Annotated in this window: 51 protein-coding genes, 4 tRNA genes and 1 riboswitch (2 of these 56 running past the window's edge); of the genes, 27 read left to right on the plus strand and 28 right to left on the minus strand. The window is 62.8% G+C overall.

Going from position 1 to position 56,597, the window contains the following annotated elements; translation table 11 throughout:
• From ribB to MTR66_RS06295, 4 genes are all read left to right on the plus strand, one after another.
• Window positions 1-141, plus strand: the 3' end of a protein-coding gene (gene ribB, locus MTR66_RS06280; RefSeq protein WP_243918808.1) for a 3,4-dihydroxy-2-butanone-4-phosphate synthase. Its footprint begins 1,173 nt before the window's first position; only the last 141 of its 1,314 coding nucleotides appear in the window; its start codon lies beyond the left edge, outside the window; the stop codon is at window positions 139-141.
• Window position 142: 1 nt separating this feature from the next.
• The gene (gene ribH / locus MTR66_RS06285) at window positions 143-565 is read left to right on the plus strand and encodes a 6,7-dimethyl-8-ribityllumazine synthase (protein ID WP_243918810.1); all 423 of its coding nucleotides are present in this window, start codon (window positions 143-145) and stop codon (window positions 563-565) included.
• Window positions 558-1,511, plus strand: coding sequence for an aldo/keto reductase (locus MTR66_RS06290; RefSeq protein WP_243918812.1), 954 nt, complete (start codon window positions 558-560; stop codon window positions 1,509-1,511). Before ribH ends, MTR66_RS06290 begins: the two co-directional genes overlap by 8 nt.
• 611 nt (window positions 1,512-2,122) lie before the next feature.
• Window positions 2,123-2,686, plus strand: a complete 564-nt coding sequence (locus tag MTR66_RS06295) for a helix-turn-helix domain-containing protein (RefSeq protein WP_243918814.1) — start codon at window positions 2,123-2,125, stop codon at window positions 2,684-2,686.
• A gap of 127 nt (window positions 2,687-2,813) precedes the next feature.
• Here the strand turns inward: MTR66_RS06295 and MTR66_RS06300 are convergent, their stop codons facing one another.
• From MTR66_RS06300 to cysD, 3 genes are read right to left on the minus strand one after another with little or no spacing between them, the layout of a single operon-like run.
• On the minus strand, window positions 2,814-3,545 hold the full coding sequence (locus MTR66_RS06300) for a 3'(2'),5'-bisphosphate nucleotidase CysQ (protein ID WP_243918997.1): 732 nt from the start codon (window positions 3,543-3,545) through the stop codon (window positions 2,814-2,816).
• A 5-nt stretch (window positions 3,546-3,550) separates the two neighbouring features.
• Window positions 3,551-5,479 carry a sulfate adenylyltransferase subunit CysN gene (cysN, locus tag MTR66_RS06305; protein ID WP_243918815.1) on the minus strand — a complete coding sequence of 643 codons (1,929 nt, stop codon included), beginning with the start codon at window positions 5,477-5,479 and terminating at the stop codon, window positions 3,551-3,553.
• A complete protein-coding gene (cysD, locus tag MTR66_RS06310; RefSeq protein WP_243918817.1) occupies window positions 5,479-6,381 on the minus strand; it encodes a sulfate adenylyltransferase subunit CysD in 903 nt (300 codons plus the stop codon). The genes cysN and cysD overlap by 1 nt, the downstream gene beginning before the upstream one ends.
• Window positions 6,382-6,471: 90 nt before the next feature.
• On the opposite strand from cysD, the gene MTR66_RS06315 reads away from it, so the two are divergent.
• Complete coding sequence (locus MTR66_RS06315; protein ID WP_243918819.1) at window positions 6,472-7,560, plus strand: helix-turn-helix transcriptional regulator; 1,089 nt, start codon at window positions 6,472-6,474, stop codon at window positions 7,558-7,560.
• A gap of 302 nt (window positions 7,561-7,862) precedes the next feature.
• Here the strand turns inward: MTR66_RS06315 and MTR66_RS06320 are convergent, their stop codons facing one another.
• From MTR66_RS06320 to MTR66_RS06330, 3 genes are read right to left on the minus strand one after another with little or no spacing between them, the layout of a single operon-like run.
• Window positions 7,863-9,116, minus strand: a complete 1,254-nt coding sequence (locus MTR66_RS06320; RefSeq protein ID WP_243918821.1) for an MBL fold metallo-hydrolase — start codon at window positions 9,114-9,116, stop codon at window positions 7,863-7,865.
• Between the two features lie 2 nt (window positions 9,117-9,118).
• Window positions 9,119-10,123, minus strand: coding sequence for a zinc-dependent alcohol dehydrogenase (locus tag MTR66_RS06325; RefSeq protein ID WP_243918823.1), 1,005 nt, complete (start codon window positions 10,121-10,123; stop codon window positions 9,119-9,121).
• Window positions 10,124-10,161: 38 nt separating this feature from the next.
• Window positions 10,162-10,953 carry an SDR family NAD(P)-dependent oxidoreductase gene (locus MTR66_RS06330; protein WP_243918826.1) on the minus strand — a complete coding sequence of 264 codons (792 nt, stop codon included), beginning with the start codon at window positions 10,951-10,953 and terminating at the stop codon, window positions 10,162-10,164.
• Between the two features lie 185 nt (window positions 10,954-11,138).
• Here MTR66_RS06330 and MTR66_RS06335 point away from each other — a divergent pair, with 185 nt between their 5' ends.
• The 3 genes from MTR66_RS06335 (at window position 11,139) to MTR66_RS06345 (ending at window position 13,971) form a co-directional block, all read left to right on the plus strand.
• Window positions 11,139-12,038 carry a helix-turn-helix transcriptional regulator gene (locus MTR66_RS06335; RefSeq protein WP_243918828.1) on the plus strand — a complete coding sequence of 300 codons (900 nt, stop codon included), beginning with the start codon at window positions 11,139-11,141 and terminating at the stop codon, window positions 12,036-12,038.
• A 138-nt stretch (window positions 12,039-12,176) separates the two neighbouring features.
• On the plus strand, window positions 12,177-13,343 hold the full coding sequence (locus MTR66_RS06340; RefSeq protein ID WP_243918830.1) for a sulfotransferase family protein: 1,167 nt from the start codon (window positions 12,177-12,179) through the stop codon (window positions 13,341-13,343).
• A gap of 151 nt (window positions 13,344-13,494) precedes the next feature.
• Window positions 13,495-13,971 carry a VOC family protein gene (locus MTR66_RS06345; protein ID WP_243918832.1) on the plus strand — a complete coding sequence of 159 codons (477 nt, stop codon included), beginning with the start codon at window positions 13,495-13,497 and terminating at the stop codon, window positions 13,969-13,971.
• Window positions 13,972-14,071: 100 nt separating this feature from the next.
• Here the strand turns inward: MTR66_RS06345 and cofH are convergent, their stop codons facing one another.
• From cofH to cofE, 3 genes are read right to left on the minus strand one after another with little or no spacing between them, the layout of a single operon-like run.
• The gene (gene cofH, locus MTR66_RS06350) at window positions 14,072-16,405 is read right to left on the minus strand and encodes a 5-amino-6-(D-ribitylamino)uracil--L-tyrosine 4-hydroxyphenyl transferase CofH (RefSeq protein WP_243918834.1); all 2,334 of its coding nucleotides are present in this window, start codon (window positions 16,403-16,405) and stop codon (window positions 14,072-14,074) included.
• A gap of 2 nt (window positions 16,406-16,407) precedes the next feature.
• A complete protein-coding gene (gene cofD, locus MTR66_RS06355; RefSeq protein ID WP_243918835.1) occupies window positions 16,408-17,361 on the minus strand; it encodes a 2-phospho-L-lactate transferase in 954 nt (317 codons plus the stop codon).
• Window positions 17,358-18,140: a coenzyme F420-0:L-glutamate ligase gene (gene cofE, locus MTR66_RS06360; RefSeq protein ID WP_243918836.1), complete on the minus strand. Its 783-nt coding sequence runs from the start codon at window positions 18,138-18,140 to the stop codon at window positions 17,358-17,360. Before cofE ends, cofD begins: the two co-directional genes overlap by 4 nt.
• Before the next feature lie 113 nt (window positions 18,141-18,253).
• Here cofE and npdG point away from each other — a divergent pair, with 113 nt between their 5' ends.
• From npdG to MTR66_RS06385, 5 genes are read left to right on the plus strand one after another with little or no spacing between them, the layout of a single operon-like run.
• On the plus strand, window positions 18,254-18,904 hold the full coding sequence (npdG, locus tag MTR66_RS06365; RefSeq protein ID WP_243918837.1) for an NADPH-dependent F420 reductase: 651 nt from the start codon (window positions 18,254-18,256) through the stop codon (window positions 18,902-18,904).
• Window positions 18,901-19,512 carry a 2-phospho-L-lactate guanylyltransferase gene (cofC, locus tag MTR66_RS06370; protein WP_243918838.1) on the plus strand — a complete coding sequence of 204 codons (612 nt, stop codon included), beginning with the start codon at window positions 18,901-18,903 and terminating at the stop codon, window positions 19,510-19,512. The genes npdG and cofC overlap by 4 nt, the downstream gene beginning before the upstream one ends.
• A 53-nt stretch (window positions 19,513-19,565) precedes the next feature.
• Window positions 19,566-20,423 (plus strand): SDR family NAD(P)-dependent oxidoreductase, encoded by an 858-nt coding sequence (locus MTR66_RS06375; protein WP_243918839.1) that lies wholly within the window; start codon window positions 19,566-19,568, stop codon window positions 20,421-20,423.
• A 33-nt stretch (window positions 20,424-20,456) separates the two neighbouring features.
• Complete coding sequence (locus tag MTR66_RS06380) at window positions 20,457-21,377, plus strand: LLM class F420-dependent oxidoreductase (RefSeq protein ID WP_243918840.1); 921 nt, start codon at window positions 20,457-20,459, stop codon at window positions 21,375-21,377.
• A 50-nt stretch (window positions 21,378-21,427) separates the two neighbouring features.
• Window positions 21,428-22,672 (plus strand): MFS transporter, encoded by a 1,245-nt coding sequence (locus tag MTR66_RS06385; protein ID WP_243918842.1) that lies wholly within the window; start codon window positions 21,428-21,430, stop codon window positions 22,670-22,672.
• Window positions 22,673-22,680: 8 nt separating this feature from the next.
• On the opposite strand, the gene MTR66_RS06390 is transcribed toward MTR66_RS06385, so the two are convergent.
• Both MTR66_RS06390 and thiE read right to left on the minus strand, forming a co-directional pair.
• Window positions 22,681-23,253, minus strand: a complete 573-nt coding sequence (locus tag MTR66_RS06390) for a CDP-alcohol phosphatidyltransferase family protein (RefSeq protein WP_243918843.1) — start codon at window positions 23,251-23,253, stop codon at window positions 22,681-22,683.
• 24 nt (window positions 23,254-23,277) lie between these two features.
• Window positions 23,278-23,934: a thiamine phosphate synthase gene (gene thiE, locus MTR66_RS06395; protein ID WP_243918844.1), complete on the minus strand. Its 657-nt coding sequence runs from the start codon at window positions 23,932-23,934 to the stop codon at window positions 23,278-23,280.
• 319 nt (window positions 23,935-24,253) lie between these two features.
• Here thiE and MTR66_RS06400 point away from each other — a divergent pair, with 319 nt between their 5' ends.
• Entirely contained in the window at window positions 24,254-24,577 is a 324-nt protein-coding gene (locus MTR66_RS06400; RefSeq protein ID WP_243918845.1) for a hypothetical protein, read from the plus strand.
• Here the strand turns inward: MTR66_RS06400 and MTR66_RS06405 are convergent.
• The 7 genes from MTR66_RS06405 to tkt all read right to left on the minus strand — a co-directional run bounded on the left by MTR66_RS06405 (window position 24,561) and on the right by tkt (window position 32,777).
• Window positions 24,561-25,490 (minus strand): homoserine O-succinyltransferase, encoded by a 930-nt coding sequence (locus tag MTR66_RS06405; protein WP_243918846.1) that lies wholly within the window; start codon window positions 25,488-25,490, stop codon window positions 24,561-24,563. The genes MTR66_RS06400 and MTR66_RS06405 overlap by 17 nt on opposite strands.
• A 39-nt stretch (window positions 25,491-25,529) precedes the next feature.
• Window positions 25,530-25,636: riboswitch (SAM-I-IV-variant riboswitch) on the minus strand.
• 288 nt (window positions 25,637-25,924) lie between these two features.
• Entirely contained in the window at window positions 25,925-26,836 is a 912-nt protein-coding gene (locus MTR66_RS06410) for a fructose bisphosphate aldolase (protein WP_243918847.1), read from the minus strand.
• Between the two features lie 98 nt (window positions 26,837-26,934).
• Complete coding sequence (locus MTR66_RS06415; RefSeq protein WP_243918849.1) at window positions 26,935-28,047, minus strand: acyltransferase family protein; 1,113 nt, start codon at window positions 28,045-28,047, stop codon at window positions 26,935-26,937.
• Window positions 28,048-28,087: 40 nt separating this feature from the next.
• Window positions 28,088-29,287: a phosphoglycerate kinase gene (locus MTR66_RS06420; protein ID WP_243918852.1), complete on the minus strand. Its 1,200-nt coding sequence runs from the start codon at window positions 29,285-29,287 to the stop codon at window positions 28,088-28,090.
• Window positions 29,284-29,703: an MOSC domain-containing protein gene (locus MTR66_RS06425; protein WP_243918854.1), complete on the minus strand. Its 420-nt coding sequence runs from the start codon at window positions 29,701-29,703 to the stop codon at window positions 29,284-29,286. The genes MTR66_RS06420 and MTR66_RS06425 overlap by 4 nt, the downstream gene beginning before the upstream one ends.
• 62 nt (window positions 29,704-29,765) lie before the next feature.
• Entirely contained in the window at window positions 29,766-30,773 is a 1,008-nt protein-coding gene (gene gap / locus MTR66_RS06430; protein WP_243918856.1) for a type I glyceraldehyde-3-phosphate dehydrogenase, read from the minus strand.
• 15 nt (window positions 30,774-30,788) lie between these two features.
• Window positions 30,789-32,777 (minus strand): transketolase, encoded by a 1,989-nt coding sequence (gene tkt / locus MTR66_RS06435; RefSeq protein WP_243918857.1) that lies wholly within the window; start codon window positions 32,775-32,777, stop codon window positions 30,789-30,791.
• Window positions 32,778-32,990: 213 nt separating this feature from the next.
• Here tkt and MTR66_RS06440 point away from each other — a divergent pair, with 213 nt between their 5' ends.
• The 4 genes from MTR66_RS06440 to MTR66_RS06455 all read left to right on the plus strand — a co-directional run bounded on the left by MTR66_RS06440 (window position 32,991) and on the right by MTR66_RS06455 (window position 34,446).
• Window positions 32,991-33,164 (plus strand): hypothetical protein, encoded by a 174-nt coding sequence (locus tag MTR66_RS06440; RefSeq protein WP_243918858.1) that lies wholly within the window; start codon window positions 32,991-32,993, stop codon window positions 33,162-33,164.
• Complete coding sequence (locus MTR66_RS06445) at window positions 33,161-33,469, plus strand: cell division protein ZapA (RefSeq protein ID WP_243918859.1); 309 nt, start codon at window positions 33,161-33,163, stop codon at window positions 33,467-33,469. The genes MTR66_RS06440 and MTR66_RS06445 overlap by 4 nt, the downstream gene beginning before the upstream one ends.
• Window positions 33,470-33,622: 153 nt before the next feature.
• Window positions 33,623-34,228: a 5-formyltetrahydrofolate cyclo-ligase gene (locus MTR66_RS06450; RefSeq protein ID WP_243918860.1), complete on the plus strand. Its 606-nt coding sequence runs from the start codon at window positions 33,623-33,625 to the stop codon at window positions 34,226-34,228.
• 2 nt (window positions 34,229-34,230) lie between these two features.
• On the plus strand, window positions 34,231-34,446 hold the full coding sequence (locus tag MTR66_RS06455; protein ID WP_243918861.1) for a DUF2842 domain-containing protein: 216 nt from the start codon (window positions 34,231-34,233) through the stop codon (window positions 34,444-34,446).
• Window positions 34,447-34,534: 88 nt separating this feature from the next.
• On the opposite strand, the gene MTR66_RS06460 is transcribed toward MTR66_RS06455, so the two are convergent.
• From MTR66_RS06460 to thyA, 8 genes are all read right to left on the minus strand, one after another.
• Window positions 34,535-34,611 (minus strand) — tRNA-Asp (locus MTR66_RS06460).
• A gap of 69 nt (window positions 34,612-34,680) precedes the next feature.
• A tRNA-Asp gene (locus tag MTR66_RS06465) sits at window positions 34,681-34,757 on the minus strand.
• Between the two features lie 69 nt (window positions 34,758-34,826).
• Window positions 34,827-34,903: transfer RNA gene (locus MTR66_RS06470), tRNA-Asp, on the minus strand.
• A 113-nt stretch (window positions 34,904-35,016) separates the two neighbouring features.
• Window positions 35,017-36,330 carry a dihydrolipoamide acetyltransferase family protein gene (locus tag MTR66_RS06475; RefSeq protein ID WP_243918862.1) on the minus strand — a complete coding sequence of 438 codons (1,314 nt, stop codon included), beginning with the start codon at window positions 36,328-36,330 and terminating at the stop codon, window positions 35,017-35,019.
• Window positions 36,331-36,342: 12 nt separating this feature from the next.
• Entirely contained in the window at window positions 36,343-37,401 is a 1,059-nt protein-coding gene (locus MTR66_RS06480; RefSeq protein WP_243918863.1) for an alpha-ketoacid dehydrogenase subunit beta, read from the minus strand.
• Window positions 37,402-37,406: 5 nt separating this feature from the next.
• Window positions 37,407-38,705, minus strand: coding sequence for a 3-methyl-2-oxobutanoate dehydrogenase (2-methylpropanoyl-transferring) subunit alpha (locus MTR66_RS06485; protein ID WP_243918864.1), 1,299 nt, complete (start codon window positions 38,703-38,705; stop codon window positions 37,407-37,409).
• Window positions 38,706-38,845: 140 nt separating this feature from the next.
• Window positions 38,846-39,619, minus strand: a complete 774-nt coding sequence (locus MTR66_RS06490) for an enoyl-CoA hydratase/isomerase family protein (RefSeq protein ID WP_243918865.1) — start codon at window positions 39,617-39,619, stop codon at window positions 38,846-38,848.
• A gap of 85 nt (window positions 39,620-39,704) precedes the next feature.
• Window positions 39,705-40,640, minus strand: a complete 936-nt coding sequence (gene thyA / locus MTR66_RS06495; RefSeq protein ID WP_243918866.1) for a thymidylate synthase — start codon at window positions 40,638-40,640, stop codon at window positions 39,705-39,707.
• A gap of 205 nt (window positions 40,641-40,845) precedes the next feature.
• Between thyA and MTR66_RS06500 the strand changes: the two genes are divergently transcribed.
• The 7 genes from MTR66_RS06500 (at window position 40,846) to MTR66_RS06530 (ending at window position 51,592) form a co-directional block, all read left to right on the plus strand.
• A tRNA-Pro gene (locus MTR66_RS06500) sits at window positions 40,846-40,922 on the plus strand.
• 109 nt (window positions 40,923-41,031) lie between these two features.
• A complete protein-coding gene (locus tag MTR66_RS06505; RefSeq protein WP_243918867.1) occupies window positions 41,032-42,054 on the plus strand; it encodes an integrase in 1,023 nt (340 codons plus the stop codon).
• A gap of 3 nt (window positions 42,055-42,057) precedes the next feature.
• Entirely contained in the window at window positions 42,058-42,264 is a 207-nt protein-coding gene (locus MTR66_RS06510) for a hypothetical protein (protein ID WP_243918868.1), read from the plus strand.
• 97 nt (window positions 42,265-42,361) lie between these two features.
• The gene (locus MTR66_RS06515; RefSeq protein ID WP_243918870.1) at window positions 42,362-43,897 is read left to right on the plus strand and encodes a site-specific DNA-methyltransferase; all 1,536 of its coding nucleotides are present in this window, start codon (window positions 42,362-42,364) and stop codon (window positions 43,895-43,897) included.
• Entirely contained in the window at window positions 43,897-46,545 is a 2,649-nt protein-coding gene (locus tag MTR66_RS06520) for a DEAD/DEAH box helicase (protein ID WP_243918872.1), read from the plus strand. The genes MTR66_RS06515 and MTR66_RS06520 overlap by 1 nt, the downstream gene beginning before the upstream one ends.
• Before the next feature lie 298 nt (window positions 46,546-46,843).
• Window positions 46,844-48,592, plus strand: coding sequence for a hypothetical protein (locus MTR66_RS06525; protein WP_243918874.1), 1,749 nt, complete (start codon window positions 46,844-46,846; stop codon window positions 48,590-48,592).
• A 579-nt stretch (window positions 48,593-49,171) separates the two neighbouring features.
• Window positions 49,172-51,592 (plus strand): TonB-dependent receptor, encoded by a 2,421-nt coding sequence (locus tag MTR66_RS06530; RefSeq protein ID WP_243918876.1) that lies wholly within the window; start codon window positions 49,172-49,174, stop codon window positions 51,590-51,592.
• A gap of 82 nt (window positions 51,593-51,674) precedes the next feature.
• Here MTR66_RS06530 and recG read toward each other — a convergent pair whose 3' ends face one another.
• Window positions 51,675-53,732 carry an ATP-dependent DNA helicase RecG gene (gene recG / locus MTR66_RS06535; RefSeq protein ID WP_243918877.1) on the minus strand — a complete coding sequence of 686 codons (2,058 nt, stop codon included), beginning with the start codon at window positions 53,730-53,732 and terminating at the stop codon, window positions 51,675-51,677.
• 67 nt (window positions 53,733-53,799) lie between these two features.
• Between recG and MTR66_RS06540 the strand changes: the two genes are divergently transcribed.
• The gene (locus MTR66_RS06540; protein WP_243918878.1) at window positions 53,800-54,081 is read left to right on the plus strand and encodes an FAD assembly factor SdhE; all 282 of its coding nucleotides are present in this window, start codon (window positions 53,800-53,802) and stop codon (window positions 54,079-54,081) included.
• A gap of 597 nt (window positions 54,082-54,678) precedes the next feature.
• Here the strand turns inward: MTR66_RS06540 and MTR66_RS06545 are convergent.
• The gene (locus MTR66_RS06545; protein ID WP_243918880.1) at window positions 54,679-55,710 is read right to left on the minus strand and encodes an AraC family transcriptional regulator; all 1,032 of its coding nucleotides are present in this window, start codon (window positions 55,708-55,710) and stop codon (window positions 54,679-54,681) included.
• 20 nt (window positions 55,711-55,730) lie between these two features.
• Here MTR66_RS06545 and MTR66_RS06550 point away from each other — a divergent pair, with 20 nt between their 5' ends.
• A protein-coding gene (locus MTR66_RS06550) for an aldo/keto reductase (RefSeq protein WP_243918882.1) crosses the window boundary here: on the plus strand, window positions 55,731-56,597 show its 5' portion. It continues 90 nt past the right edge of the window; 867 of the gene's 957 nt are visible here — the first part of the coding sequence; its start codon is at window positions 55,731-55,733; the stop codon falls past the right edge of the window.

Here is a 56,597-nt window from a genome sequence, read left to right on the forward strand (position 1 = left end):
CAGATCCTGGCCGAGCTGGGTATCCACGACATGATCCTGCTGACCAACACCCATCATTCCCTGGTGGCGCTGGAAGGCTATGGCCTTAACATTGCCGGCGAACGCGCGATCACCGCCGCGCCGGACGAAGGAGAAAACTGACATGGCCCGCTTCCTCATTGTCGAGGCCCGCTTTTACGATCACCTCAACGATATGCTCGTTTCCGGGGCGAAGGCCGCACTCAAGGCGGAGGGGCACAAGGCCGATGTGATCACCGTGCCCGGCGCGCTGGAAATTCCCGGCGCCATCTCGCTGGCCGATGCCAGCGGAGACTATGACGGCTACGTCGCCATCGGCGTCGTCATCCGGGGCGAGACCTATCACTTCGAGATCGTTGCGGGCGAAAGTGCCCGCGGGGTCATGGCACTGACCATGGACGGCATTGCCATCGGCAACGGCATCCTTACCGTGGAGAACGAGGCGCAGGCTCTGGTCCGCGCCGATCCGGCACAGAAGGACAAGGGCGGCGAGGCGGCGAAGGCCGCGATCGCCCTGCTCGAATTGAGGGAGAAATTCGGTGGCTGACATATCTGGCGATCATCCGGCCCTGGCAGGCATTCCGCTGGTACTCGGCGGCAACGTCTTCGGCTGGACGATCGGCAGGGATACCAGCTTCGCGGTGCTCGATGCGTTCTACGAGGCGGGCGGGCGCATGATCGACACGGCCGAGGGCTATTCCAACTGGGTTCCCGGCAACAAGGGCGGCGAGTCCGAGGCGATCATCGGCGAATGGATGGAAAGCCGGGGTGTGCGTGAGGACATGCGGATCGGCACCAAGACCGGCCAGGGCGGCGCTCCCGGTGCACTGGATCCTGCTAAAGTCAGGCAAGCGCTGGAAGGCTCGCTGGAACGCCTGCGCACCGACTATGTCGATCTGTACTATGCCCACCGCGACGATGGCACCACGCCGCTGGAGGAAGTCGCCGGTGTCTATGGCGAGATCTTCCGGGCAGGAAAGGCCCGCGAACTGGGAGCATCGAACTACAGCGCCGCCCGCCTTGCCGAAGTGCTGGCGACGGCGGACAGGCTGGGTGCCCGCCCCTTCTCGGTCCTGCAGCCGCTCTACAATCTGGTGGAGCGCAAAGAATACGAAGGCCCGCTTCAGGACGCATGCCTGAGCCACGGAATCGCGGTTCTGCCTTACTACGGCCTGGCAGCGGGCTTTCTGACCGGAAAGTACAACAGCGCCGCGGACTGGGCCGGATCAAGCCGAGCCTTTTCGCTCGATGAAACGGCCGCCCATGGGGGCTGGAGCGTTCTGGCTGCCTTGCGGGAAATTGCCGGTGAACTGGGAACGGCCCCGGCGCAGGCCGCGCTGGCATGGCTTCGGGCCCGGCCGGGCATCGCCGCCCCTATCGCCAGCGCCACCACGCCAGAACAAGTCACCACTCTTATCGAGGCCACGCACCTGAACCTTGCGCCCGCGCAAATCGATCGGCTTGACCGGGCTCAGCACCAGGGGGCCGCATAGCCCCCGGCCTTCCGTTGACCAAATGCGGATACTGATTGCCGCAGGGAACAACGGCCCCGTGCGCTTCAATTTGTTCCAGGCCCGAACAGACCGTATCAATCGATTTCAAATCAACAGGCCAGCACTGACTGAAAATAACAGATGCCGATTTCGTTCGGATATGGATATTACAAGCCGTTTATATGGATTAAACAAGAATAGCACTCGGCCGAAGTATTGCCCTCAATACAGAAAGCGTATGGGGCAGAGTCTCCCCACCGAGGATGGACAAAGCCGGTAAGCTTACGGCTGCCACTTCAATTGCCGAAGAGCTTGAAACCACCCCTGTCACCGGGGCCGCTGTTCTCCGGCGCCGAGACCGGCGCTGCCATACAGACCTTGTGCGAGCGGCATGAACCGCCTCGCATTCTCTCCGATGCGGAGTAAACTTGGCAAGACGGCTCTTCTTGTGACTGACAATACTTAAAGCGTGGCAGTCAATAGCAGTCGAGATGAAAACCAGATCACTGCATCTGAATACGGCTTCGGCCGGTCTGCCGATAAACGTTGGGGACAAGCTGCACGTTTCGAAATCGAACCACGATGCAGCCAGGCAGTGGTGATTCTAGTCGATGAACAGTGCTGGTCAGTTGATGCGTAACAGAGCAAAAGCCATCCGCCTCATCGGCGTTGCAAACGAACTTCTCGCTGTCGCCCGCGAACTGGAAATCGGAGAGAGTGCTGCAGTCTCCTCCTACCTCTTTACCGGAGAGGAGCGCGGAGCGGCCAACGGCTCCGCCACCGCGCAGGACCACCCGATCTGGGTGGAACTGGCCCGCCAGACATATGGCGACCGGCGGCGGCGCACCAAGATTTTTGATTCGGACAGCCTGTTCGGGGAACCGGCCTGGGACATCCTGCTGGATCTGTTTATCGCCGCCAAGGAACGCCGCCGCGTCTCCGTCACCAGCGCCTGCATCGGCTCGGCGGTTCCCTCCACCACGGCGCTGCGGTGGATCACGATCCTGGAAAGAGACGGATTTCTGGCCCGCGAAGCCGATCCCGGCGATGCCCGCCGGGTCTACGTCAAACTGAGCGCGCGGGGATATTCCGCCATGCTCGAATACTTCGCCTCCGCGTCCCGTTCCGTCGTGCTGCTCGATGATGCCACCGTGCAAGCCGTAGCCGCGCGATAGGTTCGCGCACGACCCGGTCTTCTCTCCGCAGGGGAGATTGTGTTTGGGACGAAGCCCGGAGACGAACGGGCGGCCGGCACTCCACCCCCCCTTGTGCCGGCCGCCCGCAATCGTCGATGCCCTTCGCTCAGAGAAAGGCCTTCACCTTTTCGAGCACCACATCCGCATGCTCTTTGCGGCAGATCAGCAGGTCGGGCATGTACACGTCCTGCTGGTTGTAGACGAGCGGGCTGCCGTCGATGCGCGAGGCATGAAGCCCCCAGCCCAGCGCGACCGCAGCCGGCGCCATGCTGTCCCACTCGTACTGACCGCCAGAGTGCAGATAGATATCCGCCTCGCCGCGCAGGATCGCCATGGCCTTGGCACCGGCCGAGCCCATCGGGACGAGTTCGCCGCCGATCGCCTCGCAAACACCAGTGGCTTCCTTGGCCGGGCGCGTGCGGCTGACGACCATGCGCAGCTTCTCGGGCGCTGCCGGGACTTCTCCCGGCTGGTCCGAACGCAGCACCACATCAAGCCCCGGCAGCGCGACAGCACCGAGCGCCGGAACGCCGTTCACCGCCATGCCGACATGGACGGCCCAGTCGGTGCGCTCCTCGCCATATTCGCGGGTGCCATCGACCGGATCGACGATCCACACCCGCTCTTTGGCGAGACGTTCCGCATTGTCCTTCTCCTCTTCGGAGAGAAGACCATCCTCGGCGCGCTGCTGGCGCAGCGCGTGAACGAGGAACTGGTTCGCGGTCTGGTCTCCGGCCTTACCGAGGGATTTGCCCTCGAACATGCCCGATGCCCGCACCTGCAGCAGGATCTTGCCCGCCTGTTCGGCCAGATGGGCCGCGAGATCGCCGTCTGTCATGCTCATCAGGAATCCCCCAGCAGAGCATCGACGATGAGGTTGGCGGCCTCTTCGGGCGACACCGCAGTGGTATCGATCCGGATTTCCGGATTGCGCGGCGCTTCATAAGGGCTGTCGATCCCGGTGAAGTTCTTCAGCTCGCCCGAGCGGGCCTTCTTGTAGAGGCCCTTGACGTCGCGCGCCTCGGCCACCTTCAGCGGCGTGTCGATGAACACCTCGAAGAACTCGCCTTCGGGCAGCATCGAGCGCACCATCTCGCGGTCCGCCTGGAACGGCGAGATGAAGGCGGTGATCACGATGAGCCCCGCGTCCGCCATCAGCTTCGAGACTTCGCCGACGCGGCGGATGTTCTCGATCCGGTCGGACTCGGTGAAGCCCAGATCCTTGTTGAGGCCGTGGCGCACGTTGTCGCCATCGAGCAGGAAGGTGTGCCGGTTCATCCGGTGCAGCTTCTTCTCGACAAGGTTGGCGATGGTCGACTTGCCCGAGCCCGAAAGCCCCGTGAACCACAGCACGGCAGGCTGCTGGTTCTTGAGCCCCGCATGCTGCTTGCGACCGATATCGAGCGCCTGCCAGTGCACGTTCTGCGAACGGCGCAGGCTGAAGTTCAGCATGCCCGCCGCCACCGTGGCATTGGTCATCTTGTCGATCAGGATGAAGCCGCCCAGCGCACGGTTATCGGCATAGGGCTCGAACACGACCTGCTTGTCGGTCGCGATCTCGGCCACGCCGATGGCGTTGAGCTCCAGCGTCTTGGCGGCGAGGTGCTCCATGGTGTTGACGTTGACTTCGTACTTCGGTTCCTGAACCGTCGCCGAAACCATCTGCGTGCCCAGCTTGAGCCAATAGGCGCGGCCGGGAACCATGGCATCGTCCGCCATCCACACCAGCGTGGCTTCGAACTGGTCGGCGGTCTGCGGCGGATTGTCGGCCACTGAAATCACCGAGCCGCGCGAGCAGTCGATCTCGTCCTCGAAGCAGACGGTGACGGACTGGCCGGCTCCGGCCTCGTCCAGCTCGCCGTCGAAGGTCACGATCTTGCTGACCGTGCTGGTCTTGCCCGAGGGCAGCACGCGGATCTTGTCGCCCGGCTTTACTTCGCCCGTGGCGATCAGCCCGGAGAACCCGCGGAAGTCGAGGTTCGGGCGGTTCACCCATTGCACCGGCATGCGGAACGGCTTTTCGGCATCGGCCGAGCTGAGCACTTCCACCGTTTCCAGATGATCCACCAGCGTCGGCCCCTTGTACCAGGGGGTGTTTTCCGAAGGCTTGGTGATGTTGTCGCCCTTGAAGCCGGAGATCGGCATCGCCGTGAAGCTTTCGATCCCGATCGAGCTGGCGAACTCGGTGTAGTCCGCCACGATCTTGTCGAAGACCTCCTGCTTGTAATCAACAAGGTCCATCTTGTTCACGGCCAGGACGATATTCTTCACGCCCAGCAGGTGGCAGATGTAGCTGTGACGGCGGGTCTGGACGAGCACGCCCTTGCGCGCGTCAATCAGGATCACCGCGAGGTCGGCGGTCGAGGCGCCCGTCACCATGTTGCGGGTGTACTGTTCGTGGCCCGGGCAGTCCGCGACGATGAACTTGCGCTTCTCGGTGTTGAAGAAGCGATAGGCCACATCGATGGTGATGCCCTGCTCGCGCTCGGCAGCGAGGCCGTCGACCAGCAGCGCGAAGTCGATGTCCTGCCCCTGCGTGCCGACCTTCTTCGAATCCGAAGTGAGGGCATCGAGCTGGTCCTCGAAGATCATCTTCGAATCGTAGAGCAAGCGGCCGATCAGCGTGGACTTGCCGTCATCGACACTGCCGCAGGTGATGAAGCGCAGCATCGTCTTGTGCTCGTGCTGCTCCAGATAGGCGTCGATGTCCTTTGAGATCAGCTCGTCGACGACGTAGACGGGTTCTTCGGTCTGGGTGGTTGCCTCGGTCATCAGAAGTACCCCTGCTGCTTCTTGACTTCCATGCCAGCACCGCCGGCATCCTTGTCGATAGCGCGGCCCTGCCGCTCGGACGTGGTGGTGAGCAGGGTTTCCTGAATCACCTCGGGGAGGGTCTTGGCGGTACTTTCCACTGCGCCGGTCAGCGGGTAGCAGCCCAGCGTGCGGAAGCGCACCGAGCGCATCACCGGCTTTTCGCCAGGCTTCAACGGGAAGCGGTCGTCATCGACCATGACCAGCATGCCGTCGCGCTCCACGGTCGGGCGCTCGTCGGCGAAGTAGAGCGGGACGATCGGAATGTCGTTGAGGTGGATGTACTGCCACACGTCGAGCTCGGTCCAGTTCGAGATCGGGAAGACGCGGATCGATTCGCCCTTGGCCTTGCGGGCATTGTAGAGGTTCCACAGCTCGGGGCGCTGGTTCTTCGGATCCCACCCGTGCGACTGCGTGCGGAACGAGAAGATGCGCTCCTTGGCGCGGCTCTTCTCTTCGTCACGGCGGGCACCGCCGAACGCAGCATCGAAGCCATACTTGTCGAGCGCCTGCTTGAGGCCTTCGGTCTTCCACATGTCGGTGTGGAGCGAGCCGTGGTCGAACGGGTTGATGCCCTTCTCGGCCGCTTCCGGGTTGTGATAGACCAGCAGGTCCATGCCCGAGAGCTCGGCCATCTTGTCGCGCAAGTCGTACATCGCCCGGAATTTCCACGTGGTATCGACGTGGAGCAGCGGAAACGGCGGCGGCGAAGGATAGAAGGCCTTACGGGCAAGGTGCAGCATGACGGCGCTGTCCTTGCCGACCGAGTAGAGCATCACCGGCTTTTCAGCTTCGGCGACGACTTCCCGGATGATGTGGATGCTTTCAGCCTCCAGCCTCTCAAGGTGTGTCAGGGTTTTCATGAAACATCCCTTTTTTGTTTAGTCCCGATTTTCGGGTCGCGAATCTCTTTGCAGGGATGACATTTTCAAAAACCTCCCATATGGGAGGGTATGGCGCTGACCAGTCGCGACGAAACCGATCTTCTGCTTCCGCTCTTTCGCGGACTGTCCGAAGATGCGCGGTTTTCGACCTTTCTGGAAAGGGTTCGCAGCCGCACCGGAGCCGAATACGTCGGCCTCGTCCAGCGTTCGGGCACCGGGCCGCATGCGGATGTGCAGGAATTCCATGCCGGGATCGACTTGCGTGCGCATGCGCAGGCCGCCGATCCGCTCGATACCCATGCGCTCGACCGTTTTCACTATGACGCCTTGCGGCCCGGCCGGGTCTATTCGATTTCCGAATTTTTCGACCACGATCCGGTCTATCGCGCCGAACGGACACGCCGTATGCAGCGCCTCGGCATCGCCGACGAGCGGGTGGTGCGCATCGCCGATATCGGCGATGTCAGCGCCTGGCTGATACTGGCGCGCGCCAGGCCCTGCACGGCCGCGGACAGCGCTCTGCTCTCCAGCCTCGCACCCTATGTGGAGGAAGCGCTGCGGGCTCATGTCGAGCTGGAAGGCAACCGCGTCCGCGCCAGCGTCAGCGTGCAGGGCCTTGCCCGTTCCGCCACGGCCTGGATGGTGATGGACCGCGAGGCGCGGCTGCTCTCGATCGATCCGCGCCTTGATAGCTGGATGGCGGAAACGCTCGGTTACAGCCCGCGCATTGGCGAACGCCTGCACAATCTGGGCGTGCAGACCGAACGCGAACTGACGGCTGCAGCGGCTCATTTCACCGGCGATGATCCCGGCGCCCCCCGCCCGGTGCTGCTCTACGAAGAACCGAGACTGGAAGCGCTGCTCTCCGCCACCACGGACATGCCGCGCCCATCCATGCTGGTGCTCTGCCGCCTGCCCCATGCCCGCACGGCCGAAAGCGTGGAGCGCCTCGCCCGCCTGTTCGACCTGCCCCGCCGCGAGGCGGAACTGGCGGTGGCGCTCAACGAAGGCCTCTCGATCGCCGAAGCCGCCGAACGCATGGGGCTGACGCTGGAGACGGCGCGCAACTATTCCAAGCGGCTCTACGCCAAGCTGGGCGTGCGCGGACAGGCGGAACTGGTGCGTTTGGTGAGCGACAGTGTCGCGGTGATGGCATAGGGGAGCCATCGAAGAAAACACACCGTCGTCCCCGCCCTTCGGCTGGCCGGCAAGTCGGCCGCTCAGGATAAACTGCCCTTTGGGCAGGCGGAGACCCCGCTTGTTCTTTCAAGGTGTGTGTTTAACCTGCACCAGATCCCGTTCATGTCGAGCGAAGTCGAGACACGCTTACACAGCGCCGACGTGTCTCGACTTCGCTCGACATGAACGGCAGCGGCGCTCAAATTTCGCGCACGCCGCCATAGACCAGGGGAAGCGGGATCCCCGCTTTCGCGGGGATGACGAAAATTGGAATGGCGCGATTACGCGTCTTCGCCCAACCGTGCCTCTGCCGCCGCGATCTCGGAGCGCAGCCACATCGTCTCGCTGAGGTTCTTGCCCCCGCATTCGGCCAGCAGGGCCTGATTGGCATCCCGCTTCACCTCCAGCGCGAGGCGGCAATCCGGTTCAGCGCCGAGCGCGATGTCCACGAGGTGGATCGCTTCCAGCGGCGCCCCGGCATCAAGTTTGGCCCGGGCCCGTTCAGCCAGATTCGCCGCACCGCCGGCCAGTTCGGCAAGGTCGGCATCCACGCTCGAACGGGGCACGCCATAAAGCGCGGTGGTGCCGTCCTCATAGTGCAGCCAGCCCGCATATTCGCGCCAGATCGACTTGACCGCCCAGCTTGCCTTGCCGTGGAACTCACCGATCTCCAGCCCCTCGGGCCAGGCGAATTCGCGCATCAGGGTGTGGACGTCCTTGCCCGCGTTCATGCCGTCGAGCGTGTAATCGCGCACGTAGCTGACAGCGGCGTGCAGTTTGTCGAGATCGGTCTTTATACGGTCCTTGCCCACGATCGGCTCGCCATGGCCGGTGATCACCATTTCCGCCCCCAGATCGCGGATCGTCTCCAGCGACTTGAGGTAGTTGCGCACCAGACGCGGCTTGTCTCCACGCAGGGTGTTGAGAAACGGCATCGAGAGCCAGACCGGGCCGAAGACATTGCCCGTGAAGGCGATTTTTTCCTTCGGCATCCATACGGTGAGCGCGTCGATACTCTCGCCCTCGGGCGTGGAGATGATCTCGAACGTGCGTCCGCCTATGTCCAGCGTCAGCTTGCGATCCACCAGAATGTCCGGCTTCACGTCCGGCGCCGGCTTGGGCGTGCCCCCACGCTTGAGCGTGGAGCCCCAGAGCTTGCCGCTGCGCGGTCCGAAGAAGGGCTGCAACCGCATCATGTCGGCCAGCGCCTCGTCGAAGCCCGGGCCGCCGATCACTTGCGTGCCGTCTTCCAGAAACTCGGGCACGGCGCCGTAGTGATCGGCATGGCTCTGCGTCAGGATAATGAAAGCGAGCGGGCCGGTGCGCGGCGGCGTCAGCAGACGCTTGGTCCGTTCGGCATTGTCCATGAAGCCGGTGTTAATCAGCACGTCACCTTCGGCCGTGGTGACGAGGTAGGCGTTCGAGATATCGTTGGCCTGAAAGATGAAATCGTTGATCGCGATGGCTTCGGTCTGCTCGTCGCCCGAGCGGACCAGACCGGCCAGTTTCGGACCGGAATCCCTGGTTTCAGCCACGGTCAGCCCTCCATTTCGATCATGACTTTGTTGGATTGCGGTGTCGCCGCGATCTCAAGGCCTTTCATCACCTCGCCGAAGGGCAGCTTGTGGCTGATCATACCCGCGATAGTATCCTTCAGACGCGGCATGGCAGCGATCACTTCTGGCATTTCGGTGGGATAGCCCATGGCCGTGGTGATTGTCATTTCGCTGGTCAGCATCCGGCCCACCGGGAACTCGATCGGCCTCAGGTGCGCGGCGGTGATCACCATGCGCGAATGGAACTTGGCCATCGCCACCACGTCGGACAGGATGTTGGGCGCACCTGCCGCATCGATAAAGGCATCGGTGCCCACGCCCACGCGGCCATAGCTCGGCACTTCGCCGTGCAACCGCGCGAGTTCGGCCCGCACATCGACCTTGGTGGGATCGAGCGCGGCCTGTGCGCCCAGCGCAAGGGCGCGTTCCAGACGCTCCTCGGCCAGATCGAAGACGACCACGTCCTTGATTCCCCGGTCGATCAGCCAGAGCACCATGCCGAGGCCGATCGGACCGCAGCCGAACACCACGACCTTGTCGCCCGGCTTTACTTCGGCGCGGTTGATGCCGTGCATGGCGACCGCCAGCGGCTCGCACATCGCGGCCACGTCATAGGGGATGCCTTCGGGGATCGGCAGGATGGATTCGCCAAGCTGCGCGCCGCGCACCAGCAGTTCCTGCGTGAAAGCGCCTTCCGGCCCGCCCGAACCGATATTGCCCGGCGTCATCATCGGATTGACGATCACTGGATCGCCCACCGCGATGCCCGAGACCCCGGCGCCCACTTCCATGACCTCGCCCGCGCCTTCATGGCCGAGCGCGGTCACGTTCCCCGGCGGAATGCCGCCGATCTTGATATAGGAGAGATCGGACCCGCAGATGCCGACCGACTTCATCTTCACGACAACGTCGTCCGGCCCGGCCTGCGGCCGTTCGTAAGCATCCAGACGCACATCACCGGCGCCATGGATCGTGAGCAGTTCCATTTGCCTCTCTCCTCTATCTTCGCCCGGTCCTGTTCCGATCAGGGACGGACCATGTAGCCGCCGTCGATCGTGATGGTCTCACCGGTCATGAACGAGCTGGCATCCGAGCAGAGATAGGCACCGATGCCCTCGAAGTCAGCAGGCGCGCCGCAGCGCTTCATCGGGATCGTCGGTGCGAAGTGGCCGGCCACGGCCTCGGCGCGCGCGCCCTCGCCCATCATCGGCGTGATGATGAGGCCCGGCGCCACCACGTTGGCGCGAATGCCCAGCGGCGCGAGTTCCATGGCAAGGCAGCGGATCGTGCCCGCCACCGCGCACTTGGACGCGGCATATTCCATCTTGCCCGGCAGGCCTTGGAACAGCGAAAGCGAACCGCAGGCGACAAGGCTGCCGCCGCTGGTATCGCCGCCCTCGACCCGTTCCTTCATCAGCCGCGCACCTTCGCGCAGCGTAAAGAACGCCCCGTGCAGCGCGGTCTTCTGGAAATCGTACCAATGCTCCGTCGGCATGTCGAAGACCGAGTTGTAACGCGGCGAAGCGCCCGAATTGGCGAAGACGCAATCGACGCGGCCGAAGTCTTCCATGACTTTGGCATAGCCTTCGTTGATGTTCGCTTCTTCGGAAACATCGACCTGATAGGCAATCACTTTGCCCGCACCCGCCGCTTCCAGCTCGGCCTTGGCCTTGGCGCTCTTTTCCGCGTTGCGCGCCCAGATCGCGACATCGCCGCCCATCCTGGCCACGCCCATGGCAAAGCCGAAGCCGATGCCGCCATTGCCGCCGGTCACTACGGTTACCTTGCCCGTGCAGTCGAAAAGGCCCTTGGCCATCATGCTTCTCCTCAATCCCGGTTCATACGCCTCGCAAGGCGCGGTTCTGGTGTGATGGTTTCGAACCACGCGGCTTGTGTGGCAAGTCTGCGGGGTGTAGAAATCAGGCCTGAATTACGTATAAGGGACATAATTAGGGCCGGACTTCAGACGGGCCGCCCCGGCCTTGTGGAGAGGGAAGCACGATGCCTTACAGCGATGTCCAGCGGCCCTCGATGGTGGTCGATGCCGCGCTTTCGGGGGAAGGCGTGCTGGGCCGGATCGTGCGCTTCGACATTCCCGAGCCGACCGATACGCGCCACCCCGTCGATGCCGGTTATCACGTCAATATGTGCCTTACCCCGCGCCCGCTGCAGTCGCGCGGGGGATACCGCCGTCGCTGGGGGCCGCACCGCATGGAGCGCCTGGGCGACATCTTCGCGATTCCGCCGGGCGAGGAGCTGTTCATCAAGGGCGGCAGCGGGCGGCAGGCCTCGCTGATCTGCACGATCGACGCGGCGCTGGTGGAGGAACTGGCGGGCCAGCCGCTCGACTGGGACGACCGCCATCTGGCGGCCGCGCTCGACATCGGCAGCGCGCAGATGCGCGCGCTGCTGTTCCGCATCACGGCCGAAGTGCGCCATCCTGGCCATGCCTCGCAGCGGATGCTGGAATTGCTCGGCGGCGAACTGGCCATCGAACTGGCACGGTACAGTCTGGAAGTGACCGAGCGCCCAGCGACCGGCGGCCTCGCCGGATGGCGGCTGCGGCTGATCGACGAGCGGCTGGCCGACGATCTGCGCGCGCCCTCGCTCAAGGAACTGGCGGAGCTTTGCGGGCTTTCCGTGCGCCAGCTTACGCGAGGCTTTCGCGTCAGCCGGGCCTGTTCGATCGGCGACTATATCGAGCAGCGCCGGATGGAAGCCGCCAAGCGCCTGCTGATGGAAGGCGAAAGCGTGAAGACCATTGCATTCACGATGGGCTTCGCCTCCCCCTCCAGCTTCACATTCGCCTTCCGCCGCGCGGTGGGGGCGAGCCCCAGCACCTTCCGTCAGCGGCAGGGACGGGTTCTGGCCGAGCCTCTGGGGCTCGATGCCGGGAATTGACCCGAATTCGATATAACGTCCCGATATGGCAGGTCATGCGCATTGCCAATGCGCCTGCCCGCCGGGTTATCTCGCGCCAGAACCGCCGGGCATGACAGGGCCCGGAAAGCAAACCCACCGGGAAGAGGAATTCAAGCCATGGCCGAATTGCTGGTCGCAGACGCCCTCATCGAACAGGCGATGAAGGAAACCGGCATCGATACCTTCGACAATGACAGCTACCGCGAAGGGCTCGACGTTTTTATCAAGTCTTTCAATGAAGGCATTGAAAAAGGCTGGATGAGTGAGACCGGCATTGGCCGTGCCACCAACGACACCCTGCACTATCTGCGCGGCCGCCTGAAAGTCTCGCAGTACTTGCGCGAGAACCCGCAGCTGCTGGACCGTCCGGTCGAAAAGCCGGTGTTCGTGATGGGCGTGCCGCGCACCGGCACCACGCTGATGTCGAACCTGCTGGCCGCCGATCCCGCGCGCCGCTCGCCGCTGACCTGGGAAATCGACGATCCGGTGCCGCCGGTCGCTTCGACGGACATGCTGATCAACGATCCGCGCGCGCAGGGCCGTCTGGCGCAGGAAAAGGCGATGCTCGAAGCCAATCCGGAGATGGGCAAGTACTATCGCGGGTCGGCCATCTATCCCAACGAATGCGTGTTCTTCATGGCGCACGACTTCAAGACGCTGATGATCGAATCCAAGGGCAAGCTGCCGCTCTACAAGGACTTCATCTTCTCGTGCGACATGACCAGCGCTTATGAATACCACAAGAAGTTCCTGCAGGTGCTGCAACAGCACGCAGGCGGCGTGTGGAACGTGAAGAAGCCCAGCCACTCGCTGTGGCTGGAGACGATCTTCAAGGTCTATCCCGATGCCCGCGTGATCTGGACCCACCGCGACCCGTTCACCGCGACGGGCTCGCTGTGCTCGGTCATCTCGCTCAGCCACATGGCGCATATGGGCAAGATCGATGCCGAGTGGCTGAAGGAAGACTATCCCTGGCAGGCCGCCGAGCACGCCAACCGCATCATGGATTTCCGCGACAAGTTCGGCGAAGACAAGATCATCGACGTTCACTACGCCGATCTGGTCGAAGACCCGGTGGGCGAGACGAAGAAGCTCTACGCCAAGCTGGGCGACGAATGGTCCGCAGAGGCCGAAGCAGGCATCCAGAAGTGGGTGGATGACAACCCGCAGAACAAGTTCGGCAAGCACGAGTACAAGCTGGACCAGTACGGCCTCACCATGGCGGAACTGGAGCCGCTGTTCGAGCGCTACCTGTCGCGCTACGACGTCGCGCGCGAGGGCTGAGACTGCGCTCATACTCTATTCGTCGCCCCCGCGAAAGCGGGGGCCCCGCTTCTCCCCCACGTCGAAGGAAAGCGGGATCCCCGCCTTCGCGGGGATGACGGAAAAGATGGTACACGGGTGGTGGTGATGGACCGCCCAAGGGAGAAAAACCATGCTTGAAGGCCAACACTACCAGAACGCCTACGTCTGCGACGATCTGGAAGCCGCGATCGATCTGTTCCGGGGGCGCGGGCTCGCCAAGGAGCCCATCATCATCCCCGTCGATCAGACAGTGATTACCCCCGAAGGCCCCAAGCGCCAGAAGGGCCGCATCTGCTTCATCTGGATCGGCGATCTGCAATACGAACTGATCGAGAACGAGATCGACGAAGTGGGCATCTACGCCAATTGCCTGTCGAACGGCGGCCCGCTGCGCTTCCACCACATCTGCTTCCGCATCGACGACTGGGATGATTTCCGCGCCCGGGTGGACAGTCAGGAATTTCCCATCGCAATGGAACGCGACCTGACCGGCGAAGATCCGAACGGACTGAAATTTCTGTATCTCGATGCCCGCAAGGTCTTTGGGCACTACATCGAATATACCTGGATGCCCGAAGCCATGTGGCAACAGATCCGGGCGATGTAAGCCCTGCCCTTTCCCGTTCGTGTCGAGCGAAGTCGAGACACGCTAGCTCAGGTTGGCGTGTCTCGACTTCGCTCGACACGAACGGAGAGGCCTGCCTTCTTCAAGCCATTTCACTGATGGCCGTAACATCCTTGTAAAGCGTGGTCCGCTGCCGCAGTGAACGGCCCACGCTTTCGGCCGCCACGCGCAGGTCTTCCACCGTGGCCATCTGCCCGTGCGAGGCACCGGCGGCGCGGCTGATGCTTTCGTCCATCAGCACGCCGCCCAGATCGTTGCACCCGGCCCGAAGCACTGCCGCGGCGCCGTCCATACCCAGCTTCACCCACGAACACTGGATCGAATCGATCGCCCCGTGCAGCGCCAGACGCGCCACCGCGTGCATCATTACCGTCTCGCGCCAGGTCGGCCCCTTGCGGCATTGGCCGCGCCGGTAAAACGGCGCTTCCATGTGCACGAGCGGCAATGGCACGAACTCCGTGATACCGCCGGTATCGAGCTGCAGATTGCGCAGGGCCAGCAAGTGCCGCGCCCAATGCTCGACACCTTCGAGATGGCCGAACATCACCGTCGAAGTCGTCGGCAAGCCCACCCGGTGCGCCGCTCCCACGACATCGAGCCATTCCTGCGTCGTCAGCTTGTCAGGGCAGATCTGCGCACGCACATCGTCGCACAGGATTTCCGCCGCGGTGCCGGGCAACGAGCCCAGCCCCGCATCGCGCAGCATGGCCAGATAGCCGGACACGGGCATATCCAGCGTGCGCGCGCCCTGACTGACTTCGAGCGGAGAGAAGGCATGGACATGCAAGTCCGGGCAGGCATCCTTCACCGCGCGCAGGATCGAAAGGTAGGTCTCGCCCGTATAGCTTGGATGGATGCCGCCCTGGAGGCAGACCTCGGTCGCGCCGCGTTCCACTGCCTCGCGGGCACGCCCGGCAATCTCACCAAGGTCCAGGTTGTACGGCTTGTCGCGGAAGCCCGCCTTGCTGCTGGTCTTGGAGAAGGCGCAGAACGAACAGGCGTGCGTGCAGATGTTGGTGTAATTGATATTGCGGTTGACGACGTACGTCACGCTGTCACCGCTCACTTCCGCCCGCAACGCGTCCGCCGCCTCTACCACCGCCTGCGCCGCTGCGCCGCGCGTGGCGAAAAGCGAGACGATCTCCGCTTCGTTCAGCCCTGCACCACCGGCAGCGCGATCGAGGATGCGGTGGATTTTCCGGGCCACAGGTCCGTCGAAACGCCGCCCTAGCGGCACTTGCACCGTGCCAGGTGCCTTATCGGCAACGCCGGGGCTCCAGCGGCTGTCCCGCGCCAGCCCCTCGGCATCGGCCTGCCTCAGCACCGCCGGGCGGATCGCCGGATCGAGCCATGTGCTGTCCGGCCCGCCGATGAAGCGCGGATAGACGGTCAGCCGCTCCACCAGCGGCAGACCGGCACGGGCGCAGACAGCCTCCATCCGTTCGATCTCGGGCCATGGCGCCTCGGGGTTCACGTGATCGAGCGTGACCGGCGAGATACCGCCCCAATCGTCGATCCCGGCGCCGATCAGTTCGGCCAGCCGCTCGTCATTGAGATTGGGCGGCGCCTGCACCGACACCGTGCCGGGCATGAGAATGCGGGCGGCGGCGATGGTGCGCAGGAAATCGGCCTCGCTGGCTTCGGCTGCGCCGGACATCTTCGTGCCGGGTTTGGGGCAGAAGTTCTGGACGATCACTTCCTGCAAGTGCCCGTGGCGTTGGTGCAGATCCCGCAGCGCAATCAGCGCTTCCATGCGTTCCCCGGGCGTTTCGCCAATGCCGATCAGCACGCCGCTGGTGGTAGGCACCCGCGACCGGCCCGCTGCCTCCAGCGAGGCCAGACGCACCGCCGGAACCTTGTCGGGCGAACCGTGGTGGCAATATCCCTTATCCAGCAGCCTTTCAGAGGTGCTTTCGAGCATGAGGCCCACCGATGCCGCGACCGGGCGCAGCATCCGGTAATCCTCCTCTTCGAGCAAGCCCGCGTTCACATGCGGCAGCAGGCCGGTCTCTTTCAGCACCCGTTCGGCGCAGTGGCGCACATAGTCTATGGTCCGCGCGAAACCGCGCACCGCCAGCCATTCTCGCGCAGCGCCATAGCGGCGCTCAGGCGCATCGCCGAGGGTGAACAAGGCTTCCTTGCATCCCGCCGCCGCACCGGCGCGGGCGATCTCCAGCACTTCGTCTTCGGACAGATAAGGCGCTTCCAGCTGCGAAGGCGTCGTCGCGAAAGTGCAGTAGTGGCACACATCGGCGCACAGCCGCGTGAGGGGAATGAAGACCTTGCGCGAATAGGTCATCCGCGCGGGCGTGCCCGCCCCCTGCCGCTGGTCCCGGCAGGCGCAGGCTTCGGCAAGCAGGTCTTCAAGCGGTGTGGAAAGGAGTCGGTTTATCAATGCGCTGTCGTCGCGAGCCATGGTCATCCTGTTTCGATACGGGCTGCGGACAGTGCTACGCGCGCAAGCCGCTCCCGATCTCCGGCATCGCACATGACTGTTCCCGTAACCGTGACTGAAAGGCCGGTGCCGCGCAAGTCTCCGGCATCGGCGGCATCGGCCTCATCGATGATCAGATGATCGAGAAGATCGCCGTAGTGATCGGCGATCGCCCGGTTGGAGACCGGCTGCCCCAGTTCCCCCAGCAGCTTGGCGAGAGGCCCTTTCAACGCCGTGCCGCCCACCAGTGGAGAGACGGCGATCAGCGGCACCTTGCGTGCTTCCAGTGCGGCCCGCACACCTTCCACCGCCAGGATCGGATCGACGCTGAGATAAGGATTCGACGGGCATACGACGATAGCGCCCAGATCGTCGCGTGCCAGAGCCCGCGCGAATTCGGCGGAAGGTTTGGCCCCGGCTTTACCAGCAAACCGAATGCCCGTTGCCACCGGGCGGCACTGCTCCGCCACGAAGTAACGCTGGAAATCCAGCCAGCCTTCGGCAGTGCCGACCTGGGTGCGCAACGGCGCGTCGCTCATGGGAACTATCGCATGCGCGATACCGAGTTCGCGGGTCAGCCGTGCCGTGACGGCAGACAGGCTCTCTCCCTCCCGCATCCGCCAGGACCGGGCAATGTGCATGCCCATGTCGCGATCGCCCAGATTGAACCAATCGGCCTCGCCCAGCGCCTTGAGCATAGCCATCGCCTGCCATGTCTCGTCCTTCACGCCCCAGCCCCGCTGGGTGTCGTTCAGGCCCGCCAGCGCATACGTGACGGAATCGATATCCGGGCAAATGGTAAGCCCCAGATGCTCGAAATCGTCGCCGGTATTGACCACGATGGTCAGGTCCTCCGGCGGCAGCACGGCAGCCAGCCCCGCCGCCAGCTTCGCCCCGCCGACGCCGCCCGACAGGGCCAGCACGTGTTTTGCACTCATCGAAACATATCCTGTTCTACCGGGCGCAGACCGCTCGCCGCGCCCGGCCCGTCTTCGGTGTGAACCCACCGGCCTGCGCCCTGCACCACGGCCACGGGCGTGCCCTCATCGCCCTCGCCCATCGCCAGCGTGGCCATGGCGGCAATCGAATCCGCGACGGCGATGAGCGTGGCCTGCAACGTCCGCCCGTAGAGGTCGACACCCTTGCCCCGCCGGTCTTCCAGCACCGTCAGCCCGGCACAGCCGATGGCCGTGCCTACGGTCCCGATCCGCCAGGCCCGCCCCATGGAATCGGCGATCACCACGCCGATCCGCGCGCCGCTCAGGACTTGCAGGTCCGCCCGGATCGCGCGGGCCGATGCGTCGGGATCAGTCGGCCAGAGCAGGACCGTCCCGCTTTCGCCGCCCTCGATATTCGAGGCATCGATACCGGCATTGGCCAGCACATGCCCGGTGCGATGGCGGGCAATGATCGCGGCGGGAGAGGCCCGCAGCACCTCGCTGCTCTCGTTGAGAATGGCCTGTGCCATGACGGGCTCGCGCCCGGTCTTTTCCGCCAGGTCTTGCGCCGCCTGATCCGGCGTGAGGCTGGCCAGAGCCAGCATGCGCCCTTCCGCCTTGGAGACGATCTTCTGCGCGATCACGCAGATATCGCCGTCGCGTAAGGCGCTGCCTTCGCTTTCCAGCGCGGTGCAAATCGCTTGCGCAACCGGCATTCCAGAGGCGAACATGGGCAATCCGGCAAGCGGGCGCACCGTGATCGCGGGGGGGCGGGGCATTCGGTCTGTCTCCTGATGGGGACTCCGTCATGGCGCCCCTCGCCTAAGACACTGGCCCCGGCGCGGGCTGGCGGCAACCGTAACGAACAAGAATTCGCAGGAGAGATAAGCACATGGCATCCATCGCGGTCATCGGCGGCACCGGCGCCCTCGGCAAGGGCATTGCCCGCCGCCTCGTCAAGGCCGGGCATGACGTGACCATCGGCTCACGCTCGGCGGAAAAGGCGCAGGCCACGGCAGAGGAACTGGGCGCGGCGGGCTTTGCTGCCAACGCCGATGCGGCAAGCGGCAAGGACGTGGTGATCGTGACCGTGCCCCATGCCTCGCAAGGCGATACGCTGGCGCTGATCCAGGACAAGGTGGGGGATGCCGTAGTCGTCGATACCACCGTGCCGCTGGTGCCGCCCAAGGTCATGCGCGTGCAGCTTCCCGCCGAGGGCAGCGCCGCGATGCAGGCCCGCGCCCACCTGGGGCCCGATGTGAAGCTGGTGACGGCGTTTCATAACGTCTCGGCCCATCATCTCGACAGCGATCACGCTATCGACTGCGACGTGCTGGTGTTCAGCGACGATGTGGACGCGCGCAAAACGGTGATCGGCCTTTGCCCCGGCATGGGCCTGCGCGGGCTTTCCGGGGGTTCGCTGGGCAATTCGGCGGCGGCCGAGGCGCTGACCTCGATCCTCATCTACATGAACAAGACCTACAAGGCCGATGGCGCGGGCATCCGCTTCACCAGCCTGACGGACGCGCCGCCGATCCCATGAGCGGGCCGCCAACCGTTTGGGCACTGATCCCGATCAAGGCCAGCGGCGAGGGCAAGACACGTCTTGCCGATGCGCTGTCCGTGGCGGAACGCGATGCCCTCGTCGATGCCATGGCGCGCCATGTCGCCGGCGCGGCGGCCGGTGCGGAGCGAGTCTCGCGGATCGTTCTGGCGGGCCCGTCACGGCATGGGCTGGATGCGGATATCCTGCGGATCGACGATCCCGGCGAAGGGCTCAATGCCGCGCTGGGCAGCGCCCTCGCCCGCATCGCGCGCATGGAGGCATGCCCGGACCGCCTTATCGTCGTCGCGGCGGATCTGCCCCGGATTACACCACTCGATCTGAACCTGCTGGCGGAAGCTCCCGCGCATACCGCCGTCATCGCACCGGACCGGCACGGCACGGGCACCAACGCGCTCTCGCTGCCCTTGCCCGAGGCGGCAGGTTTTCACTTCTGCTACGGCACCGACAGCGCCGCCCGCCATCGCGAGGAGGCCGAAAGGCTGGGGCTCACCGTGGAGACGATCCTCAGCGAGGGGCTGGAGAAAGATATAGACGAGCCTTCCGATCTGGTTGATGCTCGGGATGTGTATACGATCGAACACTAGGCAGCCCATGCTGCCGCGATGCCGAACACGGCACGAAACGGTGGAGAGGACATTTGGAGACCAGCGGCATCGACCTGACAGGCCAGGCGGCGTTCGTTACCGGCGGCGGCGGCGGAATAGGCCGCGCCATCGCCTTGTGCATGGCAGACATGGGCGCGGATGTGGCGATTATCGAAGCCATTCCGGAACGCTGCGAACAAGTGGCCGCCATGATCGAGGCACGCGGGCGCAAAGCGCTTTGCATCCCGGGCAATGTGATGGACGTGGAGGCGCTGCAGAATGCCGTGGCCGCTGCCGCAGACACATTCGGGCGGCTCGACGTGCTCGTGAACAACGCAGGCGGGGTGACACGGCGCGATTTCCTCGATCTGACCGAAAAGAACTGGCGCCGCCACATCGATATCAACCTGATCAGCAACCTTGCCGCCACGCAGGCCGCCGTGCCGGTGATGATCGCGGGCGGGCGTGGTGGCTCGATCATTAATGTCACCAGTATCGAAGGCTCACGCGCGGCGCCGGGCTATGCCGTCTATGCCGCGTGCAAGGCGGGGATCAACAATCTCACCCGCACGCTGGCGCTGGAATTCGCCGAACACGGTATCCGCGTGAACACCATCGCCCCTGACATCGTTCGCACGCCCGGAACCAGCGGCCAGTTCAGCGGCCCCGTGGATGAAAGCCAGTGGCATCAACCCGGCCCTGCGCAAATGGAGAGCATCCGCAAGCGCATTCCTGCCGGACGCTGGGGGCAGGACGAGGAATGCGGCAAAGTTGCCGTTTTCCTCGCCTCGCCGATGGCCAGCTATATCACCGGCGCCACTATCCCTGTCGATGGCGGCTCCTGGGCCTCAGGAGGCTGGGTCCGCAATCGCGACGGCGCCTGGATCCTTCCCCCCGAAGTGACCGGCTGAACACCCATTCCCGATCAAGCACGAGCAAAGCCCATGACTTTCACTCTCAGTACCAGCCTGCCTTTCGATCATGTCCAGCAGGGCGAGGAATTCGTCTCGATGCAGGCGCTTCACGAGATTGCCCGCGCGGTCGAGGATGCGGGATTCTATGCCGGCGCCGTGACCGATCATCCCGTGCCCTCGGCGCGCTGGCTCGACAGTGGCGGGCACTATGCGCAGGACCCGTTCGTGATGCTCTCAATGCTGGGCGCGGTGACGACGAAGCTGCGGCTGCAGACCAACATTATCGTCCTGCCCTACCGCAACCCGTTCATCACTGCGCGGTCGGTCTCCTCGCTCGATCATTTCACCGGCGGGCGCGTGATCCTGGGCATGGGGGCCGGCTACATGAAGGCCGAATACAAGGCACTCGGCGTCGATTTCGACACCCGCAACGACCTGATGGACGAATATATCAAGGCCATGAAACTCGCCTGGACGGGCGAGGACTTCACTTTCGAAGGCACCGGCTACACCGCACTGGGCAACCGGGTGTTGCCCACGCCCGCGCAAAAGCCGCATCCGCCCCTTCTGGTCGGCGGCAATTCCAAGCGCGCGCTGCGCCGCACGGTGGAACTGGGCGATGCCTGGCATCCCTTCTTCGTGCCCAAGACCATCACAGACACCGCCCGCACTGCCAGCATGGAAAATGACGACGATGTGAAAGGCGCGATCGCCTACATGCAGGACCATTGCGCCAAGGTTGGCCGCGAGGTGCCGCCCAAAGTGATCGCCTCCTCCACCTATTCGGTAAAGGCCGGGTGGAACGCACAGGAAGCGCTCGATCACTTCGCGCATCTCAAGTCCATCGGCATCGATGCCTCGGGTGCGACGGTCTATGCCGAAACGCGCGGCGAATACTGCGACATGGCGCGCCAGTTCGGTGAAGAGGTGATTGCCAAAATCGATTTCTGATCCCGTGCCCGCAAGCTGGGAGGGCACAAGCCTTGGGAGGGGCTGACTGCATGAGCGAACCGATGACCGCGCGCGAGGAATGGCGCAGATACTGGGCCACCGTGCTTGCCGCGATGATCGGCATGTCGTTCTACACCGTGATCACCTATTCGCTGGGCACGTTCATCGGCCCGCTGGAAAAGGAATTCGGGTGGAGCCGCACCGCCCTTTCCTCTGGTCTTGCCATCTTCGCCGGTATCTCGATGCTGGGCGGGCCCTTCGTCGGTATGGCGCTGGACCGGTTCGGAACGCGCAAGCTGGCGATCGTGGGCATGATACTGGCCAGCACGGCGCTCGCCTCGTTCAGCCTGCTCAATGGTTCGATCGGGCAGTGGATCGCACTCTATGTGATCTACGGCGTTGTCGCGCTGGCCATCAAATCCACGATCTGGAGCGCGGGCATTTCCAGCGTCTTCACCCGCGCGCGCAGCCTGGCGCTGGCCTTCGTGCTGAGCGGATCGGCCATCGGCCAGACATTCGCGCCGGTCATCGCCAACAAGCTGATCGTCGCGGTGGGATGGCGCGAAGCCTATATCTGGCTGGGCTTTGGCTGGGGGGGACTGGCGCTGGCGCTGCTGGTGCCGTTCTATTTCGACGCGCACGCCCGCAAGGCAAAGCAGGTGCGTGCCAGCACGGCGCCGGTTGCTCTGCCCGGCCTCACAATCCGCGAGGCCACGCGGGACAGCCGGGTGATCCGGATCGCCGTTGCAAACCTGCTGATGTCCATTGTCGGGTCGGGCGTTTCAGTCCACCTCGTGCGCGTGGTGGCCGAAAACGGCATGACGATGGACAGCGCCGTGGACATTGCCGCGACCGCGGGCATTGCCGGACTGGTTGGCAAGCTCGGCTGCGGCTGGCTGCTGGACCGGGTGCAGGGCAGCGTTATTCCCTTCACGGGCTTTGCCGTTGGCGCGTTTGGCCATTTCCTTCTGATCGGCCTGTTTGCAGGCGCGGCCCCTTTAATGCTGGGTGCCATGTGCGTGGGCTTTGCTTCGGGCGCTGGGCTGCAGATCTCGACCTACCTTGTCTCGCGCTATGCCGGGCTCAGGAACTTCGGTGCGATCTTCGGCACGATCAGTTCGACGATGATGGCCGGAACCGCCATCGGCCCCCTGCTCGCCGGATCGGTGCACGATCTCACGGGAAGCTACGATGCCCTGCTGATGATGGCCTCTCCGGTCATGCTGTTATGTGCCATGCTCTTCATCGGACTGGGCCCCTATCCCGAATTCCCGCAGCCCGCCCTGGCGGAATAGCGCGAAAGTCAGGCGTTTCCGTCCCGGTCTGCTGCCTTCAAGCGAAGCAGGCTGCCGACATCGGGCCGGAAACGCCTGAGGCGGAAAGTCACCAGCAGCGATTCGACATTCGCCGCCACGCCCAACACCACCAGCGCGAGGAAGAACAGGCGCGAGTATCCCAGAAAATAGAGCGAGACGATAAACGCCCCGGAACAGAGCGCCCCTGCCTTCGACAGATAGAGATGATAGGCCGGAAGCACGCGAAACTTCACCAGACAGGCGATGGCCGCCGCGCCGTAGCTTGCCAGGAACAGGCCAAGCCAGGGCCATTCGGACCGCAGCGGACCGGCTTCGAAAAGCCAAAGCCCGGCAATCGCGGCCAGCACCGTGGCGGCATCGGCAATGGTGTCGAGCTTCGCCCCGGTCTCCGAGGCCTGGTTGCACCACCGCGCGATCGGCCCGTCGACAAGATCGCTGGCCAGACTGAGGATAATCAGGATGAAAAAGGCATCGCGGTGGCCGGCAAGCGCCACCCCGGCGGCCACGGGCGCGGCGGCGATCCGGTAGATCGTGAACAGATCCGCGAACTTGGGCTTCATCGCCCTGCCCCTCTCCCCGCCGTTCTATGCCATCGCGGCTGTCATGGCCTCATGAAAGGCTTTCACGGCCGCGGCTTCATCTCCGTTCCACACGGCCCCGCTCACGGCCAGGAAATCCGCGCCCGCCGCGACCAGCGGGCCGCAGTTTTCTGGAGTAATACCGCCGATGGCGACGCAGGGAATCTCGAACAGCGCCTGCCACCATTCCAGCACGTCCAATCCCGCCGTGTGCTTCACTTGCTTGGTCTGGGTCGGGAAGAACGCGCCAAAGGCTACATAGTCCGCCCCGGCTTCGCCTGCTTCCATCGCCAGATGGCGGCTGTCATGGCAGGTCACGCCGATCTGCGCATCGCGTCCCAAGGCCTTGCGTGCTTCTTCCACGGTTCCGTCTTCCTGCCCCAGGTGGACGCCATCGGCGCCGATGCGCTTGGCCAGGCTGATCGAATCGTTGACGATAAACGCCACCTCGCGCGCGGCGCAAATGGCCTGCAAGGGCTGGGCGAGCCGCGCCGCCTCGTGCTGGTCCACATCCTTCACGCGGAACTGGAACGCCGCAACCGGCGCGGCATCGAGCGCGCGGGCAAGCCGTTCCGGAAAATCCCCGCCCACTTCCAGCGGCGAGATCAGATAGAGCTGCGCCGGTTCGCGTTCGATTTCGGGCTGTTCGGTGTCGTTGGTCATGCCCGCGCTCTAGCCGCGCGGCGCGCCGCCGCCAAGCATTCCGGAAGCGTTCAGGCGGGTTATGTTTGCTGGCGGCATGAAAATGCCAATCCCAATTGCCCCGATTGCCGTTGCCGCATCGCTTGGCCTCGCCGGTTGTGCGATTATCCCCTCTCCCGGGCCCGGTGCAGCACCGCCGCCTGCTCCCCGGCCGCAGAGCGATGGATCAGGCCCCAGGCACGCCCCGGAGCCACCTGCGGAACCTGCACCAGCCCCCGAACCGGCTCCCGACCCCGCACCCGCGCCTGTTCCGGCCCCGCAACCCACCGCGCCGCCTCTAATGAGCGCGCCGCTCGCTTATGCCGCGCTGGGCCAGACCGTTCAGGTGGACGGGCCGCAAGTCACACCGCTCAAAGTGCTGGAAGACAGCCGCTGCCCCGCCAATGCCCGCTGCGTCTGGGCCGGGCAGGTGCGGCTGCGCATCCGTGTCAGGACCGGATCAGGGCACCGCGACATGGAAATCATCTCGGGCAAACCTGTCCATATCGCCGATGGCACGCTCGAACTCGCCCAAGTCCGCCCTGACAAGCTCACGAACCGGAATGACGGCGCCATCAAACCCGGTGATTACCGTTTCGGGTTCCGCTTCATGGGCGGTCTGTAGGCGCGAGGCTGCGGCCAATCTCGGCGACGTCGAACGACGTCGTCTGATAGATCTCGTTGATCCAGTTGCCGAACAGCAAGTGGGCATGGCTGCGCCAGCGGTTCTCGGGTTCCTGCGCCGGATCGTCGCCCGGGAAATAGTCCACGGGAAGCTGCTTGCCGCCGTCGCGCCGGTATTCCTCAGCCAGAGTGCCTGCGTCGTATTCCAGATGGTTGAACATGTGCAGCGCGCGGTGCTCGGGATCATCGACGAGGCACGGTCCGGTCTCGCGGCATGCCGCCAGTACGGTGATCGCATCGACAGCCGCCAGCGCATCCGGGCAGGCCTGCGCCCAGCGCGAAACAGGCACGCTGAAACTGTCTGAAAAACCCCGCAGATAAGGCGAATAGGGCTCCATATTGCGATGCCGGAAAACGCCGAAGGCCTTTTCCTTCAAGTGCAGTTTGGGCACGTCGTAAAAGTATTGCAGCGCGGCCTGCGCCGCCCAGCAGATCGTAAACGTGCGGTGGACGTGCGTTTGGGTCCAGTCCAGGATCGAGCAGAGCTCATCCCAATAGCGCACATCCTCGAACGGCAACCGCTCTACCGGGGCGCCGGTAACGATGAAACCGTCGAAACGCTCGTTGCGGACATCGCTCCAGGGCCGGTAAAATGCTTCCATGTGATCCGACGACGTATTGCGGGCCACGTGATCGCTGATCCGCACGAGCGTCAACTCGATCTGGATCGGTGTGGCCCCCAACAGGCGCGCGATCTGGGCCTCCGTGCGGATCTTGTCCGGCATCAGGTTGAGCAGGCCGATCCGCAAGGGCCGGATATCCTGCCGCACCGCATCGGTTTCACGCATGACGGACAGGCCCTCGGTTTCGAGAATCTCGCGCGCGGGCAGGTCGTCGGGGATGGTAATCGGCACAGTGCGTCGTTCCTCATTTGCAGGAACGACATGATGTGGCGGTGTCCGTTTGGTTGCCGGCGCGGCCACATCCCCCGTTTAGAGGCGCCACCTTGCCCGGTTCGGCAGGTTGGCGTTGGGCGTCGCCCCAACTCTTGATGCTGGCTTTTATGTAGGGCGGTCCATGCCGCAGTGCAACAGGCTGTTTCCTACAGCCCGCGTTTCCGTCACACTCCGCGCCGGGCGCTTCGCCTGCTGCTCTTTCCCATCGTCTATCCGCGATTTTCGCACCCCAAACTTTGGGTACGACCTATCCATTTGAATACTCTTGATAACCGGAAAACTTCCACGGCCCCGAAGTGGACAAACTTCGAGAAGTCCGGCTGCTGCGAAAAAAAAGGCGGCACCCGCACGGGCACCGCCTTTCCTGTTTTCAAGCGACTTTCCGCTGCGGATCAGACCGCCGCGGCCGCCTCGATCTTCTGGGTGGAGCCCTTGTAGATCTCACCGATCGCATCGGCGAGCGAAGCGTTGAATTCGGCATCGCTCATCTGCGAGCGCAGATCTTCGAGCAGCGCACGGCTGAAGCTGGCGATGATGCCCTTGTTCTTCGACAGCTCGACGCAAGCCTCTGGACGCTTGTAACCGCCCGACAGCGCCACGACGCGCAGCACCTTCGGGTGCTCAACCAGCGGATCGAACGTGCCCGGCACCACAGGCAGCGAAAGCTTGAGCATCACACGCTGGCCTTCGGGCAAGGCGTCGAGGTTCTTGAGGATTTCGGCAAGGAGGATCTTGTCGCACTCGGCCCGCGTTTCGCTCTTGATGTTCACTTCGGGCTCGATGATCGGCATCATGCCGTGGCCGAGGACCTGCTGCCCCACTTCGAACTGCTGCTTGACGACAGCGGCGATGCCTTCGGCATTGGCGGAATGGATCACCGAACGTTCCTTGGTGCCGAACACGCCCAGCGCCTTCGACCGTTCCAGCAATGCGTCCAGCGTCGGCATCGGCTTCATGAGCTGCACGCCGTTGGCTTCGTCTTCCAGGCCCTTGTCGATCTTGATGAACGGCACCACGCCCTTGGCGATCAGGGCTGAAGGCGTGGGAACGCCATCGACCTGGCCGTCCATGGTCCGCTCGAACAGGATCGCGCCGATGACCTTGTCCCCCGTAAAAGCCGGTGAGGAAATAATGCGTGAGCGCATTTCATGGATCAGGCCGAACATTTCTTCTTCGCTCGACCAGGCGCCTTCTTCGATGCCATAGCCTTTCAGTGCCTTGGGCGTCGAACCGCCGCTCTGATCCAGCGCGGCAATAAAGCCATTACCTTCGGCCATTTTGGCCGCCATATCCGAATACTGCATGTGCCTCCTCCTCTAGGCTTAAAAATGTGACAGGGACGTTATCCCCGCCCCCCCTCTTTCGCAACTGCGGCATAGGCGTTCCCACGCTGCCCGGGCGATCACGCGGCCGTCACCGAAAGCGCCGGTTCGCGCCCTTTCCGCAGCATTGAAGACAGTTTGCGGCGTACCGGTTCATCGAACCATTTCACCGCAAACCAGGAAACAGTCAGCGCCGTCGCGATGTAGAGCGCCGCGCTTGGCAGGGCCGGAACGCCCGCTTCGTCCTTCAGCCAGCGAAACGCGTCGATAAGCGCCCAATGCACCGCATAGAGCGCGAACGATACGTCGCCCAGAAACTTCGATACCGGAGCCAGCAGCACCGGAACCTCGCAGCGCGATCCCAGTACCAGCAGGACCGGCCAGAACAGCAGGATACAAGCCAGATCATACTGCCCCACTTCCGGCGTCTTCACCGGAATGCTTACCCCCATGCCGAAGCCGACGAACAGCCCCAGCAGATAGGCGATGGCAAGCAGGCACAGCGCTCCCGCCCAGCCTTGCGGGCGCCTGGCCGGTTGCGGCAAACGTGCGACCAGTGCCCCCAGAGCAAAGGAAAACGCCGTGCGCGCAAGCGCCACGGGCCATTCCCCCCACAGCGCACCGATATTGGCGTTGTGCCGTTCCGTCACCACCGGCACCAGCACCCACGCGCTGAACAGGCAGATCGCGACAAGCCCCATTCGCGGCAGGCGGAACAGCACCGTCACCATGAACAGGCTCGCGACCAGTTCGAAGAACAGGGTCCAGGCCGGCAAGTTGACCGGAAACAGCGCTTGCGTGACCGCAGATGGCAGCATCGCCAGGTTGGTCGGCAGGCTGTAAAAGATCCTGTATGCGGCCTTTTCGCTCCAACCGTCGCCCGTCATCTGCACCAGGGCCACTGCCGTGCACAGCACCATGCCGAGCAGGAACAGCGGGTAAAGGCGGATCGCCCGCTGGCGCATGAATGCCACAGCGCTGTAGCCCTGCTCTTTCCAGCGCGCATGATAGGCCTGCCAAAGGACAAAGCCGGACAGCGCGAAGAAGAAATCGACCGCTACATATCCATGCGGGGCCCGGATAAAGTCGAAATGGAACAGCGCCACGGCCAGCGCGGCGATCCCGCGCATGCCGTCCAGCGTGACATACCGGCCGGGCCGCGGCGGTGCGGCTGCATGAGAAGAGATTGTCATGTCCGCTGCTCCCGCCAGGGCCCGATGATACCAGAACCGCTCAGACAGTAAGCGCCGCCACGCCAGGAAGTTCCTTGCCTTCCATCCATTCAAGGAACGCACCGCCAGCGGTGGAAATATAGGTGAAGTCCTGCGCCACGCCTGCATGGTTGAGCGCCGCGACGGTATCGCCGCCGCCCGCTACGGACGTCAACGTGCCTTCGAGTGTCAGCGCCGCCGCCGTTCGGGCCAGCGCCACGGTCGCCGCATCGAAGGGCGCCATCTCGAACGCGCCGAGCGGACCGTTCCACACCAGCGTGCTGCAGGTCTTGAGCACATCGCCCAGCGCCTCCACCGCCAGAGGACCGGCATCGAGGATCATTTCGTCAGCCGCAACCTCATGCACGTTGCAGGTGCGCAGAGACGCCGGATTGGCCGCGAATTCCTTCGACACCACCACATCGTAAGGCAGGTGGACCGTGCAACCTGTCTTGTCCGCGGTGTCGAGGATCTCGTTGGCCGTGCCGGTCAGGTCGTGCTCGCAAAGCGACTTGCCCACGTCCACGCCCTTGGCGGCCAGGAAGGTGTTGGCCATGCCGCCGCCGATGATCAGGTGATCGACCTGGCTGACAAGGTGCTTCAGAACGTCGAGCTTGGACGAAACCTTGGCCCCGCCGACAACCGCGGCAACCGGCTTCACCGGCGTGCCCAGCGCCTTGTCGAGCGCTTCCAGTTCCGCCTGCATCGAACGGCCCGCATAAGCGGGAAGGACCTTGGCCAGCCCTTCGGTCGTGGCATGGGCGCGATGCGCTGCGGAAAAGGCGTCGTTGACGTAGAAATCCCCGTTGGCGGCGATCGCCTTCGCCAGTTCGGGATCGTTCTTTTCCTCACCCTTCCAGAAACGCGTGTTTTCCAGAATGGCCACGTCGCCCGGGCGCAGGATACCTATGGCCTGTTCAACCACCGGCCCGGTGATCTCGGGCACGAACATCACTTCCTTGCCGATCACTTTCTCCACCGCGCCGACAACCATCGAGAGCGACATCGTCGAGACACGCTCCCCCTTCGGACGGCCGAAGTGGGCCAGCAGGAGCACTTTAGCACCTTTCGCGCACAAGTCCTTGATCGTGGGCTCAGCGGCGCGGATGCGGGTATCGTCGGTAACGGCGCCATCCTGCATCGGCAGGTTCAGGTCGACGCGCACGAGCGCCACCTTGCCCGTCACGTCGCCCAGATCATCAATCGTCTTGAAAGCGCTCATTTTTCGATCCTCACGTCATCACCGACGGCAATCGCGCCGTCATCCAGCACCCGCCCCAGCACGCCGCCGCGCCAGTCCGGCGTCAGCGCGGCCATCAGGCCCGGCTTGATCTCGTCCATGCGGCTGCATGGATCGCATTCCATGGTTATTTCGATGCGGCAGTCAGAGCCGATTGCGATGACTGCGCCCGGCTCTCGCGGCAGACGCAGGCCGGAGACGCACAAGTTCGCCCGCCGGGAATACCACGGCGGCGCATCGTCACCGGCAATGTCCAGTTCCTGCAAGGCCGCCGTCCAGCTTTCCGCCTCGATCAGCGAGACCTGCCGGCGCGGCACTTTCCCTTGACGCACCGCGCCGCGAAAGTCCCCCTGGACTCCCGCGGCGGCAGTGACGGCAACGGACACCAGTTCCTCCATGGCCGCACGCGATCTGGATCGCCGCGCAATGCCCCGGAGCGTGCCCGCAGCCGGTGTCACTGTCAGAGGAACTTCGCCATCGCGCCCGCAGTGTCGATCATGCGGTTGGAGAAGCCCCACTCGTTGTCGTACCAGGACACGACACGGACGAACTTGCCTTCCATCACCGCCGTTTCGAGGCTGTCGACCGTCGAGCTCGCCGGATAGTGATTGAAGTCCGAGGAGACCAGCGGCTCTTCGGTGTAGGCGAGAACGCCCTTCATCGGGCCTTCCGAAGCAGCCTTCAGCGCGGCGTTGATCTCTTCCTTGGTGGTGTCACGCTTCGGCACGAAGCACAGATCAACAAGGCTGACGTTCGGGGTCGGCACGCGGACCGAAGAACCGTCAAGCTTACCCTTCAGTTCGGGCAGCACGAGACCGACCGCACGGGCAGCACCGGTGGTGGTCGGGATCATGTTGGCGGCACCGGCACGGGCGCGGCGCAGATCCTTGTGGATCTGGTCAAGCATGCGCTGGTCGTTGGTGTAGGAGTGGATCGTGGTCATGAAGCCACGCTCGATCCCCACGGTATCGTTCATCACCTTGGCGACGGGCGCAAGGCAGTTGGTGGTGCACGACGCGTTCGAGACGACGATATGATCGGCCGTCAGCGTTTCGTCGTTCACGCCGAAGACGACAGTGTTGTCGACACCCGTGGCCGGGGCCGAGATCAGCACGCGCTTGGCGCCTGCGTCGAGGTGCGGCTGCGAGGCTTCCTTCGACTGGAAGAAGCCGGTGCATTCCAGCACGATGTCGATGCCCAGATCCTTGTGCGGCAGCTTGCCGGGATCGCGTTCGGCAGTGACGGTGATGTCCTTGCCGTTGACGGTCATCTTGCCTTCGCCCGCCTCGACAGTGCCGGGGAAACGGCCGTGGGTGCTGTCATAAGCGAAGAGGAGTGCGTTCGACTTGGTATCCGCGAGGTCGTTGATCGAAACCAGATCGAGCCCGCAGTCAGGGCGCTCAAGGATAGCGCGCGCGACAAGCCGCCCGATACGTCCGAAACCGTTGATCGCAACCTTGGTCGCCATGTTCAATACTCCTCCTTAGACGCTGAGTTTATCGAGAATCCTGGGCACGATGGATTCGGTGGTGAAGCCGAACCGTGCGAACAGATCCTTGGCCGGGGCCGACGCGCCAAAGCGGTCCAGACCGATATTGAGGCCGCCATTGCGGCTGGCAGCCGTATAACGTTCCCAGCCCATGGTTGATCCCGCCTCGATCGAGACGCGCAGGATCGAGGGATCGTGGGGCAGGACTTCGTGCTTGTAAGCCTCGTCCTGAGCTTCGAACAGTTCCATGCACGGCATCGAGACGACATCCGCACCGATGCCCTGTTCCGCCAGCGCATCGCGCACCTTGCAGGCCAGTTCGACTTCGGAACCGGTGGCGATCAGGATCACCTTGCGCTCGCCTTCGGCATGGCGGAGCACATAGGCGCCGCGTGCCGAGAGCATATCGCCCGACTTGCGCAGCTGCGGCAGGTTCTGGCGGGTCAACGCCAGAACCGACGGCGTTCCAGCGGCTTCCAGAGCCAGGTTCCAGCACTCGGCCGTTTCCACCACGTCCGCCGGGCGGAACACGTTGAGGTTGGGGATGAGGCGCATGCTCATCACGTGCTCGACAGGCTGGTGCGTCGGGCCGTCCTCGCCAAGACCGATGGAATCGTGCGTCAGGACGTAGATCGCACGGGTCTGCTGCAGCGCCGACATGCGGATCGCGTTACGGCAGTAGTCCGAGAAGATCAGGAAAGTGCCGCCGTAAGGAATAACGCCGCCGTGCAGCGCCATGCCGTTCATCGCGGCGGCCATGCCGAATTCGCGGATGCCGTAATAGACATAGCGGCCGGAATAGTCCTCGGGGGTAAACGGATTCTGGCACTTGGCCTTGGTGTTGTTCGAACCGGTGAGGTCCGCCGAGCCGCCAACCATTTCCGGAATCGCCGGAGCCAGCACGTTCAGCCAGTTCTCCGAAGCCTTGCGGGTCGCGACAGTCGCATCGCCTGCCACCCATTCGGCCAGCGCCTTGCGCACGGTATCGCCGTCGGGGAGTTTTCCAGCCATGCGGCGGTTGAACTCGGCCGCGTCCGGATTGGCGGAAAGCCGGGCTTCCCACTCGGCGCGGGTCTTGGCCCCTGCGGCGCCCAGCGAGCGCCAGTTGGCCAGGATTTCGGCGGGGACTTCGAACGGGGCGGAGGTCCAGCCCAGGTATTCACGGGCCGCGGTAATTTCATCGGCGCCAAGCGGTGCGCCGTGCACGTTGTGGCTGCCCTGCTTGTTGGGCGCGCCCTTGCCGATCACCGTGCGGCAGGCCACCAGCGAGGGCTTGTCCGAAGCCGCAGCCTCGCCCAGCGCACGCTCGATATCGGCGAAGTCGTGCCCGTCGCACTCGAACACGTCCCAGCCTGACGCGCGGTAGCGGGCCGGGATATCCTCGGACGTCGAAAGCGAAGTGTCGCCGTCGATGGTGATCTTGTTGTCGTCCCACAGGACCTTGAGCTTGCCGAGCTTCAGCGTTCCTGCAAGACCGATCGCCTCGTGATTGATCCCTTCCATCAGACAGCCGTCACCGGCGATCACCCATGTATTGTGATCGACCAGATCATCGCCGAAGGTGCCGTTAAGCTGACGCTCCGCCATGGCCATGCCAACCGCCATCGCAAGCCCCTGCCCCAGCGGCCCGGTGGTGCATTCGACGCCCGGGATCAGGAAATTCTCGGGGTGGCCCGCACAGACCGAACCGAGCTGGCGGAAGTTGCGAATGTCATCCATTGCCGGGCTTTCGTAACCCGTCAGATGGAGCAGCGAGTAGATCAGCATCGAGCCGTGGCCGGCCGACAGCACAAAGCGGTCACGGTCGGCCCACTTGGGCGCAGCAGGATCGAACTTCAGGAACTTGGCGAAAAGCACCGTCGCGACATCGGCCATGCCCATCGGCATGCCGGGGTGGCCGCTGTTGGCAGCCTGAACCGCGTCCATCGACAGCGCCCGGATGGCGTTGGCCATCGGCGCAAGGCGGTCGGGTGCAAGGGTCATGTAATTGGCTCCGGAGCGGAATTTTGTGGACGATTCGGTAGTTTCGGCACCCCTTTAGGGAGAGGTGCCCTCCCGTCAAGTTCAGCACCCGTTTTCGCCAGCCCCCACTACCACCTGCGGTCTATTGTCCGCACTTGCAGGATAGCTCACAAGACTGTGAACAACCCCCGCCAAATACTTGCCTTGCAGCGATAAGACTGTAGCCATGGCAAGATGGAGGATGCATCGATCGTGCACGCGGTTGAACGGATCGAGGCCGCATTGGCGCGCATCGAAACGGCTTCGCGCGAACAAGCTGAACTGCAGAGCAGGCATAGCCAGCTCAAGGCCGCCGTTTCCCGCTCGCTCGAAAACCTGGACAAGCTGATCGAAAGCCAGCCGCGATGAGCAATGTCATGCTCTCGATCGGCGGGCGCAGCTTTGCCGTTGCCTGCGCCGATGGCGAGGAGGCCCATGTCAGCCACCTGGGCAAGTTGATAGACGAGAAGGTGTCCGCCGCCGGTGCTTCCGGCCAGACCGAAGCCCGGATGCTCCTCTACGCTTCACTTCTGCTCGCGGACGAAGTGCACGACCTTAAAAGCGCTGCAGGAACAGCCCCCGCCTCCGATCACATGGCCGAACGGCTTACCAGCATAGCCGCGCGCATCGAAAATCTTGCAGACCTTCTTGAGGGCAGCGCCCCGAACGCCTAAATAGCGCGGGACGGGATCTGCCCGGCACGAGCCGTTCGAACATCCCTGAGGCTATAAGCAATCCAAGGGGGCTGTCCCTGCCCAGGTCCTGGCCTGACGCACATGGTCCCCACCTGACGTGAAGGCGTCAGAGGATTTCTAGGAAAACGACCCATGGTGGACCCGTCACCCCCCACTTCCCCCGCTGATGAAAAAGCAGCCCTGCGCAAGGCCTTCCGCCAGGCGCGCGCGGACCATGCCGCCAGCCTGCCGCAGAACCTTCGTGCGCTGGTGCTTAACCGCCCGCCAGCGCCAATTGCCGGGATGATGCCGGAGGGAGCGGTGGTCGGCCTCTATTATCCCACAGGCGCCGAAGCGCCGGCGACGGGATGGGCACACTGGCTTGCCGAGAATGGCAGGCAGATCGCCCTGCCCTGGTTTGCAGCGCGCGATGCGGCCATGGAGTTCCGCAGTTGGAGCAATCCCTGGGACGACGGCCTGCTGGTTCCCGGCCCCTGGCGCGCGCTGCAGCCTCCGGATGACAGCGACGCGATCGTTCCCGACATCGTCATCGTGCCCCTTCTGGCCTTTACCGCGGCCGGGCACAGGCTGGGCCAGGGCGGCGGCCATTACGACCGCTGGCTGGCAGCGCACCCCGGCGTGCGGGCCATCGGGCTTGCATGGGACTGCCAGATCGCCGAGGAACTGCCATTCGAACCCCACGATCAGCCACTGGCTGCCGTGGTGACGCCGACTCGAATCTACGAAGGACAGCCGTAACAATGCGCGAAACCCCGACATGGCGGATACCCGCGGGCGTTCTTCTGCTGGTCTTCGCGCTGGGCCTCTACGGAATTGCTGTTGCCAGCTTTGTGCCGCCGCTGATCGGTGAATGGAATGCGCTGGCGCAGACGCCTGTCTACGTCGTGCTCGGCGTGATCTGGCTCCTGCCCTTGCGGCGCTTCCTGATCTGGATGGAAACGGGGCGTTGGGGCTGAGCCTTTCCGGCGAACATTCATGGAAATAGAAAAGGCCGGGTTTCCCCGGCCTTGTTTTCTTGCTGCGTGGAATCCACTTCGTGAGAAGTGGCGCGAGTGACGGGACTCGAACCCGCGACCTTCGGCGTGACAGGCCGACACTCTAACCAACTGAGCTACACCCGCACAGCTATATCTATCGCCAGGAAAACCTGACTTTCCGCTTTCTTCCGATCTCCCGGAAGAAATCCCAAGTGGCGCGAGTGACGGGACTCGAACCCGCGACCTTCGGCGTGACAGGCCGACACTCTAACCAACTGAGCTACACCCGCACAGCTATATCTATCGCCAGGAAAACCTGACTTTCCGCTTTCTTCCGATCTCCCGGAAGAAATCCCAAGTGGCGCGAGTGACGGGACTCGAACCCGCGACCTTCGGCGTGACAGGCCGACACTCTAACCAACTGAGCTACACCCGCGTACTTTGCGGTGCGTCCGCTTGGGAGCCGCGCCACTAAGCCAGCTATCGGGGCCTGTCAACTGCCTTGCCCGGCCCTGCGCAGACTTTTTTGGCGGCGCGGAATTTTCGGCATCACCCGGCGAGAATTAAGGCCGGTGCCTCGATCAGTTTCTTGAGGTCCTGGGCGAAGCTGGCCGCGTCCCAGCCATCGACCACGCGGTGATCGCAGCTCATGGAAATATTCATGGTCTTGCGCTTCTCGATCCGTTCCATGCCACTGGCATCCTTCACGAACATCGGGCGTTCGACGATGCGGTTGGGCCCGATGATCGCAACTTCCGGGCGGTTGATCACCGGCGTGGTCGCCACACCGCCCATAGGCCCCAGAGACGTCACTGTAAGCGTGGAGCCGGAAAGCTCGGCCGGTTTCGCCGAACCGTCGCGCGCGGCATTGGCAAGGCGGGAAATCTCCGTGGCAAGCTGCCACAAGTTGCGGCTCTGCGCGTCGCGGATCACGGGGACCATCAGCCCGGCCGGCGTTTGCGCGGCCATGCCCAGATGCACCGAGCCATAACGCGTCACCACGCCCGCCTCGTCATCGTAATGGGCATTGAGCATCGGATATTTCGGGATCAGCTTGCAGATCGCCGAAATCAGGAACGGCAGCATCGTCAGCTTGGGCCGATCGCCGCGCCCTTCGTTGAGCTGCGCGCGCAGGTCTTCCAGCGCCGTGACGTCATATTCCTCGACATAGGCGAAATGCGGGATGTTGCGCTTGGAGGCCGCCATGTTCTCCGCGATCCGGCGGCGCAGGCCGATGACGCGAACCTGCTCGTCCTGCCCCTTGTGCCCGGCAGGCTGGAAACCGCCTGCCGAATTGTAGGCGAGAAAGGCATCGAGATCGGCGTGACGGATGCGGCCGTCCTCGGCCGGGCGCACCTCGCCGAGATCGATGCCAAGCCCGGCAGCCCGCTTGCGCACGGCCGGGCTCGCCATGACTTTGGCATGCCCGGCCGGGGCGCGCGGCGCCGGAGCTACCGCAGCCGGAGTGGCTGGCGCAGGGGACGGGACAGGTGTGGGTTCCGGTGCAGGCTTCGCAATGGCGACCGGCTCTTCCGCTTTCGCTGGTGCTTCGGCCACGACGGGCTGCGGCTCCGGCGCGGCAACGGCGGCCTTTTCGCTGCCATCCACCTGATTGCCCTCGCCTTCCACCTCCAGCACGACCAGCGGCGAGCCGATGGCAATCACATCGCCGGTTTCCCCGGCGACCTCGATCACTTTGCCCGCCACCGGGCTTTCCATTTCCACAGTGGCCTTGTCGGTCATCATGTCGGCCAGACGGCCGTCTTCCTCGATCACATCGCCGACCTTGACGTGCCAGGCGACGATCTCGGCCTCGGCTATGCCTTCGCCAATATCGGGAAGGCGGAATGTAAAGCGGCCCATCAGATCAATCCTTCACGAATCTGCGTTCATCAGCCGGTCCACCGCCTCGCCAATGCGGACGGGACCGGGGAAGTAAGCCCACTCAAGGCTGTGCGGATAGGGGGTGTCGAACCCGGTCACGCGCTCGATGGGGGCTTCGAGGTGGTAGAAGCAGCGCTCCTGCACGAGGCTCGCAAGCTCCGCGCCAAAGCCCGAGGTGCGGGTCGCCTCATGTATCACCAGGCATTTCCCGGTCTTTTCCACGGACTTTTCCACAGCCTCCATGTCGAGCGGCACCAAGGTGCGCAAGTCGATGATCTCGGCATCGACGCCCTTGGCCTCCAGCACCGCTTCGGCAACATGGACCATGGTGCCGTAGACCAGCACGGTCATGGCGGACCCTTCCCGCACCGTGCGGGCCTTGCCGAGCGGAATCGAATAGTAGCCTTCGGGCACCTGGCCGCCGGGATGGGCTTTCCAGGTCTTCGACGGGCTGTCGTAATTGCCGTCGAACGGGCCGTTGTAGATGCGCTTGGGCTCGAAGAAGATGACGGGATCGTTGTCCTCGATCGCCGCGATCAGCAGGCCCTTGGCATCGTGCGGGGTCGAGGGGATGACCGTTTTCAGCCCCGCGACATGGGTAAACAGCGCTTCCGGGCTCTGGCTGTGCGTCTGCCCGCCGAAAATGCCGCCGCCAAAGGGAGAGCGGATTGTGATCGGTGCGATGAACTCGCCCGCCGAGCGGTACCGCAGGCGCGCTGCCTCCGAAATAAGCTGATCGAGCCCCGGATAGATATAGTCGGCGAACTGGATCTCCGGCACGGGACGCAGGCCATAGGCGGCCATCCCGACCGCGGCACCGATAATCCCGCATTCGTTGATCGGCGAATCGAACACGCGGTTCTTGCCGTATTTCCCCTGCAGACCGGCCGTCGCGCGGAAGACGCCGCCGAAATAGCCGACGTCTTCGCCCATGATCACGATATCCGGATCGTGCGCCATCATGATATCCAGCGCGTCGTTGATCGCCTCGATCATGTTGAGCGGCCGCGTGGGCGCATCGTGGAGGCTGACGGGTTCTTCTTCCAGCATATGCCCTACTCCTTCCACTCGGGCCATTTGGTCCGGCGCTCGCGGATGGCCTGATCGGCCTGTTCGCGAAGGTGCCAGGGCAGATCCTCGAAAACGTCCTCGAACATCGTGTGAAACGGATGGTGCAACCCGTGGCCGAGGATGCCGTTCTTTTCGGCTTCCTTGGTGGCGGCGCGAACGTCTTCGGCCAGCGCGCGGTCCATTTCGGCGTGTTGCGCGTCCGACCATTCGCCCAGCGCGATCAAATGGTTCTTCAGCCGCATGACCGGATCGCCGAGCGGCCACTCCTCCGCCTCCCGGGCGGAGCGGTAAGCGCTGGGATCGTCCGAGGTGGAGTGCCCCTCCGCCCGGTAAGTGAAGTGCTCGATGAGCGTCGGCCCCTTGTTGGCCCGCGCCCGGTTGGCAGCCCATTCCATCGCGGCATAGACCGCCAGTGCATCGTTCCCGTCGACACGCAGCCCGGCAATGCCGTAGCCTGCTGCCCTCGCCGCAAAAGTCGTGCGCTCGGCACCCGCGAAGCCGGAGAAGCTGGAAATGGCCCACTGGTTGTTGACCACATTGAGCACCACCGGCGCGTTATAAACGGCCGCGAACGTCATCGCCGCGTGAAAATCGCCTTCCGCGCTCGATCCCTCGCCGATGAAGCTGGTGGCAATCCGGGTGTCGCCCTTGATCGCACTGGCCATGGCCCAGCCCACCGCCTGCGGGAACTGCGTGGCAAGGTTGCCCGAAATGGTGAAGAAGCCGTAGTCCTTCGCCGAATACATGATCGGCAATTGGCGGCCCTTCAGCTTGTCCGCGCGGTTCGAATAGATCTGGTTGATCATCTCCACCAGCGGATAGCCGCGCGAGATCAGGATGCCCTGCTGGCGGTAGCTGGGGAACACCATATCGTCCTCGGCCAGCGCAAAGGCACAGGCGACCGAGATCGCCTCCTCGCCGGTGGACTTCATGTAGAAGCTGGTCTTGCCCTGACGCTGGCCGCGATACATGCGATCGTCGAAAGCCCGGGTCAGCGCCATCATGCGCAGGATACGGCGCAGGGTCTCGGGATCGAGATTGGGATTCCAGGGCCCGACGGCCTGGCTCCCGTCATCGAGAACGCGAATCAGCCCGGTGGTAAGCGGCCCGGTTTCCCGCGCCTCGCATGCCTCGTCGGGGCGCGCGGCCGTTCCGGCTTCGGGTATCTCCAGATGCGAATAATCGACAGTGTCGCCGGGGCGGTAGCGCGGTTCGGGAACATAGAACTCAAGCGGCGGCAAATTGCCCCGCAGCTTGCCTGATCGTGCCGGACCTTCGGTCATTTTCATCCTCTCCCGTCATAGCCGGGCCGCCAGAATTCTGTGCATCAAAATTCTACGGTTGAGTTATATTATTACCCACTCCAGCAATGTCAATCATCCGGATTCCAAACGATCAGAAGCCCTCCCTTCTCTATAAACACCTAGCGCCCGGCAAAGTTCGCCGTGCGTCGTTCGAACACCGCGGCGACGCCTTCGGCATAGTCCGCCGTCCCTTTCAGCTTGGTCTGTTCGGTATGTTCGTGCCGCATCGTTTCGGCAGCCTTGCCGCCCACTTCGGACGCCAGAGTCTTCCGAATCGCCAGCAGGGCGAGCGGCGCATTGCAGGCGATCTCTTCGGCCATCACCAGAGCTTCGGCGGAAAGCTCCTCTGCCGCCACCAGCCTGTCGGCCAAGCCCCACTTCTCGGCCTCCTCGGCCTTGATGCGGTTGCCGGAGAGCATCATCCACGATGCCTTCTGTTCGCCCACGGCGCGCGGGAGCGTATAGGTAATCGCAAAGCCCGGATGGAAACCCAGCTTCACGAAATTGGCCGAGAAGCGCGCCGCCGGAGAGGCAATGCGGAAATCGGCGGCCAGCGCCAGCCCCAGCCCGGCCCCGATCGCCGCCCCCTGCACGGCCGCGATCATCACCTTCTTGCGGTTCATGATCCGGCCCGCGTTTTCATAGAACAGCGCGATTTCGCTCATGCCATCGGCGCCTTGCACGGCATCGGCGCCCGCCAGATCCGCGCCGCCGCAGAACACCTTGCCCTCGGCCGTCAGCAGAATGCAGCGGATGCCGTCATCCGTATCCATCTCGTAGATCGCGTCGGCAATGGCACAGAGCATGCCCGAAGAGGCGAAATTGTGCGGCGGCGCCGAAAAGTGAATCTCGCCCACATGGCCATGCTTTCGGGTTGTGACTTCGAACGGCACGTCGCGTCTCTCCTGCTTTCCCAATGCAGCAGGGGCTGAAGCGGCGGCCGAACCTTGTCAACCCGGCGCGGCGCCGGGCCGGAGCCTATACGGCGACCGGCGCGGAAATATGCGCGTGGGGTTCGTAATCGCGCACTTCGAAATCCTCGATCCGGTAACCGAAGATCGAATCCGGCTTGCGGCCGATCTTCAGAACCGGGCGCCCGCGCGGCACCCGCGACAACTGTTCGTGCACCAGGTGCTCATGGTTGAGATAGACATGCGCATCGCCCGCGCTCCAGACGAGTTCGCCCGGCTCCAGATCGCACTGCTGTGCCAGCATCCGCAGCAGCATCGCGGCCGAGAAGGCATTGAACGCAAATCCCAGTCCGAGATCGCAGGACCGCTGCCACAACATGCCCGACAGGCGGCCACCGGCCACATGGTACTGATAGGTCATATGACACGGCGGCAAGGCCATGCCCTCCAGTTCCGCGACATTCCACCCGGTGAATAGCAGACGGCGCGACGTGGGATTGTTCCGGATGTCATGCACCAGTTGCGCGATCTGATTGACCGGCTTTCCTTTGCGGAACAGGCCTTCGCCTGCCGGCTCGTAGGTATCCCAGTTCACCCACTGCTTGCCGTAGACAGGCCCGAGATCGCCCCAGGCATGGGCAAAGGCGTCATCTTCCAGAATACGCGCCTCGAACGCATCGCGATCGATGTCCTCGCCCGTTTCCCGGCGAAACCGGTCGAGCGGCCAGTCCGTCCAGATATGCACTTTCTGCCGGACGAGTTCGCGGATGTTGGTATCGCCCGTCAGGAACCACAGCATCTCGCGCGCGGCCGTCTTCCAGGCCACGCGCTTGGTGGTAAGCAGCGGCACCGCATCGCCCGACAGATCGAAACGCATGCTCGGCCCGAACAGCGATCGGGTGCCCACTCCGGTGCGGTCGCGCCGCTCATCCCCATTTTCCCATACCTCCCGAAGCAGATCGAGATACTGATGTTCAAAATGCGGCGCGGATACGGACGGCATGAGCTTCCCCTGTGAGAGCCCCTGCCCTACCTGCCGCACGCCCGGAGCGAAAGATGAACGCCTCGCCCGGCGCCCTGCCCCATGCCGACTTTTCCACATCGGCACGCTGCGTTGCAGGAAATGCACATTAGGCTCTTGCCACCTTCTGAATCGCTCTCTATAGGCGCGCTCCTGCCTCGGGCCGCTTCAACGCGGCACGATCGGTCGGGGAGTAGCTCAGCCTGGTAGAGCACTGTCTTCGGGAGGCAGGGGCCGGAGGTTCGAATCCTCTCTCCCCGACCAATTATTTTCCTTGAAAATCAGGTTGTTAGCGCACCGTTCCATACAGAGCGGGCCTACGGCTTTCGCGTTTTCGGCGCTCCGATCACAACTCGATCACACGGAGCAGAAAATGGCGACCATTACCAAGCGGAAGAACGGCTGGTGCGTCCAAGTGCGGCGCAGGGGATACGCGGCACGGAACAACACGTTCCCGACAAAGACAGAGGCCCGTGCGTGGGGCCGGGAGCAGGAAGCCCTGATCGACAAGGGCCAGCTTCCCATCACCGAAGTCCAGCTCAAGGTGACAAGGCTCGCACAACTCATCGAACAGTATCGCTCAACCGTTACCCCTTCAAAGCGCAGCGCGGAGACGGAACGCCTGCGGCTGGGCCGGATGATGGGCGACATGATCATGGACCGTCTGCTGATTGACCTGAAGCCGGGAGACTTCGCTGCCTACAGGGATAGACGGCTGGCAGTCGTGAAGCCGGGAACGGTAAGACGGGAACTCTACCTGTTCGCCAATGCCATTGACGTTGCGACGAAGGAGTGGGGTTATCCCTTCCGCAGCAACCCGGTTCGCCTTATCAGCCTCCCCATTGCCAATGACGCGAGGGACCGGCGCTTGGAGGGCGATGAAGCGGAAACCCTGCGCAAGGCGCTATCGGCCAGCCGCAATCCTTTCATCCTTCCCATCGTGGAACTTGCCATCGAGACGGGCTTGCGCAGGCGCGAGGTTCTGGAACTGACGTGGAGCAACGTCGACGCGACACGCCGGATCGCGTTCATACCCCAGACGAAGACAGGCCAGCCACGCACCATTCCCCTCACTGATTGCGCCCTCACCATCATCACGACTCTGACCCGAAGTGACGATGATCGCCTGTTCCCGATCACGCTCAACGCCTTCAAGCAGGCATGGAAGCGGGTCCAGAAGCGTTCGGGCCTTGAGGACCTGCGCTTTCACGATCTGCGCCACGAAGCCCTATCCCGCTTTTGCGAGCTCGGCTTGTCAGTGCCGGAACTATCGGTGATTTCGGGGCACAAAGACCCTCGTATGCTGTTCCGATATGCTCACCTGAGGGCCGATGATCTGGCACGGAAGCTGGCCGGGCGAGAATGGGGCGCAGAAGTCCGTCAGCAAGGAGCTTGAGCTATGAGCCCACATGATGACCCGAAGCCCTCATGGGAACTTCGCAGCGAGTTGGAAGGCATCCAGCGGGCGATAGAGGCGGACTTGTGCGGAGACATTGGAGAACTTCGCGTCAGAGTCGGCCAGCTACGCGCAGCGGTCGGGAGCCTTGTTATCCCGGTCTATCTCAGCGCCTTTGCCCTGAGCGCCATTGCCTATCGCCTCTGGTAGTCACGACTCTGGAAATACGGGGGGAGGCCCCTTCCCCTTCCCCCAACTTCTTGTCTATCTCCCCAGCGACCAAGAAAATTCCTGCGCTGGATGACTGATGCCGACACTTCAATGGTGGACCCGCGACGATGATGTGAAGGCGGCGGATGCGGTGCCCTATCGGCTGCTGGAAGAAGTGCCCGAGCTGGGTGCGGGCGATCCCGATGCGGGCAACATGCTCATTCAGGGGGACAACCTTGAGGCGCTGAAGGCCCTGCTGCCGTACTACGCGGGGCAGGTGAAATGCGTCTACATCGACCCGCCGTACAACACCAAGTCGGCCTTCGAGCATTACGACGACAATCTGGAACATTCGCAGTGGCTCGCCATGATCTATCCGCGCCTCGTGCTGCTGCGCGAGCTACTGGCGGAAGAAGGCAGTATCTGGGTGTCCATCGACGACAACGAAGGACACTACCTCAAGGTCATCATGGACGAGGTGTTCGGGAGGTCGAATTTCCTTTCTTCGATGATATGGAGGAAGAACTACTCTCCGAAGTCGACAGCAAGACATTTCTCTGAAGACCATGACTATCTACTGGTCTACGCTAAGAATTCCGAAAAGTGGCGCCCAAATCTAATGCCGCGAACGGAAAAGCAGAACACGGCGTACAAAAACCCAGACGGTGATCCGAGAGGGCCATGGAAAACGAGCGATCTTTCGGCCCGCAACTTTTACAGTAAAGGGATATACTCGATCACCAGCCCGAGTGGTCGGTTTATAGAGCGGCCACCGGGCGGAAACTACTGGCGCGTTGCTGAAAACAAGTTTTGGGAGTTGGATCGCGACAACCGCATTTGGTGGGGCCGGGATGGCAGCGCCATTCCACAAATCAAGCGGTTCCTGTCAGAGGTTAAGCAAGGAATAGTCCCGCAAACCTACTGGTCTTACGAAGAAGTAGGCCACACGCAGGATGCTAAGAAGGAGGTCCTCGCCCTTTCCCGTTCAGATGTGTTCATCACCCCAAAGCCGGAAGCATTGCTGCGTCGTACGCTGCATATTGCGAGCAATCCCGGCGATCTGGTTCTCGACAGCTTCCTCGGCTCCGGCACCACGGCAGCGGTCGCGCACAAGATGGGCCGTCGCTACATCGGCATCGAAATGGGCGACCATGCTGCAACGCACTGCCAGCCGCGCCTCTCCAAAGTCGTGGAAGGCGAACAGGGCGGCATTTCCGAAGCAGTCGCCTGGAAAGGCGGTGGCGGCTTCCGCTTCTTCCGCCTCGGCCCAAGCGTCTTCGATGACCAAGGGCAAATCCGGCCCAACATCGAGTTCGACACGCTGGCGGCGCACGTCTGGTTCTCCGAGAAGGAAAAGCCATGGGAGCAGCCCAGCCGCAAGGGAACCGTTCTGGGCATCAAAGACGGCAAGGCTCTGGCCCTGCTCTACAATGGCATCCTCAAGGATCGTTCGGTCGATGGCGGCAACGTCCTGACCCGCGCCACACTGAAGGTCATTCGGCAAGACCTGCCCGAAGGCTTCGACGGGCCGCTTATGATCTATGGCGAACGCTGCATCCTTTCCGACGCCACCCTGGAACGCGAGAAGATCACCTTCAAGCAGACCCCCTATGACGTGAAGGCCCGCGCCTGATGGAACTCAAGACCTACCAGAAGGCCGCGCTTGGCACGCTGCGCGATTACCTTGCCGAAGCCCGCGTTACCGGCCCTGTGGAAGCCTACAGGACCGTGACAAGCCAGCCTGAGATACAGCAGCGTCTAGGGGCCTATCTCACGCCCTATCGGCCCTTAAAGGAACTGACGGACGCCCCCTACGTCTGCCTGCGTCTGCCTACCGGCGGCGGGAAGACCATCCTTGCCGCGCACAGCATCGACGCTGCGCGGGAGGCATGGATCGAAAAGGACTATCCGCTGGTCCTTTGGCTGGTCCCCACCACCACGATCCGCAAGCAGACCGTGGAGGCCCTGAAGAACCCGCGTCATCCCTATCGGAAAGTGCTGGACAATGCCTTTGGCGGCAAAGTGCGCGTGGTCGACATTGGCGATTTCGCCCAGCTCACCCCCCATGACCTGACCGCCAACTGCTGCGTCATAGTTGGCACCATCCAGACCCTGCGTGTGTCGAACACCGAAGGGCGCAAGGTCTATGCCCATAACGAGGCACTGGAACCCCACTTCGCAGCAATCCCGAAGAAGGCCCCCGGCCTTGAGAAGATCGAGGACGATAAGAAGGGCGCGGGAACCATCCGCTACTCCTTCGCCAATTTGCTCCACCTCCACCGCCCCTTGATGATCGTCGACGAAGCGCATCAGGCGGTCACGGGCCTCTCGCAGGAAATGCAACGGCGAGTGAACCCCACGGCCATCATCGAGTTCACCGCGACTCCTCGGCTCCAATCCAACCTGCTCCACTCCGTCACCGCGCAGGAGCTGAAGAACGAAGACATGATCAAGCTGCCGGTCATGCTGGCCGAGCATCCAACATGGCAACAGGCGGTCGACGGGGCGATCCTGAAGCGTCAGGAGCTACAGGACATTGCGGAGACGGACGCACGGTACATCCGTCCCATCGTCCTGTTTCAAGCTCAGAACAAGAACCAGACCGCCAACGTCGATACCCTGAAGCAGTACCTGCTGGACGAAGGCATAACCGAAAACCGCATCGCCATCGCAACCGGCGATCAGCGCGAACTGGATGACGTGAACCTGTTCGACCCTGCCTGCGAGGTCGACTTCGTAATCACGGTGGAGGCCCTGAAGGAAGGCTGGGACTGCTCCTTCGCCTACGTCTTTTGTTCCCTCGCCAACATCGAAAACGCGACCGATGCCGAACAGCTTTTGGGACGCGTTCTACGGATGCCGTACGCGAAAGCGCGGAAAGACCCTCGGCTCAACAAGGCCTACGCGCACCTAGCTTCCCCGAGCTTCTCTGCTGCGGCGATGGCCCTGCGCGACAAGATGGTGGCGATGGGCTTCGACGAAACCGAAGCCACTCAGAACATCCAGCCGCAGCAGGGCGACCTCGACACTGGTCTGTTCGGCCCTCAGGCTCGCCCCAAACCCTCCATCACCGTCAACGTAGACCTGAGCGAAGAAGACGAGGCGTTGTTGCGCGACGTGGCTCCTGAAAAGGTCCAAGTCTCGACAACTGATCAGGGCAAGGTCATTCGCGTCGTTGGCTTCCTGACCCCCGATGAGAAGGCCAAAGTTCGTGCCGCCATCCCCGGTGCGGTGGCGAACAAGGTCAAGGAAGCTCTGGACACTTACGAGGCCGAGAACGCGGCCCGTATGTCTCCTGCGGCAAAAGGGCTCACCTTCACCGTGCCCGCTCTCATGGTCCACGTTCAAGGCGAGCTTGAGTTGGCCGAAACGGACCTGCTGATGGAGCATTGCAACTGGTCGCTGCTTAGCCATTCAGCCCAGCTTGACGGTTCGGCTTTCGACGTGAAGCAAACAGCCAATACCTTCGAGATCGACCTAGACGGGCGAAAGGTCACAGTGTCCAGCCGTGATCCCGAAACCCAGATCAGTTTCGACGTAGACGTGGAAGGATGGACCGAAACCGGATTGGTCCTGTTTCTCGCCAAACAGGTTCGAGAGGCTGACCTGAGCCCCACGGAACTGATCGAGTGGCTGACCAAGGCCGTGTCGCATCTGACGGGAGCGCGGGACCTGCCTCTTCCGGGTCTGATGCAGTGCAAGTACGTCCTTGCCCGCAAGCTCAAGGAGCGTGTGGCCGAAATCAGGAAGAAGGAACGGGGCGACCTCTATCAGGCCAGTCTTTTCGGAAGCGAGGCGCAGCCTGAGATCAGCTTCGAGAACGGCTTCACCTTCAAGGACGGCATGTTCGGAGGCGTGAAGCTCTACCACGGCGGCTACGAGTTCCAGAAGCATTTCTTCGGCCCGGACCATATTCCCGCCTTCGACGGCAAACCGGGAGGCGACGAGGAACAGTGCGCGAAGGAACTCGACAACCTGCCTGCGGACATCCTCAAGCATTGGGTCAGGAACGTCTCACAACATCAGGACGCCCTGTGGCTCCCGCTGGCCGAAAACCGCTTCTACCCTGACTTCGTGGCCGAGCTGACCGATGGGCGGCTCTTGCTGATCGAGTACAAGGGCGGGCACATCGTCACCTCGGACGACACGAAGAACAAGGTGGCCGTGGGCAGACTCTGGGAGCAGACCATGAACGGCAAGGGTCTGTTCCTGCTGGTCGAGAAACTGGTCGACGGTAAGCCTCCGAGGGAGCAGATACTGGCGAAGATCAAGGGAAGCTGAACTTCCGGGCAAGCTCCCGCCTCTCAGACCTTGGACAACAACAACCAGAGCTGGCCTTTACCGGCTTTTTTGAAGACCCCTTCCTGTTTCCGGCTCAGGGTAGTCGAAGGCAGGGAAAGGGGACCCTATTTCGTCGACCAGAGCAGGACCTTCTCCTTCCCCTCAGGTGAACGAAGGGGGATGCAGAAAAGTGGACCCGTTCCTATTAAGAGATAGGCAATCAACAACTTTTAGACGGCTCAAGGCAGCGCAAGCCTTCCCTGTATCTCTTCAGACATTGACCCATAAGGCACTGACAATGATCACTCTCGCAGGCATTGCCTACGATGACCTCTCCGCATATCTGACTGAGAAAGGGTCTGCTCCCCACGGCGAACAAGAAGCTGCCCTGAGAGGCTTCATGAGGGTCTTGGAGCGTGGTCTGCAAGGCGATCTGGAACGGTGCTACTACGTCCTTCCTCTCGACCCTGGCATGGGGAAGACCCGAGCCTGCATCAGCTTCGTGAAGGCATGGCGTCAGGCGGGCTATCAGCCTGCGTCCAGCATCCTGATCGGCCTATCGACGCTTGCCGAACTGGAAAAGATGATCAATGAAATGGGGCTTCTCTCCCATGAGTTCGGGGTCTTCACGAGCAAGGACGAAATGAACGTCCTTGGCCTCCCTGAGGACCGGCACGGTGAAGCAAGGGTCCTCTTCACGACACAGCAGATGATCAGAAGCAGGACCAAAGGCCGTTCCTTCGCAGATGCTGCCGAGTTCCATTACCAAGGCTCACCCCGCGCCCTGCGACTGTGGGACGAGAGTATCTTGCCCGCTGCCCATGTTGTCATGGATAGGGACACACTCAGTGGAATGGTCCGATCCTTTCGTAAGCGCCTGCCAGCGTTCGCAAACGCATTGGACACCTTCGCGGCCTCGATGGTCGCGCAGAACGATGGGGACGTGATCACTGTGCCTGACAGCTTGACCCTTGGCCCATCGTCATTGCAGCGAGCCAAGGCATCGGTCGAGACGAAGGGAGAGAAGACCCTACTCGAAAATCTGCAACAGATGATCGGTTGTCAGATGGTCCTGCGAGATCAGCCTCACGCAGGCACAGTCTTGGTCGGCTCTACACCTGTCTTGCCCGATGACTTCGCCCCTGTTGTCGTTGTCGACGCATCTGCAAGGGTCAGGACCGCATATCAGCTCTGGGCCGAACATCGTCGTAACGTCGCGATACTGCCCGGAGCGGGGCACAGCTTCCACAACATGACAATTCACCACTGGCACAGGAGCAGTGGCAAGCAAGCCCTTTTCAGTGATCTTGATCGTCGGGAAATTGCAGAAGGTATCGCAGAGGCTTGGCGACGTGATCCCAAAGGTAAGTGGCTAGTCGTTTCCTACAAGGACACCCTTGATCCCCTGAAGCTGGCCGTAAAGCATGCTATCGGCGATGAGGGGGCTCAGTTGGAATGGCTCCACTGGGGTCTACACACAAGCACCAACGCCTTCAGGGATACCGATAACATCGTGATTGTGGGTCAGTGGACCTATCCACCTGCCACCTACGAGGCGATAGCGATGGCTGCGTCTGGCTTGGGTCCTGTGGAGGCGAGCAGCCTCAACGTGCGGGACGTGGAGACAGGCGAACACGCCCATAACCTCCTTCAGGCCCTCTGCCGAGCGTCAGTTCGCAAGTCCATCCGTGGAGGTACAGCCCGATGCAACGCCTTCCTGATTACGTCCCTGTCAGACACAGAGACATTTCTCGAAACACTGTTCCCCGGCCATAGCTACGCGAAGTGGAGAGAGGGCAGCATAGCGTCGGAAGCCGTAGGCAAGGCGATGGAGCTTGTAGACGCCCACTTCGCCACCACTGGACCATCACCCATGAAGAAGAAGGACCTGAGGGACGCTGTAGGCATCAAGGATGCGTCTCACTTCACTCGCCGTGTCCTACAACAGCCTGCGTTCTTACACTTCCTTGCCTCACGTCAGCTTGAGAGCAGCGGGCAGGCCATCAAGCCAGTTGAATGCGCTTTCGATCCCATCGACGACGACTGATCGCTGGCTTATTCGAGGGTCTGGACCGGTCATCTTTAACAAGACGACGGGCAATCCCGATCACAATCGTGTCACACTGAGCTCTGTGATTGCACCATCAACCCGTATCCGCTATGATCGTTATGAGCGACAAAACGCACGCATTTTCAAGGCTTTAAGGGCCATCAGGAGACACGAAACCTACGGGTAAAACTGTCTTCGGGAGGCAGGGGCCGGAGGTTCGAATCCTCTCTCCCCGACCATTTTCATCCGCATAATGTATATCAGCCAATCCGGTTTTCCGGATTGGCTGCGGGTGCCATTCACTCTTTCAGCGTCAAGGCCCGCGAGACTCACTCCAGCGGACACAACCCGAGTCGGCACGGCATTTTCAGGTCACCGCAGCCAGCGCAAAATATGAAGCGCGAAAACGGCCTGTTACAGCCATTTGAACTGCACTTCTTCGCCGACCCGTTGCCCGGAAGTCACAGAGTATCGCTGGTACGTAATCTTCCAAGCCCCTCGTTGACTTAAAACTGAGGTGGTTTCAGTTCGTGATCGCAAGAACTGGAAATCCTGCACTACCTCTTGGGAGAGAATATGCGTCTTCTTTCGACTCTGCTGCTGTGCTCGGCGAGCGTGGCCGGTCTTTCAACACCTGCCTTGGCTCAGGATGCCGGTGCCGAAGCGAGCACCGACACTTCGTATACGGAAAACGTCATCATCGTTCAGACGCGCCGCCGCGCGGAAGACGTGCAGGATGTTCCCGCGGTCATCGATACCGTATCGGCCGACGATGTCAGCAAACTCAACATTCGCAGCTTCCAGGATGTGGCGGCCATCGTTCCGGGCCTGCAGCTGAGCACCGAAGGCAACGGTGTTGGCGGTGGCGCGAAGCTGCGCGGCGTCAACTTCGACATCACGGCCAGCGGCAACAACCCCACTGTCGAATTCTACTTCAACGACGCGCCGATCACGGCTGGTGTCATTCTTCAGCAGATGTACGACATCGGCCAGATCGAAGTACAGCGCGGCCCCCAGGGTACGCTGCGTGGCCGCGCCTCCCCGTCGGGCTCGATCACCGTCACCGCCAAGAAGCCGGACCTCTATGAATACGGCGGCTTCGCCGACATGACGGCGAACGACATCGGCACGCTGAACTTCAAGGGTGCCGTCAACATTCCCATTATCGAGGGCATTGCCGCCATCCGCGCCGCCGGTGTGTGGGACGAGAACGAAGGCACCCGCGTCCGCTCGATTTACCCCGTCAAGGATCCCTTCTCCCGGACCAAGAGCGGCCGCATCTCCGCGCTTGTTCAGCCCACCGACTGGCTGAAGCTGGAAGGCCTCTATCAGCGTCTGGACCGCAACGCCCGCGACTACGATCAGGTGGCCTCGTTCAGCGAAGCGAACCCCGATGCGCCGGCAAGCCCGCGCTACATCTCCAGCTCCGATCGCCTTTCGAACATGGAGCACGGCCGCGATACACGCCAGATTTACGACATCTACAACTGGCGGTCGGAAGTTTCCGCGCTGGGGCAGGTGCTCATCTATCAGGGGCAGCACTACACCCAGAAGCTCTCAGGCCAGGAGAATATCGACAAGGGGGACTTCTTCCCTGGCGATATCACCCGCGGCAACTATTCGAACATTTCCTCGACGTCGCACGAAGTCCGCCTGCAGAACGACGCCCGCCTGTTCGGCATGCTGGACTATGTGGCCGGCTTCTTCGATTACAAGAACTCGACCCCGACCGAACTGAGCAACCCGACCATTCTGGGGATGCCCAATCCGCTCGATCCGAGCCGGGGCATTCTTGCATCGGCCGTTTCGCCACAGCTTAGCGACGTTGTTCTCACAGACATCGAGCGCACCGGCGACTCCCACGAGCAGTCGTTCTTCGGGAACCTGACCGCGCACATCGGCGACAGCACCGAAATCGCAGGCGGTCTGCGCCACATCGACTACAAGGACACCAGCGCCCTGATCGTTGGCGGCCAGCAGATCCGCTTCGACAGGCAGGACGGCAAAAAGTGGATCTACAGCGCATCGGTGAAGCATAATTTCACACCGGATCTGATGGTCTACGTCAGCACCGGCAGTTCCTGGCGCCCGGGCATCAATGCGGTGGGTGACTTCAGCCTTGAGCAGTCTGCTCTGGAGGAAAGCTTCCAGAAACTGTCGGCCGAAACGTCGAAGTCGTATGAAATTGGCATGAAAAGCACGCTCTTCGGCGGGCGTGCCCACCTGAACCTCACGGCGTACCACCAGAAGTTCAAGAACTATCCCTATCGCGTCCCCGGTCAGGGGGTATACTTCGTCAACACCACCCAAGACCGCACCACTGGCGTTCGTACTCAGGAAGTGGCCCAGTTCAACTTCGTCGGCGCCGTGCCGGTGGAAGTAAACGGTATCGAAGGTGACCTGTCGATGGCCGTTACTGACAACTGGGATGTGAGCATCAGCGGCAGCTACTCGATCGGCAAGATCAAGAACGGCACGATCCCGTGCAACGATCTGAACGGTGACGGAGTACCCGATGCGACGGTTTCCGCTCCCAGCATTGACGAACTTCAGGCAGCCGTCGGCAGCGACAATCTCTCGGCCTGCACGGTGTCGCAGCGTTCGGGTTTCCAGTCGCCGTTTAGCGCGACGCTGACGTCGGAATACCGTATTCCCGTTTCGGACTCCATCGACGCCTATGTCCGCGGACTGCTGAACTTCAACGGCAATTCCCGTGTCGATCCAACAAATATCTACGACGATGTCGGCTCTTATGGGCTGTTCAACCTCTACACCGGCGTCCGCTCGACGGACGGGGCATGGACAGTCTCGCTCTTTGCAAAGAACCTGTTCGATACCACCAAGACGCTGACCCGAACCGATCCGCTGTTCACGCCGTACCGCAATATCGCCGCCGGCGGTGCAGCGAGGACGTTCTCCAGCACGTATACCGGCGTGACCACGACCGCGCCGCGCGAGTTCGGTATCAACGTGCGTTACGCTTTCGGTTCGCGCTGATCGCCGCTGACGGCGGCACAGTCAGACTGACGACGGGGCGGGGGATCGAGAGGTTCTCCGCCCTTTCTCTTGGGACGTTGCGTTATCCGCCGCGCAGAAGCTGCACGCCCCAGTCGCGTTCGAACAGGTAAAGCAGCAGCCGCGCCGCTTCTCCGCGCGCTCCGGACAGGCCGCCGTCGCGCTCCATCAACAGCCGGGCGTCGTCGTGCGCCATGGGCAGCAGCTTCTGGATCTGCTCCAGACTGGCGATGCGGAACGGCGTATCCCCCGATTGCCGGGTACCGAGCAGCTCGCCACCGCCGCGCAATTCGAGATCCTCTTCCGCCAGCCGGAACCCGTCCTGCGTCTCGCGCATCAGGGCGAGGCGCTGGCGGGCCGTTTCCGACAGCGAAGCGCCGCGCAGCAGCAGGCAAGTCGATTTCTCGCTGCCCCGCCCGACACGACCGCGAAGCTGGTGGAGCTGGGCAAGGCCGAAGCGCTCGGCCTGCTCGATCACCATCAGCGTGGCATTCGGCACGTCCACGCCCACCTCGATCACCGTCGTTGCCACCAGCAGCCTGGCCTCGCCCGCCGCAAAGCGCTCCATCGCTGCATCCTTGGCTTCGGGCCGGAGCTGGCCGTGGACCAGCACGACCTCATCCCCGAACCTCTCTTTGAGCGCCGCATAGCGAGCCTCGGCCGCGGCGATATCGTCGGTTTCGCTCTCCCGCACCATCGGGCAGACCCAGTAGGCCTGCTGGCCGGTCTCGAAATGCCGCGCCAGCGCTCCGGCGACATCGTCGAGCCGCTCCACCGAAACGACGCGGGTATCGATCGCCTGCCGTCCGGGCGGCAATTCATCGAGCCGCGACACGTCCATCTCGCCGTACTGCGCCAGCGTCAGCGTGCGCGGGATCGGCGTCGCCGTCATCGCCAGCGTATGCGGCGTGCGGCGTCCCTTGCGTGCGAGCATCAGCCGCTGGCCGACGCCGAACCGGTGCTGCTCGTCGATCACCACCAGCGCCAGATTGCGGTACTCCACCGTGTCCTGAAAGATCGCGTGCGTGCCCACCACGATCTGGATCGAACCATCGACGAGGCCCATCAGGATCGCCTCGCGCGCCTTGCCCTTGTCCCGCCCGGTCAGCAGCGCGATCTCGACACCGGTGCCTTCCAGCATCTTGCGCAAGGTCTCGTAATGCTGCCGCGCCAGAATTTCGGTCGGCGCCAGCAGCGCCGCCTGTGCCCCCGCCTCCACCGCGATGAGCATTGCCGAGAGCGCCACCACCGTCTTGCCCGAGCCGACATCGCCCTGCAGCAGCCGCAGCATCGGCGCGGGCTGTGCCATGTCGCCCTCGATCTCTGCAATCGAGCGTTTCTGAGCCCCGGTCAGCGCGAAAGGCAGCCGCAGCTTGCCGCGCAGCGCGCCGTCCCCGGCCAGCGGCGTACCGCGCTGCGCGCGGTTGCTCTGCCGCACCAGCATTAGCGCCAGCGCATTGGCGAGCAGTTCGTCATAGGCCAGCCGGTCGCGCGCCGGAGCATTCGGCCCCTTGTGCGCCTCGCGCAGGGCCGTGCGCCAGTCGGGCCAGTCCTCGCGCGCCAGCAGGCCGGGCTCGATCCATTCGGGCAGCTCCGGCAAGGCCTTGAGCGCCTGCGCCGCCAGCCCGGCCACCCTCCCCTGCGTCAACCCTTCGGACAGCGGATAGACCGCCTCGCGCAATTGCCCGAGCGGCGCCGAGGCACTGTCCGACACATGCTCGGGATGCACGATCTGCAGCATCTGCCCATACTGATCGAGCCGCCCCGCCACCCAGCGGCTCTCTCCCACCGGCAATTGTTTCTTCGCCGTGTAGGAGGCCCGGCCGAAATACGTCAGCGTGCAGACATTGCCCGCGCCGTCCTCCGCCAGCACCCGGAACGGTCCCCGGCCGGAGGGGGAACGATGTTCGCGCACCGTCAGCGCGACGACGATATTCTCCCCCACCCCGGCTTCGTCGAGGTTCGTCACCGCGCGCCGCTCCACGAACCGGTCGGGCAAGTGATAGGCCACGTCCTTGATCCGCGCGAGGCCAAGCTTTTCCAACGGGCGCCGCAACTTGGGCCCGACACCTTCGAGAGCGTCTATTTCGACGAACAGGGAATTGAGCGCTTCAGGCCGCATGGAGACGCTCTTAGCGCCATGCGGCGCCACTTGCCATGCCACGCGTGCTGGCTTACCGCGCGGGGCCATGACCGAGCTTGCACCCAAGAACGCTGAACGCCTTGCCCGCCTGAAGTTCCGCGCCTGGCATCGCGGCACGCGCGAGGCCGACTACATGATCGGCTGCTTTTTCGACCGCTTCCACGCCGAATGGTCGGACGCCGATATCGACCTGTTCGAAAAGATGATCGAAGAGGAAGACGTGGACATCATGGCCTGGGCGCTCGGCACGCAGTCCATCCCCGAGGAATATCGCGGCCCGCTGGTCGAGCGGATGATGAAGCTCGATTACGTCGAGATCCCGCGCTGAGGCCGAACCTCACGAAGTTTGTCCACATAGGCGCAGTTAGATTTTCCAACGTTTTATTTTAAAACATAGGCTTACGCAGCGGAAAACTTCACGCTGCCGCTGCTGATCGCCAACGATGTCAAAGAACGCGGCCTGCATCGGGACCGCCGGGAGTCTGGCAGGTTTTGGCGGAGTAGGAAAATCTGCCCCTTTTCTTTGTCATTGCTAGGGCGTGATCATTTTACTTTGAATCGTCATTGCGAGGCCCGCAGGGCCGTGGCAATCCAGAGCGCAGTGGCATCGCCCTGGATTGCTTCGCTTCGCTCGCAATGACGAGCGTTTCATTCAAAGATGATCACGCTCTAGTGGCGAAGCCGAGCGGCAATCCCGAGGCAGGCAGACGCCGCCTTAGCGGACTTGCGTTTCATTCCGGGGAATGGCTGGAATGGGCCGGTTGCGAAATGGCGGGTTTTGGCCGGACTGACCGCAAAGCTTACAATTCGCATACCAACCACATCTTGGCTTCCACGCGCCAAAAACAAGCTGGAGCTGAGCCTGGCAGCAGACGGGCTTTCTCCATCCCGAAGAGCGTTGCCAGGACCTATGTGGAGAAAAAGCTCAAAACACGTATTCGACAGGCCCGTTGGATGCGGCCTGCATCCGCGCTGCATCCCTGGAGGGAGGGAGACCAAATAATCTGGAATACTCACGGCTGAATTGCGATGCGCTTTCGTATCCGACCGCATACGCCGCCCGCGTTGTATCCGTGCTCGTGACGAGCAGCCTCCGCGCCGCCTGCAGCCGTAACGTCTTCTGGTATTGCAGCGGACTCATGGACGTTGCAGCCTTGAAATGGCGATGGAACGAGGGAACGCTCATACCGGCAATCGAAGCCAGCATTTCCGTTCGCAGCGACTGATCAAGATTTTGCCTGATCCACGCAATGGATCGCCGGATATTTCCAAATCCATTTCCTTGCTGGATGGCTTGCCGCAGCATGTCACCATGGCCGCTCTGCAGCAGACGGTACAAGACCTCTCTTTCCCGGCCTGCACCGAGTGCACTGATGTCCTCTGGTTGTTCCAGAAGCATCAGCAACCGTTCGATGGCCTCCAGCAAGTCGGCCGTTGCCGGCGCTGTGCGGAATCCACTATGAACGTTTGCTCTCTTCTGCTCCGGCGCAATATCGCCGACAAGCGCGGCGAGAGCATCATGGTCGAGCTTCAGTGCCACCGCGATGTACGGCTTTTCGGCGTCCGCTTCGAGCACAGAGCCCATAGCAGGCAATTCGATCGTCGAGGCAAAACAGCTTGCGGGTTGAAAACGCAAGACATGCCCGCCAATCAACACCTCCTTAACGCCCTGCAGGACGACACAAATCATCGGGTCATTCAGCGTTGCCGCCGGAACAGTTCGACGGAACGAGACGGCAAGAAACAGGTTGGGAACCGCCGTCGCTCCATCCGGACCGGGGGCGTGGCCAAGTACCCGTTCGCGCATACGAATTAGAAGCTCTTCCATGCCGTAAAAATACAGCATCCCCGCCCGCGCTGGAAGGCGCGCGATAGGATCAGGCAAAAGATTGAGAGGTTCCGGAATGCGTGCGGCGGCCTTGCTCGATACCTTTGAAAGGAACGCACGAACGTTCAATCGATCAGGAGCTGAAGCGAATGTTTGCGAAGCGGATGCTAGGCAAAGGCGGCCCGCAGGTCTCTGCGATCGGTCTGGGCTGCATGGGCATGTCGGAATTCTATGGCCAGATCGATCGTGGCGCAGCGATCGGCACAATCCACGCAGCGCTCGAAGCGGGCATCACGCTTTTCGATACCGGTGATTTTTATGGCATGGGCGACAATGAAATGCTGCTGGCCGAAGCGCTGGACGGAAAGCGGGAACAGGCCTTCATTCAGCTCAAATTCGGCGCGCAAAGGGGGCCGGATGGTACGTTTATCGGTGTCGATGCGCGTCCTCACTCGGTCAAGACGGCTCTGGCCTACTCTCTGCGGCGCCTGAAAACCGATTATGTCGATCTCTATCAGACGGGGCTGGATCCCCAAGTGCCGGTCGAAGAAACAATCGGGGCGATTGGCGATATGGTCCAGCAGGGCTATGTGCGCCACGTCGGTATCACCAATGTCGACGCGGTTACGATCCGCCGGGCGCACAAGGCCCATCCGATCACCGCGCTCCAGTTTGAATACAGCTTGATGTCCCGCGATATGGAGCATGGGATACTCCCGGTTTGCCGTGAGTTGGGCATCGGGGTCACGGCCTATGGCGTTTTGGGCAGAGGCTTGCTTACTGGCAGCAAGGGAAGCGGGGACGGCGATTTTCGCAACATTCTGTTCCCGCGTTTTCAGGGTGAAAACCTCGCGCAAAATGAACGCCTGGCGGCGGCGCTGGCCAAGGCCGCGGATAAACAAGGGATCACTGCGGCGCAGGCAGCCATTGCCTGGGTGGCAAGTCAGGGACCGGACATCATTCCGCTTATCGGTGCGCGCACTGTTGAACGGTTGAACGAAGGGCTCGCCGCGCCG

It is taken from the genome of Novosphingobium beihaiense, from assembly GCF_022832375.1.
Classification (GTDB): Bacteria; Pseudomonadota; Alphaproteobacteria; order Sphingomonadales; family Sphingomonadaceae; genus Novosphingobium; species Novosphingobium beihaiensis.

Excerpts from the sequence above, each read along its gene's own strand:
- cofD (WP_243918835.1), bottom strand. The coding sequence starts at position 17,361 with ATGAGTGCAAAACACGTGCTGGCCCTGTCGGGCGGCGTCGGCGGGGCG.
- thiE (WP_243918844.1), bottom strand. The coding sequence starts at position 23,934 with ATGACCAACGACACCGAACAGCCCGAAATCGAACGCGAACCGGCGCAG.
- cysD (WP_243918817.1), bottom strand. The coding sequence starts at position 6,381 with ATGAAAACCCTGACACACCTTGAGAGGCTGGAGGCTGAAAGCATCCAC.
- MTR66_RS06425 (WP_243918854.1), bottom strand. The coding sequence starts at position 29,703 with ATGGAGGAACTGGTGTCCGTTGCCGTCACTGCCGCCGCGGGAGTCCAG.
- MTR66_RS06455 (WP_243918861.1), top strand. The coding sequence starts at position 34,231 with ATGCGCGAAACCCCGACATGGCGGATACCCGCGGGCGTTCTTCTGCTG.
- gap (WP_243918856.1), bottom strand. The coding sequence starts at position 30,773 with ATGGCGACCAAGGTTGCGATCAACGGTTTCGGACGTATCGGGCGGCTT.
- MTR66_RS06450 (WP_243918860.1), top strand. The coding sequence starts at position 33,623 with ATGGTGGACCCGTCACCCCCCACTTCCCCCGCTGATGAAAAAGCAGCC.
- MTR66_RS06340 (WP_243918830.1), top strand. The coding sequence starts at position 12,177 with ATGGCCGAATTGCTGGTCGCAGACGCCCTCATCGAACAGGCGATGAAG.
- MTR66_RS06515 (WP_243918870.1), top strand. The coding sequence starts at position 42,362 with ATGCCGACACTTCAATGGTGGACCCGCGACGATGATGTGAAGGCGGCG.
- MTR66_RS06525 (WP_243918874.1), top strand. The coding sequence starts at position 46,844 with ATGATCACTCTCGCAGGCATTGCCTACGATGACCTCTCCGCATATCTG.
- MTR66_RS06505 (WP_243918867.1), top strand. The coding sequence starts at position 41,032 with ATGGCGACCATTACCAAGCGGAAGAACGGCTGGTGCGTCCAAGTGCGG.
- MTR66_RS06385 (WP_243918842.1), top strand. The coding sequence starts at position 21,428 with ATGAGCGAACCGATGACCGCGCGCGAGGAATGGCGCAGATACTGGGCC.
- MTR66_RS06540 (WP_243918878.1), top strand. The coding sequence starts at position 53,800 with ATGACCGAGCTTGCACCCAAGAACGCTGAACGCCTTGCCCGCCTGAAG.
- MTR66_RS06440 (WP_243918858.1), top strand. The coding sequence starts at position 32,991 with ATGGAGGATGCATCGATCGTGCACGCGGTTGAACGGATCGAGGCCGCA.
- MTR66_RS06520 (WP_243918872.1), top strand. The coding sequence starts at position 43,897 with ATGGAACTCAAGACCTACCAGAAGGCCGCGCTTGGCACGCTGCGCGAT.
- MTR66_RS06325 (WP_243918823.1), bottom strand. The coding sequence starts at position 10,123 with ATGGAACTGCTCACGATCCATGGCGCCGGTGATGTGCGTCTGGATGCT.
- recG (WP_243918877.1), bottom strand. The coding sequence starts at position 53,732 with ATGCGGCCTGAAGCGCTCAATTCCCTGTTCGTCGAAATAGACGCTCTC.
- MTR66_RS06530 (WP_243918876.1), top strand. The coding sequence starts at position 49,172 with ATGCGTCTTCTTTCGACTCTGCTGCTGTGCTCGGCGAGCGTGGCCGGT.
- MTR66_RS06420 (WP_243918852.1), bottom strand. The coding sequence starts at position 29,287 with ATGAGCGCTTTCAAGACGATTGATGATCTGGGCGACGTGACGGGCAAG.
- MTR66_RS06315 (WP_243918819.1), top strand. The coding sequence starts at position 6,472 with ATGGCGCTGACCAGTCGCGACGAAACCGATCTTCTGCTTCCGCTCTTT.
- cofC (WP_243918838.1), top strand. The coding sequence starts at position 18,901 with ATGAGCGGGCCGCCAACCGTTTGGGCACTGATCCCGATCAAGGCCAGC.
- MTR66_RS06345 (WP_243918832.1), top strand. The coding sequence starts at position 13,495 with ATGCTTGAAGGCCAACACTACCAGAACGCCTACGTCTGCGACGATCTG.
- cofH (WP_243918834.1), bottom strand. The coding sequence starts at position 16,405 with ATGGCTCGCGACGACAGCGCATTGATAAACCGACTCCTTTCCACACCG.
- MTR66_RS06475 (WP_243918862.1), bottom strand. The coding sequence starts at position 36,330 with ATGGGCCGCTTTACATTCCGCCTTCCCGATATTGGCGAAGGCATAGCC.
- MTR66_RS06330 (WP_243918826.1), bottom strand. The coding sequence starts at position 10,953 with ATGGCCAAGGGCCTTTTCGACTGCACGGGCAAGGTAACCGTAGTGACC.
- MTR66_RS06295 (WP_243918814.1), top strand. The coding sequence starts at position 2,123 with ATGAACAGTGCTGGTCAGTTGATGCGTAACAGAGCAAAAGCCATCCGC.
- MTR66_RS06480 (WP_243918863.1), bottom strand. The coding sequence starts at position 37,401 with ATGCTGGAAGAAGAACCCGTCAGCCTCCACGATGCGCCCACGCGGCCG.
- tkt (WP_243918857.1), bottom strand. The coding sequence starts at position 32,777 with ATGACCCTTGCACCCGACCGCCTTGCGCCGATGGCCAACGCCATCCGG.
- MTR66_RS06410 (WP_243918847.1), bottom strand. The coding sequence starts at position 26,836 with ATGCAGTATTCGGATATGGCGGCCAAAATGGCCGAAGGTAATGGCTTT.
- thyA (WP_243918866.1), bottom strand. The coding sequence starts at position 40,640 with ATGCCGTCCGTATCCGCGCCGCATTTTGAACATCAGTATCTCGATCTG.
- cysN (WP_243918815.1), bottom strand. The coding sequence starts at position 5,479 with ATGACCGAGGCAACCACCCAGACCGAAGAACCCGTCTACGTCGTCGAC.
- ribH (WP_243918810.1), top strand. The coding sequence starts at position 143 with ATGGCCCGCTTCCTCATTGTCGAGGCCCGCTTTTACGATCACCTCAAC.
- MTR66_RS06415 (WP_243918849.1), bottom strand. The coding sequence starts at position 28,047 with ATGACAATCTCTTCTCATGCAGCCGCACCGCCGCGGCCCGGCCGGTAT.
- npdG (WP_243918837.1), top strand. The coding sequence starts at position 18,254 with ATGGCATCCATCGCGGTCATCGGCGGCACCGGCGCCCTCGGCAAGGGC.
- MTR66_RS06300 (WP_243918997.1), bottom strand. The coding sequence starts at position 3,545 with ATGACAGACGGCGATCTCGCGGCCCATCTGGCCGAACAGGCGGGCAAG.
- MTR66_RS06400 (WP_243918845.1), top strand. The coding sequence starts at position 24,254 with ATGAGCGCGCCGCTCGCTTATGCCGCGCTGGGCCAGACCGTTCAGGTG.
- MTR66_RS06510 (WP_243918868.1), top strand. The coding sequence starts at position 42,058 with ATGAGCCCACATGATGACCCGAAGCCCTCATGGGAACTTCGCAGCGAG.
- MTR66_RS06390 (WP_243918843.1), bottom strand. The coding sequence starts at position 23,253 with ATGAAGCCCAAGTTCGCGGATCTGTTCACGATCTACCGGATCGCCGCC.
- cofE (WP_243918836.1), bottom strand. The coding sequence starts at position 18,140 with ATGCCCCGCCCCCCCGCGATCACGGTGCGCCCGCTTGCCGGATTGCCC.
- MTR66_RS06335 (WP_243918828.1), top strand. The coding sequence starts at position 11,139 with ATGCCTTACAGCGATGTCCAGCGGCCCTCGATGGTGGTCGATGCCGCG.
- MTR66_RS06380 (WP_243918840.1), top strand. The coding sequence starts at position 20,457 with ATGACTTTCACTCTCAGTACCAGCCTGCCTTTCGATCATGTCCAGCAG.
- MTR66_RS06445 (WP_243918859.1), top strand. The coding sequence starts at position 33,161 with ATGAGCAATGTCATGCTCTCGATCGGCGGGCGCAGCTTTGCCGTTGCC.
- MTR66_RS06485 (WP_243918864.1), bottom strand. The coding sequence starts at position 38,705 with ATGACCGAAGGTCCGGCACGATCAGGCAAGCTGCGGGGCAATTTGCCG.